General features: G+C 69.6%; 57 protein-coding genes, 1 other RNA gene and 1 pseudogene (1 of these 59 running past the window's edge). 41 read left to right on the top strand and 18 right to left on the bottom strand.

The annotated features are described in order from the left end of the window. From AC2YHJ_RS10990 to AC2YHJ_RS10965, 6 genes are all read left to right on the top strand, one after another. Window positions 1-346 carry the 3' portion of an anthrone oxygenase family protein gene (locus tag AC2YHJ_RS10990; protein ID WP_487395983.1) on the top strand. 113 nt of this gene lie to the left of the window's left edge, so 346 of the gene's 459 nt are visible here — the last part of the coding sequence; the start codon falls outside the window, past its left edge; it ends in the stop codon at window positions 344-346. Window positions 347-373: 27 nt separating this feature from the next. Beyond that, entirely contained in the window at window positions 374-631 is a 258-nt protein-coding gene (locus tag AC2YHJ_RS10985; protein ID WP_487395981.1) for a DUF1272 domain-containing protein, read from the top strand. 13 nt (window positions 632-644) lie between these two features. Then, a complete protein-coding gene (locus tag AC2YHJ_RS10980) occupies window positions 645-908 on the top strand; it encodes a hypothetical protein (RefSeq protein WP_487395980.1) in 264 nt (87 codons plus the stop codon). After that, window positions 905-1291, top strand: a complete 387-nt coding sequence (locus AC2YHJ_RS10975) for a RidA family protein (protein WP_487395979.1) — start codon at window positions 905-907, stop codon at window positions 1289-1291. The genes AC2YHJ_RS10980 and AC2YHJ_RS10975 overlap by 4 nt, the downstream gene beginning before the upstream one ends. 114 nt (window positions 1292-1405) lie before the next feature. Beyond that, the gene (locus AC2YHJ_RS10970; protein WP_487395978.1) at window positions 1406-1729 is read left to right on the top strand and encodes a hypothetical protein; all 324 of its coding nucleotides are present in this window, start codon (window positions 1406-1408) and stop codon (window positions 1727-1729) included. A gap of 65 nt (window positions 1730-1794) precedes the next feature. After that, window positions 1795-2205 carry a VOC family protein gene (locus AC2YHJ_RS10965; RefSeq protein ID WP_487395976.1) on the top strand — a complete coding sequence of 137 codons (411 nt, stop codon included), beginning with the start codon at window positions 1795-1797 and terminating at the stop codon, window positions 2203-2205. On the opposite strand, the gene AC2YHJ_RS10960 is transcribed toward AC2YHJ_RS10965, so the two are convergent. Further along, window positions 2199-2606, bottom strand: a complete 408-nt coding sequence (locus AC2YHJ_RS10960; protein ID WP_487395975.1) for a DUF4332 domain-containing protein — start codon at window positions 2604-2606, stop codon at window positions 2199-2201. The two genes, AC2YHJ_RS10965 and AC2YHJ_RS10960, sit on opposite strands and share 7 nt — an antisense overlap. A 90-nt stretch (window positions 2607-2696) precedes the next feature. On the opposite strand from AC2YHJ_RS10960, the gene AC2YHJ_RS10955 reads away from it, so the two are divergent. The 11 genes from AC2YHJ_RS10955 (at window position 2697) to AC2YHJ_RS10905 (ending at window position 12877) form a co-directional block, all read left to right on the top strand. Continuing rightward, window positions 2697-4145: a class II fumarate hydratase gene (locus AC2YHJ_RS10955; protein ID WP_487395973.1), complete on the top strand. Its 1449-nt coding sequence runs from the start codon at window positions 2697-2699 to the stop codon at window positions 4143-4145. Next, the gene (locus AC2YHJ_RS10950; protein WP_487395972.1) at window positions 4142-4396 is read left to right on the top strand and encodes a ribbon-helix-helix domain-containing protein; all 255 of its coding nucleotides are present in this window, start codon (window positions 4142-4144) and stop codon (window positions 4394-4396) included. Before AC2YHJ_RS10955 ends, AC2YHJ_RS10950 begins: the two co-directional genes overlap by 4 nt. A gap of 211 nt (window positions 4397-4607) precedes the next feature. Then, window positions 4608-5462: a cytochrome c oxidase subunit 3 gene (locus AC2YHJ_RS10945; protein ID WP_487395971.1), complete on the top strand. Its 855-nt coding sequence runs from the start codon at window positions 4608-4610 to the stop codon at window positions 5460-5462. Between the two features lie 155 nt (window positions 5463-5617). Beyond that, window positions 5618-5968: a DUF983 domain-containing protein gene (locus tag AC2YHJ_RS10940; RefSeq protein WP_487395969.1), complete on the top strand. Its 351-nt coding sequence runs from the start codon at window positions 5618-5620 to the stop codon at window positions 5966-5968. A gap of 22 nt (window positions 5969-5990) precedes the next feature. After that, entirely contained in the window at window positions 5991-6689 is a 699-nt protein-coding gene (locus AC2YHJ_RS10935) for an SURF1 family protein (RefSeq protein WP_487395968.1), read from the top strand. Next, the gene (locus tag AC2YHJ_RS10930; protein ID WP_487395967.1) at window positions 6689-8176 is read left to right on the top strand and encodes a carboxypeptidase M32; all 1488 of its coding nucleotides are present in this window, start codon (window positions 6689-6691) and stop codon (window positions 8174-8176) included. Before AC2YHJ_RS10935 ends, AC2YHJ_RS10930 begins: the two co-directional genes overlap by 1 nt. Beyond that, the gene (locus AC2YHJ_RS10925; RefSeq protein ID WP_487395965.1) at window positions 8176-8982 is read left to right on the top strand and encodes a sulfotransferase domain-containing protein; all 807 of its coding nucleotides are present in this window, start codon (window positions 8176-8178) and stop codon (window positions 8980-8982) included. The genes AC2YHJ_RS10930 and AC2YHJ_RS10925 overlap by 1 nt, the downstream gene beginning before the upstream one ends. Window positions 8983-9163: 181 nt before the next feature. Beyond that, a complete protein-coding gene (gene thrC, locus AC2YHJ_RS10920) occupies window positions 9164-10561 on the top strand; it encodes a threonine synthase (protein ID WP_487395964.1) in 1398 nt (465 codons plus the stop codon). 86 nt (window positions 10562-10647) lie between these two features. After that, on the top strand, window positions 10648-11049 hold the full coding sequence (locus AC2YHJ_RS10915) for a hypothetical protein (protein ID WP_487395963.1): 402 nt from the start codon (window positions 10648-10650) through the stop codon (window positions 11047-11049). Between the two features lie 3 nt (window positions 11050-11052). Beyond that, window positions 11053-11559, top strand: coding sequence for a hypothetical protein (locus AC2YHJ_RS10910; protein WP_487395962.1), 507 nt, complete (start codon window positions 11053-11055; stop codon window positions 11557-11559). A 52-nt stretch (window positions 11560-11611) separates the two neighbouring features. Continuing rightward, window positions 11612-12877 (top strand): M16 family metallopeptidase, encoded by a 1266-nt coding sequence (locus AC2YHJ_RS10905; protein ID WP_487395960.1) that lies wholly within the window; start codon window positions 11612-11614, stop codon window positions 12875-12877. 313 nt (window positions 12878-13190) lie between these two features. Here AC2YHJ_RS10905 and AC2YHJ_RS10900 read toward each other — a convergent pair. The 3 genes and pseudogenes from AC2YHJ_RS10900 to AC2YHJ_RS10890 form a co-directional block, all read right to left on the bottom strand. After that, window positions 13191-13439: pseudogene (locus tag AC2YHJ_RS10900) on the bottom strand (IS5/IS1182 family transposase); the annotation flags it as partial. 232 nt (window positions 13440-13671) lie between these two features. Continuing rightward, window positions 13672-14202, bottom strand: a complete 531-nt coding sequence (locus AC2YHJ_RS10895) for a c-type cytochrome (RefSeq protein WP_487395959.1) — start codon at window positions 14200-14202, stop codon at window positions 13672-13674. A gap of 220 nt (window positions 14203-14422) precedes the next feature. After that, entirely contained in the window at window positions 14423-14653 is a 231-nt protein-coding gene (locus AC2YHJ_RS10890) for a hypothetical protein (RefSeq protein WP_487395958.1), read from the bottom strand. A 194-nt stretch (window positions 14654-14847) separates the two neighbouring features. Between AC2YHJ_RS10890 and AC2YHJ_RS10885 the strand changes: the two genes are divergently transcribed. From AC2YHJ_RS10885 to AC2YHJ_RS10865, 5 genes are read left to right on the top strand one after another with little or no spacing between them, the layout of a single operon-like run. Continuing rightward, entirely contained in the window at window positions 14848-15123 is a 276-nt protein-coding gene (locus AC2YHJ_RS10885) for a hypothetical protein (RefSeq protein WP_487395956.1), read from the top strand. A 30-nt stretch (window positions 15124-15153) separates the two neighbouring features. After that, the gene (locus AC2YHJ_RS10880; RefSeq protein ID WP_487395955.1) at window positions 15154-15999 is read left to right on the top strand and encodes a MurR/RpiR family transcriptional regulator; all 846 of its coding nucleotides are present in this window, start codon (window positions 15154-15156) and stop codon (window positions 15997-15999) included. 2 nt (window positions 16000-16001) lie between these two features. Beyond that, window positions 16002-17579 (top strand): ABC transporter substrate-binding protein, encoded by a 1578-nt coding sequence (locus tag AC2YHJ_RS10875; RefSeq protein WP_487395954.1) that lies wholly within the window; start codon window positions 16002-16004, stop codon window positions 17577-17579. Next, a complete protein-coding gene (locus tag AC2YHJ_RS10870; RefSeq protein ID WP_487395953.1) occupies window positions 17576-17914 on the top strand; it encodes a hypothetical protein in 339 nt (112 codons plus the stop codon). Before AC2YHJ_RS10875 ends, AC2YHJ_RS10870 begins: the two co-directional genes overlap by 4 nt. A 23-nt stretch (window positions 17915-17937) precedes the next feature. Then, window positions 17938-19428 carry an amidase gene (locus AC2YHJ_RS10865; RefSeq protein ID WP_487395952.1) on the top strand — a complete coding sequence of 497 codons (1491 nt, stop codon included), beginning with the start codon at window positions 17938-17940 and terminating at the stop codon, window positions 19426-19428. A gap of 647 nt (window positions 19429-20075) precedes the next feature. On the opposite strand, the gene AC2YHJ_RS10860 is transcribed toward AC2YHJ_RS10865, so the two are convergent. From AC2YHJ_RS10860 to AC2YHJ_RS10845, 4 genes are all read right to left on the bottom strand, one after another. After that, window positions 20076-21131 carry a TauD/TfdA family dioxygenase gene (locus AC2YHJ_RS10860; protein ID WP_487395951.1) on the bottom strand — a complete coding sequence of 352 codons (1056 nt, stop codon included), beginning with the start codon at window positions 21129-21131 and terminating at the stop codon, window positions 20076-20078. A gap of 72 nt (window positions 21132-21203) precedes the next feature. Then, the gene (locus tag AC2YHJ_RS10855; protein ID WP_487395950.1) at window positions 21204-22190 is read right to left on the bottom strand and encodes a Bug family tripartite tricarboxylate transporter substrate binding protein; all 987 of its coding nucleotides are present in this window, start codon (window positions 22188-22190) and stop codon (window positions 21204-21206) included. Window positions 22191-22258: 68 nt separating this feature from the next. Then, entirely contained in the window at window positions 22259-23284 is a 1026-nt protein-coding gene (locus tag AC2YHJ_RS10850; RefSeq protein ID WP_487395948.1) for a TauD/TfdA family dioxygenase, read from the bottom strand. Between the two features lie 17 nt (window positions 23285-23301). Beyond that, window positions 23302-23430, bottom strand: a complete 129-nt coding sequence (locus AC2YHJ_RS10845) for a hypothetical protein (RefSeq protein WP_487395947.1) — start codon at window positions 23428-23430, stop codon at window positions 23302-23304. A gap of 86 nt (window positions 23431-23516) precedes the next feature. On the opposite strand from AC2YHJ_RS10845, the gene AC2YHJ_RS10840 reads away from it, so the two are divergent. Beyond that, window positions 23517-24473 (top strand): LysR family transcriptional regulator, encoded by a 957-nt coding sequence (locus tag AC2YHJ_RS10840; RefSeq protein ID WP_487395946.1) that lies wholly within the window; start codon window positions 23517-23519, stop codon window positions 24471-24473. Window positions 24474-24912: 439 nt separating this feature from the next. On the opposite strand, the gene AC2YHJ_RS10835 is transcribed toward AC2YHJ_RS10840, so the two are convergent. From AC2YHJ_RS10835 to AC2YHJ_RS10820, 4 genes are all read right to left on the bottom strand, one after another. Then, complete coding sequence (locus AC2YHJ_RS10835) at window positions 24913-25248, bottom strand: Lin0512 family protein (RefSeq protein ID WP_487395945.1); 336 nt, start codon at window positions 25246-25248, stop codon at window positions 24913-24915. An 18-nt stretch (window positions 25249-25266) separates the two neighbouring features. After that, window positions 25267-25605, bottom strand: a complete 339-nt coding sequence (locus tag AC2YHJ_RS10830) for a Lin0512 family protein (RefSeq protein WP_487395944.1) — start codon at window positions 25603-25605, stop codon at window positions 25267-25269. A gap of 425 nt (window positions 25606-26030) precedes the next feature. Next, a complete protein-coding gene (locus tag AC2YHJ_RS10825) occupies window positions 26031-26996 on the bottom strand; it encodes a formylglycine-generating enzyme family protein (RefSeq protein ID WP_487395942.1) in 966 nt (321 codons plus the stop codon). Between the two features lie 196 nt (window positions 26997-27192). Then, on the bottom strand, window positions 27193-28104 hold the full coding sequence (locus AC2YHJ_RS10820) for a LysR substrate-binding domain-containing protein (protein ID WP_487395941.1): 912 nt from the start codon (window positions 28102-28104) through the stop codon (window positions 27193-27195). Between the two features lie 110 nt (window positions 28105-28214). Between AC2YHJ_RS10820 and AC2YHJ_RS10815 the strand changes: the two genes are divergently transcribed. The 4 genes from AC2YHJ_RS10815 (at window position 28215) to rfaE1 (ending at window position 34242) form a co-directional block, all read left to right on the top strand. After that, entirely contained in the window at window positions 28215-29717 is a 1503-nt protein-coding gene (locus tag AC2YHJ_RS10815) for a sulfatase-like hydrolase/transferase (protein ID WP_487395940.1), read from the top strand. Between the two features lie 69 nt (window positions 29718-29786). Continuing rightward, window positions 29787-30746 (top strand): Bug family tripartite tricarboxylate transporter substrate binding protein, encoded by a 960-nt coding sequence (locus AC2YHJ_RS10810; protein ID WP_487395939.1) that lies wholly within the window; start codon window positions 29787-29789, stop codon window positions 30744-30746. A gap of 632 nt (window positions 30747-31378) precedes the next feature. Further along, on the top strand, window positions 31379-32704 hold the full coding sequence (locus AC2YHJ_RS10805) for a TldD/PmbA family protein (protein WP_487395937.1): 1326 nt from the start codon (window positions 31379-31381) through the stop codon (window positions 32702-32704). Between the two features lie 77 nt (window positions 32705-32781). Further along, window positions 32782-34242 (top strand): D-glycero-beta-D-manno-heptose-7-phosphate kinase, encoded by a 1461-nt coding sequence (gene rfaE1, locus AC2YHJ_RS10800; protein WP_487396182.1) that lies wholly within the window; start codon window positions 32782-32784, stop codon window positions 34240-34242. Here the strand turns inward: rfaE1 and AC2YHJ_RS10795 are convergent. The 3 genes from AC2YHJ_RS10795 to AC2YHJ_RS10785 are packed head-to-tail and all read right to left on the bottom strand — an operon-like array spanning window position 34239 to window position 36344. Beyond that, a complete protein-coding gene (locus AC2YHJ_RS10795; RefSeq protein WP_487395936.1) occupies window positions 34239-34619 on the bottom strand; it encodes a hypothetical protein in 381 nt (126 codons plus the stop codon). The two genes, rfaE1 and AC2YHJ_RS10795, sit on opposite strands and share 4 nt — an antisense overlap. A gap of 5 nt (window positions 34620-34624) precedes the next feature. Then, window positions 34625-35329 (bottom strand): lysozyme inhibitor LprI family protein, encoded by a 705-nt coding sequence (locus AC2YHJ_RS10790; protein WP_487395934.1) that lies wholly within the window; start codon window positions 35327-35329, stop codon window positions 34625-34627. Between the two features lie 37 nt (window positions 35330-35366). Beyond that, window positions 35367-36344, bottom strand: coding sequence for a Bug family tripartite tricarboxylate transporter substrate binding protein (locus tag AC2YHJ_RS10785; protein ID WP_487395933.1), 978 nt, complete (start codon window positions 36342-36344; stop codon window positions 35367-35369). Between the two features lie 118 nt (window positions 36345-36462). Between AC2YHJ_RS10785 and AC2YHJ_RS10780 the strand changes: the two genes are divergently transcribed. From AC2YHJ_RS10780 to AC2YHJ_RS10755, 6 genes are all read left to right on the top strand, one after another. Continuing rightward, window positions 36463-37671 (top strand): CaiB/BaiF CoA transferase family protein, encoded by a 1209-nt coding sequence (locus tag AC2YHJ_RS10780; protein WP_487395932.1) that lies wholly within the window; start codon window positions 36463-36465, stop codon window positions 37669-37671. Between the two features lie 241 nt (window positions 37672-37912). After that, complete coding sequence (locus AC2YHJ_RS10775; protein ID WP_487395931.1) at window positions 37913-38818, top strand: DUF808 domain-containing protein; 906 nt, start codon at window positions 37913-37915, stop codon at window positions 38816-38818. Between the two features lie 43 nt (window positions 38819-38861). Then, window positions 38862-40001: an acyl-CoA dehydrogenase family protein gene (locus tag AC2YHJ_RS10770; protein ID WP_487395930.1), complete on the top strand. Its 1140-nt coding sequence runs from the start codon at window positions 38862-38864 to the stop codon at window positions 39999-40001. Further along, complete coding sequence (locus tag AC2YHJ_RS10765) at window positions 40001-41011, top strand: acyl-CoA dehydrogenase family protein (protein ID WP_487395928.1); 1011 nt, start codon at window positions 40001-40003, stop codon at window positions 41009-41011. The genes AC2YHJ_RS10770 and AC2YHJ_RS10765 overlap by 1 nt, the downstream gene beginning before the upstream one ends. Then, window positions 41008-41811, top strand: a complete 804-nt coding sequence (locus tag AC2YHJ_RS10760) for a crotonase/enoyl-CoA hydratase family protein (protein WP_487395927.1) — start codon at window positions 41008-41010, stop codon at window positions 41809-41811. The genes AC2YHJ_RS10765 and AC2YHJ_RS10760 overlap by 4 nt, the downstream gene beginning before the upstream one ends. A 37-nt stretch (window positions 41812-41848) precedes the next feature. Next, window positions 41849-42259, top strand: coding sequence for a DUF1428 domain-containing protein (locus AC2YHJ_RS10755; protein ID WP_487395925.1), 411 nt, complete (start codon window positions 41849-41851; stop codon window positions 42257-42259). Between the two features lie 8 nt (window positions 42260-42267). Here the strand turns inward: AC2YHJ_RS10755 and AC2YHJ_RS10750 are convergent, their stop codons facing one another. Together AC2YHJ_RS10750 and AC2YHJ_RS10745 are read right to left on the bottom strand one after the other, a co-directional pair. After that, the gene (locus AC2YHJ_RS10750) at window positions 42268-45114 is read right to left on the bottom strand and encodes an AsmA family protein (protein WP_487395924.1); all 2847 of its coding nucleotides are present in this window, start codon (window positions 45112-45114) and stop codon (window positions 42268-42270) included. Further along, window positions 45111-48713, bottom strand: coding sequence for a hydantoinase B/oxoprolinase family protein (locus tag AC2YHJ_RS10745; RefSeq protein WP_487395922.1), 3603 nt, complete (start codon window positions 48711-48713; stop codon window positions 45111-45113). Before AC2YHJ_RS10745 ends, AC2YHJ_RS10750 begins: the two co-directional genes overlap by 4 nt. Window positions 48714-48863: 150 nt before the next feature. Between AC2YHJ_RS10745 and AC2YHJ_RS10740 the strand changes: the two genes are divergently transcribed. From AC2YHJ_RS10740 to AC2YHJ_RS10730, 3 genes are read left to right on the top strand one after another with little or no spacing between them, the layout of a single operon-like run. Continuing rightward, window positions 48864-49631 carry a TerB family tellurite resistance protein gene (locus AC2YHJ_RS10740; RefSeq protein ID WP_487395921.1) on the top strand — a complete coding sequence of 256 codons (768 nt, stop codon included), beginning with the start codon at window positions 48864-48866 and terminating at the stop codon, window positions 49629-49631. Between the two features lie 8 nt (window positions 49632-49639). Next, entirely contained in the window at window positions 49640-50311 is a 672-nt protein-coding gene (locus AC2YHJ_RS10735) for an N-acetylmuramoyl-L-alanine amidase (RefSeq protein ID WP_487395919.1), read from the top strand. Beyond that, a complete protein-coding gene (locus AC2YHJ_RS10730; RefSeq protein WP_487395917.1) occupies window positions 50262-50870 on the top strand; it encodes a nucleotidyltransferase family protein in 609 nt (202 codons plus the stop codon). The genes AC2YHJ_RS10735 and AC2YHJ_RS10730 overlap by 50 nt, the downstream gene beginning before the upstream one ends. Window positions 50871-50883: 13 nt before the next feature. Here the strand turns inward: AC2YHJ_RS10730 and AC2YHJ_RS10725 are convergent, their stop codons facing one another. Further along, window positions 50884-51144 (bottom strand): DUF1127 domain-containing protein, encoded by a 261-nt coding sequence (locus tag AC2YHJ_RS10725; RefSeq protein ID WP_487395916.1) that lies wholly within the window; start codon window positions 51142-51144, stop codon window positions 50884-50886. Window positions 51145-51258: 114 nt separating this feature from the next. Between AC2YHJ_RS10725 and AC2YHJ_RS10720 the strand changes: the two genes are divergently transcribed. From AC2YHJ_RS10720 to ftsL, 5 genes are all read left to right on the top strand, one after another. Continuing rightward, window positions 51259-52161, top strand: coding sequence for a LysR substrate-binding domain-containing protein (locus tag AC2YHJ_RS10720; protein ID WP_487395914.1), 903 nt, complete (start codon window positions 51259-51261; stop codon window positions 52159-52161). A 36-nt stretch (window positions 52162-52197) separates the two neighbouring features. Beyond that, an RNA gene (gene rnpB, locus AC2YHJ_RS10715) (RNase P RNA component class A) lies at window positions 52198-52600 on the top strand. Between the two features lie 548 nt (window positions 52601-53148). Continuing rightward, on the top strand, window positions 53149-53622 hold the full coding sequence (locus tag AC2YHJ_RS10710; RefSeq protein WP_487395913.1) for a division/cell wall cluster transcriptional repressor MraZ: 474 nt from the start codon (window positions 53149-53151) through the stop codon (window positions 53620-53622). Next, window positions 53619-54557: a 16S rRNA (cytosine(1402)-N(4))-methyltransferase RsmH gene (gene rsmH, locus AC2YHJ_RS10705; protein ID WP_487395912.1), complete on the top strand. Its 939-nt coding sequence runs from the start codon at window positions 53619-53621 to the stop codon at window positions 54555-54557. Before AC2YHJ_RS10710 ends, rsmH begins: the two co-directional genes overlap by 4 nt. Next, on the top strand, window positions 54554-54920 hold a 367-nt coding region (ftsL, locus tag AC2YHJ_RS10700), incomplete at its 3' end, for a cell division protein FtsL (protein ID WP_487395911.1). The genes rsmH and ftsL, both read left to right, overlap by 4 nt.

The following is a 54920-nucleotide window of genomic DNA, read 5'->3' as shown; positions in this document are numbered from 1 at the left end:
GATCCGCGCCATGCAGCGGATCAATGACGGGATCCGCACGCCGGTCTTCGATTTCTACTTCTTCGGGGCGCTGCTGCTGCCCCTGCTCCTTGCCATCGCCGCGCTGGCCGATGGGCAGGCCCGGCTCGCCGGATGGGCCGCGGCGGCCTTCGTTGCCTATGGGCTCGGAACCTTCGCGGTCACTATCCTCGCGAACGTGCCGCTCAACCTGCGCCTGGCGCCGCAGGATCCGGACGGCCCCGGGGCCGCGGCGGCGTGGCGTGCCTACTCGGTGCCCTGGACCGCATGGAACCATCTTCGTAGCCTCTCCTCCCTGCTCGCCTGCGCCCTGTTGATCCTGGCGTAGGACACCGTCCCGGGAGGCACCTCGCCCATGCTGCAACTCCGTCCCAACTGCGAATGCTGCGGCCGCGATCTGCCGCCGGACAGCCGGGAGGCGCTGATCTGCTCCTTCGAATGCACCTGGTGCAGGGATTGCGCGGGGACGAAGCTGCCCGGCGGCCTCTGCCCGAATTGCGGCGGCAACCTGGTGCCGCGGCCGGTCCGCCCGGCGGCGAAGCTCGCGAAGTTCCCCGCCTCGACCGATCGCATCCACCGCCCTGAACGCTGCGGCGGCCCTGCCACGGCCTGACGGCGACCACCCCGTGCCGGATCGCATCCGCCTCACCGCGCTGATCGCCAATGGCGTCCTCTGCGTCGTCTTCGGCGTGCTGGCGCTGGCCGGGCTCGGGACGGAACCGACCGCGATCGTCGTCCTCTTTGCCGCGATCTCCGCGACGGCCGCCTTCAACTGGCACGTCATCCGCAAGGCGGCGCGCGTGCTGTCGGAGGAATCCGGGCGGCTCGCCGCGATGGAGCGGCACCTCGCAGCACTGCAGACCCCACCGCAACCAGGACCACCCCCATGACCGAACGCCGCCGCATCTCCTCCGGATCGAAGTTCGAGGAGCAGATCGGCTATTCCCGCGCCGTCGTCGTCGGCGACGACATCTGGGTTTCCGGCACCACCGGCTACGACTACGCGACCATGACGATTCAGCCCGATGTCGTCGCCCAGGCCGACCAGACCTTCCGCAACATCGCCGCTGCCCTGGCCCAGGCGGATGCCACGCTGGACGACGTGGTGCGCGTGCTGTTCATCGTGCCGGACCGCGCCGACTGGGAACCCTGCTGGCCGATCGTGAAGAAGTATCTCGGCAAGGCGCGCCCGGCCTCGACCCTGATCCATGCCGGCCTGCAAACGGATGCGATGAAGATCGAGATCGAGGTCACCGCGCGACGCGGCGGCTGAGGCAACCCACGGCGCAACACGTCGTTACCCTTCGCAGCAACACTGCCTCCGCGCTGCCGCACGCGGCGCGGAGGCTGACCGTTACGGGCACCCGCCCCGCGAAGGAGATGATGAATGACGACCCGCCGAGGCCTGTTCGCCGCCCTGTCCATCCTTGCTGCCACGGCGGCCGGCCTCGCCCTGCCCACGACTGCTGAGGCGCAGAGCGTCACGCTCAATTTCGGCCCACCGCCGCCGCCGCCCTACGCCCGCCCCATGCCGCCGCCGCGCCGCGGCTATGTCTGGGCCGATGGCCACTACCGCTGGAACGGCCGCCGCTATGTCTGGCAGGAAGGCACCTGGGTCCGCGCCCGCCGTGGCCGCCACTACGCCCAGCCGCGCTGGGACCAGGATGGCGACCGCTGGCGCTACCACCCCGGCCGCTGGGATCGTGATTGACCGCGGGTGACAGGGCGGCCCCTGGCCTGTACAGGGCGCGGGCCGCCACTGTTCCAGGATCCGACATGCGCTTCGCCGTCGATCGCCTCGACCACCTGGTCGTCACCTGCCGGGACGTGACCATCTCGGCATCCTGGTACCAGCGCGTGTTGGGCATGGAGGTCGAGGAATTCGGCCTGCACCCGCGCACCGCGCTGAAGTTCGGCGGCCAGAAGATCAATCTCCGCCCGGTCGAGGCGACGCAGACGGAATGGTGGACGGGTGCTGCCGGCGGCATCCCCGGCACCGCCGATCTCTGCTTCATCGTCACGGTCGATGCGGAACAGATCATCGCCCACCTGCACCATTGCGGCGTGGCGGTGGAGCAGGGGCCGGTCGCCAAGCATGGCGCGCTCGGGCCGATCACTTCGGTCTATTGCCGCGATCCCGATGGCAACCTGATCGAGATCTCGACCTACGGCGAACCGCCTCAGTAGGTCAGCGCGCGCGGCAACGCCTTCGCCGCGGCGATCCAATCCTCCACGGCCTTCAGGGCGGGCGTCTGGCGCACCAGCTTCTTCGCCGCATTGGCCTTCTCCAGCGCTGCGTGGAGATTGGCGGGGTTGCGCTGGGCGAGCTCGGGCACCGTATCGACGCCCGCGGCCTCGAGCAGGTCCGAATATTCCTCGCCGATGCCCTTCACCCGCATCAGATCGGCACGGTTGGCGAATTCCAGCACCAGCGCGTCCGGGATGCCGGTCTTCGCGGCCAGCGCGGCGCGGTCCTTGGGCCCGGCGCAGGCGGCGAGCAGCGCGGCCGTGTCCTTCAGCCCCGCCTCTCGCAACTTGTCGCCATAGACCTTCCCGATCCCCTCGATCGCCTCAATCTTGTACGTCATCGCAGGCTACCCCCTTCGAATCGGTTCCGGCACGAGCCACGATACCGCTGCGCCGGCCTGCCGACACGGAAATCCGCTCCGGAGTTCGCCATGCCCGCCACCCGCACCGAAACCGCCAAGGATTCCGCTGGCGGAACCCGTACTGAGACCGACAGCCTCGGCACCATCGAGATCCCCGCCGATCGGTACTGGGGGCCGCAGACCGAACGCGCCCGCGCGCTGTTCCGCATCGGCGATGCGCGGCTCGACCCCGGCGTGATCCGCGCGACCGGGCTGCAGAAATGGGCCTCGGCGGAAGCCAATCGCCGCCTGGGCGAATTGCCCGACGCCATCGCCGAGCCCATCAAGGCCGCCGCGGCCGAGGTGGAAGCCGGCGCGCGCGACGCCGATTTCCCGCTGCCCGTCTGGCAGACCGGGTCGGGCACCCAGACCAACATGAACGCGAACGAGGTCATCTCGAACCGCGCGAACGAGATGCTCGGCCAGCCGCTCGGCAGCCGGAAGCCGGTCCACCCGAACGATCACGTCAATCGCGGCCAGTCCTCGAATGACAGCTTCCCGACCGTGATGCATCTCGCCGCCGCGCACGCGGTGCGGCAGCGCCTGCTGCCGGGTCTCGCCGCGCTCCATGGCGCGCTGACCGCCAAGGCCGCCGAGTATGCGGAGATCGTGAAGCTCGGCCGCACCCATCTGATGGATGCGGTGCCGGTGACGCTGGGCGGCGAATTCGCCACCTGGGCGCGCCAGGTGCAGAACGGCATCGCGCGTGTCACCGACACCATCCCGCGTTTGCTGCTGCTGCCCCAGGGCGGCACCGCCGCGGGCACCGGGCTGAACCGCCACCCTGATTTCGACGACGCCTTCTGCGCCATCGTCGCCGAACGCACGGGGGAGGCCTTCGCCCCGAATCCCGACAAGTCGGAAGGCATGGCCGCGCATGACGCCTTCGTGGAACTGCATGGTGCGTTCAACACCGTCGCCGTCTCGCTGACCAAGATCGCCAACGACATCCGCCTGCTGGGGTCCGGCCCGCGGGCGGGCATCGGGGAGCTGGTGATCCCGGCCGACGGCCTGTCCAGCAGCATCATGCCGGGCAAGACGAATCCGACGCAGTCCGAGGCGCTGACCATGGTCGCCGCCCGCGTCATGGGAAACAATACGACCGTCACCTTCGCTGGCGCCCAGGGGCATCTGGAACTGAACGTGTTCAAGCCCGTCATTATCCAGGCGGTGCTCGAAAGCGCGACACTGCTGGGCGATGCCGCGCGGTCCTTCGCCACCCACATGGTCGCCAAGCTGGAACCGAACCGAGCACGGATCGCCGACCAGATGGCGAAGTCGCTGATGCTGGTGACCGCGCTCAACCCGCGCATCGGCTATGACAAGGCCGTGCAGATCGCCAAGAAGGCGTTGGCCGAGGACCTGACACTGAAGGACGCCGCCGCCCAACTCGGCCATGTGGCGCCGGAGGATTTCGACCGCTGGGTCCGGCCGGAGGACATGCTGCGCCCGGGCGGCACGCTGGAGGGCGGGGGGTGAAGCCGCACCTGGCCAAGCGATCCTTCAGCCTGGCCGGCCACCGCACCTCCATCGCCCTCGAACCGGAATTCTGGGCCGCGCTGGAGGATGCCGCGCGCGCCCGGGCGATCAGCCTTGCCGCGCTGGTGATTGAACTGGATGCGGCGCGCGCCGCCGACGGCGCCCCCCTGGCCAGCACCCTTCGGGTCTTCGCGCTGCGCCGGTCCCGCGCCGCGGCGTCGGATCGCCCGCCGCCGCCCAGCGCCAGGTAACGGTTTCCAAAGGCCCCGGGCCTTTGGCGGGGTGGCTTGGAGGGGCAGAGCCCCTCCACCCCTGCGTCCGGCCCATGATTGCGCCCCCGGTCCAACTCCCGAGATTCGCCGGCCCGGGCTTGATCCGGCAGGGGTTTTCGGGATTGATGCGCCGCGATGCGGGCGGGCGGCGCAGGCTGTTCGCGCGCGACCTTCAGGTCCAGGGATTCCGATGGCCAGCACCACCGACGCGCATGCCGACTCCGGCGCGCCACACTACAAGCACCCCTACCATCTGGTGGATCCGTCGCCCTGGCCTTTGATGGGGTCCTTCAGCGGCGGCGCGCTGGTGCTCGGCATCGTGCTGTGGGCGCATAGCGGCATCCACTGGATGTTCGGCCTCGGGCTGATGGGCGTGCTAGCCACCATGTTCCTCTGGTGGCGCGACGTGGTGAAGGAATCGCGTACGCCGGGCCTGCATTCGCCGATCGTGCTGATCGGCCTGCGCTACGGCATGACGCTGTTCATCGCCTCCGAGGTCATGTTCTTCGTCGCCTTCTTCTGGTCCTGGTTCCACTTCGCGCTGTTCCCCGAGCATGTGTCGGGCTCCGCCGTGCCGCATGTCTGGCCGCCGCGCGGGACGCTGACCTTCGATCCCTGGGGCCTGCCCTTCCTCAACACCATGATCCTACTGCTGTCGGGCTGCACGGTGACCTGGGCGCATGCGGCGATCATCAAGAATGACCGCAAGACGGCGGTGCGGGCGCTGGTGTTGACGGTGCTGCTCGGGATTTCCTTCACCTCGCTGCAGGCGTGGGAATATTCGATGGCGCCGTTCAAGTTCTACGATGGCGGCGTCTATCCCTCGGTGTTCTTCCTCGCCACCGGCTTCCACGGCTTCCACGTGATGGTCGGCACCACCTTCCTGCTGGTCTGCCTGATCCGCGCCGCCAAGGGGCACTTCACCCCCGAACGGCATTTCGGCTTCGAGGCGGCGGCCTGGTACTGGCACTTCGTGGACGTGGTGTGGCTGTTCCTCTTCGTCTGCATCTACTGGCTCGGCGCCGGCGAGATCGCCCAGCATTGATCTGCCCTCAGGCGCCGGGCGACGGCCACCCGGCCGCCTTGGCTTCGCGCCGCGCGCTGGTGCGCCGGGCTTTGTAGTCGGCCTGGCGCGACAGCGCCTTGCGCTCCCGGCCGGGCCATTGGGCCCGGCCGCTGCTTTTCGGGGGGACGGTTCGGGTGGACCAGGGCGCTTCTCTCGTCACCGCCGCGCTGCTCGGGCGCTGCCCGCGCTGCGGCAAGGGCGCGCTGTTCCGCGGCCTGCTCGATATCCGCCCGCGCTGCGAGGCCTGCGACCTCGACCTCGGCGCCCATGACGCCGGGGACGGGCCGGCGGTGGCGGGGATCTTCGTCATCGGCGCGGTCGCGGTCGGCCTCGCCCTGTGGGTCGATGTGCGCTTCCGGCCGCCGCTGTGGGTGCATGCCGTGGTCTGGCCGGTGGTGGTGCTGCCGCTGTCCATCCTGACCATGCGCATCGCCAAGGCCGCGCTGGTCGCCCTGCAATGGCGGCACCGCCGTGACGCGGCCTGACCGCGCCGGCCCGTCGCCCCGCATGCCGACGCCCGCCTCCCCTCCCGGCCGCTGGCGCCGCCTCGTGCTGCCGCTGCTGGTGACGCTGCCGGCCCTCGCCATCCTGGTCGGCCTCGGCACATGGCAGGTCGAGCGCCTGGCCTGGAAGACCGCGCTGCTGGCCCGCTTCGCGGCCGTCGAGGCAGCACCCCCAGTGCCCCTGGCCGAACCGCCCACGCCCTTCGCCAAGGTCGCTGTCACCGGACGCTTCGACCATGCGCGCGAGGCGCTGGTGGAGATCGAACTGCGCGGCACCACCCTTGGCGGTCGGCTGGTCACGCCCCTGATGCGGGACGATGGCCTGCCGATCCTGGTCGATCGCGGCTGGGTGCCTTTCGAGCGCAATGCCCCCGTCGCCCATCCGGATGGGGAGGTCACCGTCACCGGCTGGGTGCGCCCCGGCGAGAGCGCGGGCAGGTTCGCCGCGACCGACGATCCGGCCGGGCGGCGCTTCTACACCTTCGATCCGGCGGCGATCGGCGCGGCGCTCGGCCTGCCGCGCGTCGTGCCCTGGGGCCTCGTGGCGCTGGGCGATGCGGACGGTCTGCCGGCGCCGGCGCGGACCCTGCCGCGGCCGAACAACAACCATCTCGGCTATGTCATCACCTGGTATGGCCTGGCCGTCGCGCTGGTCGGCGTCTTCCTCGCCTGGGCCCGCCATCGCCTCAAGGAGAAGAATTGATGCCCAATGCCGCGCTCAACCGCCTGAAGGCCCGCTTCGCGCGCATCGCAGCGCTGGGCGAGGCCGCGGGGATGCTGCACTGGGACGCGGCGGCGATGATGCCGCCGGGCGGCGGCGCCTCGCGCGGGGAGCAACTCGCCACATTGGCCGGCCTGTCGCATGAATTGCTGACCGCCCCGGTGGTCGAGGAGGACCTCGAGATCGCCAGCGCCGAGGGCGAGTGGGAAGAAGCCAACCTTGCCCTGATGACCGTCGCGCATGCGCGCGCGACGGCGCTGCCGACCGACCTCGTGGAGGCCACCGCGCGGGCCAATTCGGCCTGCGAGAAGATTTGGCGCGAGGCCAAGGCGCGCTCCGATTTCGCCATGGTCGCCCCGGCCCTGACCGAGGTCGTGCGCCTGCAGCGCGAAACCGCCCAGGCGCTGGCCGCCGAGCTTGGCATGTCCCCCTATGACGCGTTGATGGATGGCTACCAGCGCGGCGTCACCGCCGCCGATGTGGAACCCGTCTTCGCCGCCTACGAAGCCTTCCTCGCCGACGCATTGCCGCGCGCCGAGGCGGTCCAGGCCGCGCGCCCCGCGCCGCTGCCCCTGCCCGGCCCCTTCCCGGTCGAGATCCAGCGCGGCCTGTGCCGCGACCTGTCGGAGCGGATCGGCCTCGACTACGAACACGCGCGCCTCGACGAATCCCTGCATCCCTTCTGCGGCGGCACGCCCCAGGATGTGCGGCTGACGACCTTCTACGACGAGCAGGACGTGTCCAAGGCGCTGCTCGGCGTGCTGCACGAGACCGGCCACGGCCTGTATGAACGCGGCCTGCCCGAGGCCTGGGCGCGCCAGCCGGTGGGCGACGCGGCGGGCATGGCGGCGCATGAATCGCAATCCCTGATCGTCGAGATGCAGGCCTGCCGGTCCGACGCCTTCCTGGCCTTCCTCGGCGGCGAGCTGCGCCGGGCCTTCGGCGGGCCGGCCGCACCCTATGAGGGCGGCAACCTCGCCCGGCTCTGGCGCCGGGTGGGGCGCGGCTTCATCCGCGTCGATGCCGATGAAGTCACCTACCCGGCCCATGTCATCCTGCGCTTCCGGCTGGAGCGCGCGCTGATCGGCGGGGACCTGCAGGTCGCCGACCTGCCGGGGGCGTGGAACGAGGGGATGCAGCGGATGCTCGGCATCACGCCGCCGGACGATGCCCGCGGCTGCCTGCAGGACATCCACTGGCATGACGGGGCCTTCGGCTACTTCCCCTCCTACACGCTCGGCGCGATGGCGGCGGCGCAGTTGATGAAGGCGGCCCGCGCCGCGGTGCCGGGCCTCGACGAGGCGCTCGGCCGCGGCGACATGGGGCCGCTGCTGGGCTGGCTGCGAACGAATGTGCATGGCAAGGGCTCGCTGCTCGGCTTCCAGGACCTGCTGCGGGCGGCGACCGGCAAGCCGCTCGACCCCGCGGATTTCATCGAGCACCTGACCGGCCGCTACCTAAACGGCTGATGCGCGGGGCGAGCATCACCCTCGTCGCGGGCTATCCGCGGTCGGGCACCACCTTCACCGCCGGGTCCTGCGCGGCCTCCGAGGCCTGGTGGCACCAGGGGGAAGGTGTGCTGTCCCTGCGCGACAAGGGGCGGCCGCGCACCGGCTTTCAGCTGGATGCCGGGCTGGACCGCGCGGCGTTCGACCGATCGGTGGCGGGCCTCGACCGCTTCTCGGTCCGCACCCACAGCCCGCCGGAGGCGGTGCAGAGGGACTTTCCCGAGGTCTGGGACCGCGTCGCGCGCATCGTCTATGTCCAGCGCCATCCCTTCGAGGTGGCGCTGTCGGTTTGCCGCTACGTCATCGCGACGCAGGGCTTCGTGCCGGGCAGCGGGCGAAGGGAGACGTCCTTCGACGCGGCGGCCGATCGCGGCGAGGTCGCGGCCTTCTTCCGCCTGTTCTGCGAGCATCGCGGCGCGCCGAACTTCCTGCCCGCCTGGGGGTCCTGGTCGGACCATGTCGCGGCCTGGCGGGGAGCGATGGAGGAGGCTGGCCTGCCCTGCGTCGTGCTGTCCTATGACCGGGTCGTGCGCGAACCGGTGGCGCGGCTGATGGCCGCCGCCGGCCTGCTCGGCCTGCCCTGGCAGGAGGAGCATGTCCGCAAGGCCGTGACCCAGATGGCGCCGGACAAGGTGCGGCGGGGCATCGGCGCCTTCTTCGTCGGCAAGGACCCGGAGGCGCTGCGTTATCCCGACCTGCTGGCGGAGGACGACATCCGGCTTGGCTTTGCGACCTTCGGGGCGGAGATGCTGCGCTTCGGGCTGTAGTCTGTGGCCGATTTATCACTTTAGGATTTTAGGATTTTAAGCCTTTATCGGGCTTCGCGCCGGCAACGGAAGGCACGGATGCCCGATGGCGATTGGAACATATCAAGAACTCCGTGATACGTCCAGGGTGTTGGCGCGAGCCCCCTCGCCGCCACCGCACCGACCCGGTAAAGACCGCGTCATGCGCTACGTCTCCACTCGCGGGCAGGCTGCCCCGCGCGATTTCGAAGCCGTCCTGCTGGCGGGCCTCGCCGAGGATGGCGGGTTGTTCGTGCCGGAAGCCTGGCCGACGCTGAGCACGGCCGAGTGGCGCGCCCTGCGGGGCCTGCCCTATCCGGCGCTCGCCGCGCGCATCCTCGCGCTGTTCGGCGCCGGCGGCCTGCCGCTGGAAGCCATGTGCCGCGACGCTTATGCCGGCTTCGGCCATCCGGCCGTGGTGCCGCTGGTGCAGATCGACCACAACACCTTCGCACTCGAGCTGTTCCACGGCCCGACGCTCGCCTTCAAGGACATGGCGCTGCAGCTGCTCGGGCGCATGTTCGACCATGTGCTGGCGAAGCGCGGGGAACGGGTGACGATCGTCGGCGCGACCTCCGGCGACACCGGAAGTGCGGCCATCGAGGCCTGCCGCGACCGCACCGCCATCGACATCGTCATCCTGCATCCGGAAAACCGCACCAGCGAGGTGCAGCGCCGGCAGATGACCACGGTGCTGGCGCCGAATGTGAAGAACATCGCCGTCCAGGGCGATTTCGACGCCTGCCAGGACCTGGTGAAGGCGATGTTCAACGACGCGCCCTTCCGCGCGGAGATGCGGCTGTCGGCCGTGAACTCGATCAACTGGGCGCGCATCGCCGCGCAGATCCCGTATTACGTCGCGGCCGCGCTGGCATTGGGCGCGCCGGACCGGGAGGTGGCGGTGTCCGTCCCCACCGGCAATTTCGGTAATGTCCTTGCCGCCTGGGCGGCGCGCCGCATGGGCCTGCCGATCAGCGGCTTCGTCATCGGGTCGAACCGCAACGACATCCTGGCGCGCTTCCTGGCGTCGAACGACATGTCCGCGAAGCCGGTGGAACCGTCCCTGTCGCCATCGATGGACATCCAGGTGTCGTCGAATTTCGAGCGCCTGCTGTTCGAACTGCTCGGCCGCGATGCGGCGGCGACGGCCGAGATGATGACGCGCTTCCGGGCGGAGGGCCGCATGCCCATCCCCGATGCCGCCTGGCGCGAGGCAACCGCCCTGTTCCGCGGCTTCACCCTGGATGATGAGGGCACGCTCGCCGAAATCCGCCGCTTGTGGACCACCGCCGGCTACCTCGCGGACCCGCACACCGCCGTCGGCACCGCCGCCGCCCGCGCCCTGCCGCCGGCCGACCCGGCCGTGCCGGTGATCGTCGCCGCCACCGCGCATCCCGCGAAGTTCCCCGACGCCGTCGAGCGCGCGACGGGCATCCGCCCGCCCCTGCCGGCGCGGCTTGCCGACCTCTATGAGCGGGAAGAGCGGTTCGGGGTGATGCCGAACGACCTCGGCGCCATCGAGGCGGCAGTCCGCGGCCACGCCCGCCGCAACGCGGCGTGACTCGCCTGGACGGCTCGGCTGGTCCTAAATGACGGAGCGGCGGCCGATCGAGCCGCCATCGAAGGAGCATCCGCGAGGAGGCGCGCATGTCGGACGATGCCGCCGTCAATGAAGCCAAGCCCGGCGACGCCCTGCCGGCCGAGCGCCTGCGCACCCTGGAACTCGCGCTGACCCTCACCTCGCAACGGCACAGCGCGCGCCTTCGCATGCTGGAATGGGTGGCGCTCGGCCTCGGCATGATCGTCGTCTATCTCGTCTTCGTCTCGCCGCCCTGGCAGCCCTTTCGCGCGGCGGATGTCGTCATCCTGTGCTTCGTCGCGGGCACGGCGGGCGTGCTGGTCCTGTATGAATGGCGGCAGGCGGTGGCGTGCCGCATCCTGCTCGACGCCCTGCCGGTGCCGGAAAAGTCCGACAAAACGCCCACCGCCACACCGGCACCGGAGGCGCAGCCGGCCCAGGTCGCGGCCATCGCCGAACCGCGGGGCTGAGCCATGGACGACAAGCCCCGTCCCGCGAAAAGGCCTGCCTCCGGCTTCACCATGCCGTTGCCGCCCACGGCCCCGCAGCAGGTCGCGGTTGTGCCACCCGACCCGCCGCCTTCGCCCATCATCGACCTGGGGACGCGGCTCGGCGACTTCGCCATCCGCGCTATCCGTGCCCGATCCGCGCCGGCCATGGCCCTGGCCGCGGCGAAATGCGGCCTGCTCGGCATCTTCGGCTCCATGCTGATGGGGGTGAAGGCCGATGCCAGCGGCGTGGGGCCCCAGTGGTCCGGCACCCTGGACGTGACCGGCCTTGAGACGGGCCAGATGCTGATCGTGGCCGGGACGGTCGTGGTCCTTGCGGGCTTCGACCTCTACGCCTACCTGAGACGCCTTCGACAGGACGAAAAAAGCCAGGACAGGGTCATGGACAGCGCGCGCGACCCGGAAATGCCCCTGCACCTGCGGGAACGCCTCGTCAATGAGGTGATCGAGGCTGCGCGATCGCGCCGCTAACCGCTTCCCGCGACCCCGCGACCCATCCCCAACCGAAGGCAAGCAGCCAGACATGACCGACGCCATCCGCGTCACCCGCCTACCCAATGGCCTGACCGTCGTCTCCGAGACCATGCCGCGCGTCGAGACCGTCTCGGTCGGCGCCTATGTCGGCGTCGGCACGCGGCATGAGGCGCCGGAGGTCAACGGCGTCTCCCACTTCCTCGAACACATGGCCTTCAAGGGCACGGCGCGACGCGATGCGGCGGCGATCTCGCGTGAGATCGAGAATGTCGGCGGGCACCTCAACGCCTATACCGCGCGCGAGCAGACCGCCTTCTACGCCAAGGTGCTGAAGGAGGACACGGCGCTCGCCGTCGACATCATCGGCGACATCCTGACGCATTCGACCTTTATCCCCGAGGAGATCGAGCGCGAGCGCGGCGTGATCCTGCAGGAGATCGGCCAGGCCAACGACACGCCCGACGACATCGTCTTCGACCATTTCCAGGAGACGGCCTTCCCCTCCCAGGCGATGGGCCGCCCGGTCCTCGGCACCGAGGACACCATCAAGGCGATGAGCCGCGAGGCGCTGACCGGCTACATGCGGTCCCACTACGGCCCGGGGCAGATGGTCGTCGCCGGGGCCGGCGCGCTGGAACACGATGCGCTGCTCGACCTGGTGCGCACGCATTTCGCCGACCTGCCGACGACCGGCACCGCGGCGCCCGAAGCCGCGCGCTACGGCGGCGGCGAGTTCCGCGAGACGCGGGAACTGGACCAGGTGCACATCGTGCTCGGCTTCCCCTCGGTGAAGCATGGCGACCCGATGCACTATCCGACGCAACTGCTCTCGACGCTGCTCGGCGGCGGCATGTCGTCGCGGCTGTTCCAGGAGATCCGCGAGAAGCGCGGGCTGGTCTATTCGATCTATTCCTTCGCCTCACCGTTCAGGGATGGCGGGCTGTTCCAGATCTATGCCGGCACCGGTGAGAAGGAAGCCGGCGAGCTGATGCCGGTGACGATCGAGGCGCTGCGCGCCGTGCAGCGCGACGTGACGGAGGAAGAACTGGCGCGGGCCAAGGCGCAGCTTCGCGCCTCGCTCCTGATGTCTCTGGAGAGCACCGGCAGCCGCTGCGAGCAGCTTGCTCGCCAGTTGCAGGTCTTCGGCCGCGTCATCCCGGTCGAGGAGACCAAGGCGAGGATCGCCGCGGTGACGGTGGAGCAGGTGCAGCAGGCTGCGGCGGCGATGTTCCGCGCGACGCCGACGCTGGCGGCGATGGGGCCGGCGGAGCATGTGCCCTCCGTCGGCGCGATCATGGAGAAGCTGGCGGCGTAAAGGTCGGGGGAGAGAACTCCCCCGAGCCCCCTCCTTTTTCTGTCTTTTGGAGACTGACCTCCGAGGTCGGTGCCAATAATCAAGAGACGGAGGGGGTATTCGGGGGCGCATACCCACTCATGCCGAACCCTCATCGGGGTTCGAGAAGGTGTGTCCGCGCGCAGGCTCAAATCGAGGACGCGCGACCGTCAATCCCAATACATGACGCTGACTATCTGGCTTTGGCGCAGCCCGCGCGGTTGAAGCTGGGCACCTCCAGAACCTCCGCGCTTCGGCTGACGGGGGTGCGTTGAGGCTGACGCGTCCGCGCCGCCATCGGCCGCCCCGGCGGTTCCTTGCGGTGGATGCGCGAGACCAAGCCGCGCGCGGCCAGCCATACCTCGTTCTTTGCCGAGCGATAGGCGGTGTCGGCCCAGACATCGGCGGCGGTGTTGTCGGCACCGATCACCTCCGCCAGCCGGGTACCGTCACGGGCCGCGGCGCGGCTGGCGGTCCAACCGCGGATCAGCCCGTGGCGGCGATCGATCGCGACATGGTTCTTGCAGCCGAAGGCCGGAGGCGCCGCCGTCCCAGCCGGATCGAGGCGGCAAGGCCCGGCGTCTGGCCGATCGCGTGGCGGATCGAGCCGACAGGAAGCGCGAGCGCGCACTGCGTCGCCGCGTGCATCCGCTCTGACAACGGGCCGGAGTTCGTGGCGAAGGATGTGCGAGGCTGTCTACGCTGTCTCAGAACTTCGCTGAAACGGCACAGAGGGGCGGATTGCGGACCTATATTTCTGACGCCGCTTCCTGGCCCTACTGCGGACGCTCGCCGCCTCGCTCGGCCTCGCGGACGAGACGCGTGTAGTCTTCGGCGGACATGCTGGGCAGGCGCTGGATGAAGCCGACGATACCCCAGATTTCCTGGTCATTCAGATGCTTCCCGAAGGCCGGCATGGCCGTCATCTTGAGGCCGTTTCGTACTATCCAGAACAACTCGGCCGGCGTGCGCGCACCAACCACGTCTGGCAGAAACGGTGGTTCCGGCTGTATCCCCATCGACCAATCAGTCGAATCCACCCCAGGGGCGCCATGGCAGTAGACGCAACTATCACGGAACTGCGTGAAGCCGCGGCGGATTTGCTCCTCGGTGATACTGACAGGCACCGCAACCTCGCTGGCGCGGCGCCGCACCGAATTGCGCATCGTCGTGTTCAGGACCCAGGTCTCAAGACCCGTATGCGGCGACGACGCCGCCACGTTGTAGATCCCACTGTAGACAACGACGAGGCCCGTTACGGCTAGTAGTGCGATGGTGGCAAGGACGCCAAGAATAAAGCGACTCATCGCTCCCTCCTGTCCTCGCGGTGGGTTCTGTCAGTGCTGCAAGATCGAGGTTGCCATCACTCGAGCCCTCAATCCTGCCCGACCAATCCAATGAAGGGAAAGGGCACGACTCAATGTGCGACAGCCAATGTCCGCTCCGGGTCGGGTGCGGGGGTTTCCCTTTCGTTTGAAGCAGGCTCTGAGGCAGCGGGCAGCGGCATCCGCCAATGCTCGGTCTTGCCTATTCATTGCCGTGCTCCATCGGCTCTGACTCACGACGCTTCGCTGCGGCCAGGAGCGCTGCTCGCACAATCTCGACGCGCCGAACCGCTTCGACTGCTTCAGCCTCAGCCACCTGATCAAGCACCTCGGCAGCGACTTGGGCGTCATGTTGCCGCTGGCCTGCCCATACTCGCAGCACCTCCGCCGCTTCCCGCACCTGAGTGGCGGTCAGGTGATCAAGTTCGCTCATGGCACATCCCTCCGGCCTCCCGAACGACGGCACGCGGATGCATCTACGCGTGTACACCGTAGCACGAATGTGACCCCGGGCTGCTGACAAGAAGCGACTGGTCGCGCCACCACCTCTTCCTGGACAGTCGTCGTATCCTGACTGTCATCGCCGTCAAGTTGGACCGGAAGGGCGATCGCCTCAGCCCGAGGGCGGTGAGCCGCATCCATGGCCGCCGCGGGAAGCTTGGCGCCTCGCCAGCACGGCTCTGGGCGCTGGTCTTTGGCGCGGAGATCCGGCAGCGCAACGGTGGCGCACTGGCCATTCCCACCAAGGCCGTTCCGCGTGACAGCCGCAACCGCGCCCTGACACCGCAGCACATCATGGAGCAGCCGGGCGGGGTCTTGGTTTGGTTGAGCGTATTCACGTCCTTTCTCCCTGCCCTCCACCCAAGGAGATCGTCGCGCCATCAAATCAAAACATTTGATTGATTTATATAGGCGGAATGATACATTCGTTTCATGTCCAATGAGACACCGAGTGAGCGAATCCGCCTTCTCCTGCCGGATTTCCCTCCCCGCTTGCGCAGTGCGGCGCGCTTCCTTGCCGAGCATCAGTTCGAGGCGACCACTTCCTCCATGCGCGACCTCGCAGCCGCGGCGCAGGTCACGCCCGCCACCTTCTCCCGCCTGGCCCGCAGCCTGGGCTATGCCGGGTGGGATGCCATGCGCGAGGCGCTGATCGAACAGTATCGGCCGCAACCCTTCTCTGGCCGCGTCGCGCAGCCGGGGCGGCCACGACAGCATGATCTGCCTGGCGGCATGATGTCGGCCGATTCTGCTACGCTCGGCACGATTGATGCCGGCCCGGTGCAGGCGGCGGCGAAGGCCCTGCATCGCGCGCCACGCATCTGGGTGGCGGGCTTCCGCTCCTGCCATGCTGTCGCTTCGCTGCTCGACTACCAGCTTCGCCTGTTCCGTCCCGGCGATGTCCGGCTGGTCGGCGCGACCGGGGCAGAGGACCTGGACATCGGGTCCTTCCAGCGTGGCGACGCGGTGGTGCTGACCAGCTTCGCACCCTATTCGCGCGCCGCGCTCATGGTGCGCGACACGGCGCACGCGCATGGCTGCCCACTGGTGGTGATCACCGACACGCGGCGGTCGCCCCTCTCGGAAGGGGCTGCCCACCTGCTGTTGTTCGGCGCGGGCGACGGCCCCGGTTTCTTCCCCAGCCTGACCGGCGCGGTCGCCTTGGCACAGGCGCTGGCGGCCACGGTCTTCGCCCTGGGCGGCGAAGCCGCGCTGGTGCGCCTGCGCGAGGCGGAAGCGCGCCTCGCCTCCCTACTGCAACGTGGCCGAGGAGAATGATCATGCGGTACCCCGAGACGTCGCGCCGCGCCATGCTGGGCACGGCGATGCTCGCCACCGCGAGGCCGGCGCGAGCGCAAGCGGCAGGCCGGCTGGTCATCGGCACCAAGCTCGATCCGAGTTCGATGGACCCGCATTACTTCAACGGCACCGAGAACCTGAACGCGCAGGCCCACATCTTCGAATCCCTGATCAGCGTGGATTCCGAGGGCAATCTCCAGCCCATGCTGGCGACATCATGGACCGCGATCGCACCCACCTTGTGGGAGATCCGCCTGCGTCGCGGCGTGCGCTTCCATGATGGCCGCCCCTTCACGGCCGAGGATGTCATCCTCACCTTCGCGCGGATCCCGAAGGTGGAAAACAGCCCTGGGCCCTTCACCACCTACGTGTCCAACATCCGCCGGGCGGAAGCACGCGATCCCTACACGCTGCATCTGGAGACGACGACGCCGGACCCCTTCTTCCCGCGTGCGCTCTCGCGCGTCTTCATCATTCCCGCCTCGCTCGGCGAACAGGTGAAGACGATGGATTTCAACAGCGGCCGCGCGGCGATCGGCACCGGGCCCTATCGCCTGGTGCAGTATCGTCCATCGGAGGCTGTCGTCATGGCGCGGAACCAGGACTGGTGGGGCGGCCGGGCCGACTGGGAAGAGGTCGTACTCCGGCCCATCCGATCGGATGGCACCCGCGCCGCGGCTCTGCTGGCGGGCGATGTGGACATGATCGACTTCCCCACCGCAGCCGACCTGGAGCGCATGCGTCGTCGCCCGGAGCTGGAAGTGCTGCAACGCCCTGGCGCACGCGTGATGTACATCCAGATGGATCACGCGCGGGACATCTCGCCCTTCGCCCAGGGGGCGGACGGGAAGAACCCATTGCGGGATGTGCGCGTGCGCCGTGCGCTCTCGATCGGCGTGGATCGCCGTGCGCTGACGGAACGACTGCTGGACGGCTCCGGCACGCCGGCGGGACAGATGCCGGTCATGGGCCAGGCGGGAAGCTCCAGCCGGCTGCATCCGCCCGCCTTTGATCCGGCCGCGGCGCGGGCGCTGCTGGCGGAGGCAGGCGTGGCACAGGGCTTCCGCCTGACCATCCATGGCACGTCCGACCGCTATCCCAGCGGCGACCGCGTGGTGCAGACCCTGGCGCAATACTACTCGCGGCTTGGCATCGAGGCTTCGGTCCAGCTCGTGCCCAACAACGTCTTCTACCCGGCGGCGAGCCGCGGTGAGTATTCCTTCTTCTTCCTAGGCTACGCCAGCGAGGATCCGTCGATCTATCTGCGCACCGTGTTGCACAGCAATGATGCGCAGCGCCGGCTCGGCAGTTCGAACCGTGGCAACTATTCCAATTCGCGCGTCGATGCGCTGATCCGCGCGAGCCTCGCGGAGTTGGACGATGCGAAGCGTAACGCCATGATGGCCGAAGCCTTCGACATCGCGGAGGGTGAGGATGTCGCGGTGATCCCGCTCTACTACCCGACCTATGACTACATCATGCGCCGCAGCCGGGTGAGCTATCGCCCGCATACGCTGGGCCGCACCTGGGCGATGCTGGCGCGGCCGGCCGGCGCGTGAGCGCGATGCCGGACGATGTCGGCGCCGCGTCGCACGCAGCGCATGCGCGCGCCATGGCGGTTCTCCGCGGCGGCGTGCCTCGAGCGACGATCGAGGCCGGCCTTTCGGCCGAATGGGGCCCGCCGGCCGAACCCGGAGCCATCCTGCGCCAGCCGGGCACCTCCCGCATCGTTGTGGAGCAGACATTGATGCTGCGGCACGATGACGCGGAAGGCGCGGCGCGGCTGCTGGCACAGCATGCGGACGGGACGGCCGCGCTTTCCACCCCAATGGGCGAGGCGGAGATCGCCCGCATCGCCGACGCCTTCGACGCGCTTGTCGCGCGCGGGGCGTGACATATCGAACAGGAGGCCATGCCGTGCAGCCCTGCGACCTGTCCGCTAAGGAGGCGCGCGAGCGAATTGCCGCGAAACAGCTCTCCCAGGTGGAACTGCTCGATTCCTGTATCGCGCGGATCGAGGCGATCGACCATGCCGTCAACGCGATCCCAGCGCGCGATTTTGACCGCGCGAGGAAGACGGCCCGCGCGGCGGAAGGCGCCGTGATGCGCGGCCAAGCGCTCGGTCCGCTGCACGGCCTCCCGGTGGCGATCAAGGATCTGGTGGAAACCGAAGGCCTCGTCACGAGCTACGGCAGCACGCTGTACCGCGACCATGTGCCGAAGGCGGATGAGGGCGTGGTGGCGCGCCTGAAGTCAGCCGGCGCGATTGTCATCGGCAAGTCGAACGTGCCGGAGTTCGGCGCCGGCGCGAATACGCGTAATCGCGTCTACGGCGCGACGGGCAATCCATTCGATCCGCGCTATTCCTGCGCCGGCTCCTCGGGCGGCGCGGCGGTCGCGCTGGCGACGGGCATGGTGCCCATCGCCCAGGGCGGCGACACCGGCGGCTCGCTGCGCAATCCCGCCGCCTGGTGCGGCGTGGTCGCGCTGCGGCCCTCGCCCGGCCTTGTGCCGAGCGAGAAGCGCGAGGCCGGATGGAACATCCTCAATGTGCAAGGACCGATGGCGCGGAGCGTCACGGATACCGCGCTCATGCTGGCGGGCATGGCCGGCGAGGACAGTCGCGATCCGCTCAGCCCGGTGCGCTGGGGCGAGGCGCTTCTCGACCCACCGCGCTTCGCTGCGCTGGAGGCGGCGCCGCTTGAGACATTGCGCGTGGCCTTCACGCCGGATCTGGGCTTTGCGCCGACGAGCCGGGCGATGCGCGAGATCTTCGCGAATCGCGTCACGGCGCTGGCGCCCGCCTTCAAGGTCGCGGAGATGGCGCATCCGGACATGAGCGGCGCGGACGAGGCCTTCGCTGTGCTGCGCGCTGCCGGCTATGCGACGCGACGTGCCGACATGCTGCACGATCACCCGGACCAGGTGGGCCCGAACATCGCCGCCAACGTTGCCGAGAGCCAGTCCTATAGCCTGACCGACCTGGCACGGGCGCAGGCCGCCCAGACGCGCATCTACCGCGCCGCTCAATCCTTCTTCACGCGCTTCGACCTGCTGATACTGCCGGCCATGACCATCGGACCGACGCCCTGGCGAGAGCTGTTCCCGACCGCCATCGACGGGGTGCCGACGCGGAGCTATTTTCACTGGCTTGCCCTGGCCTACGGGATCACGCTGATCGGGCATCCGGCCTTGTGCATCCCTTGTGGTCGCGATGCTGCGGGATTCCCTTTCGGTATTCAGGTGGTTGGCCCGCGTGGCGGCGATGCGCTTGTGCTGCGCGCGGGACTGGCTCTGGAGCGGCTGTTCACTGCCGATGAAACGTTGGCTAGTCCGGTTCCCGACCTCGGAGCCCTGCTCCACGCGCCAGCGATCGCCGACGCGGAGGGCTTTCGTGCGTTCGATTAATGGCTGTGGCCTGTGAGGGAGGGCCGCGGAAACTGCGTAGCCGCCAGAGAGTTTTAGTGCCCAGTTCCTACCGCTGCAGCGGTAGGAACTGGGGACGCGACTCTCTCTGAGGCGAACGGCCCGCTCGCCAGCGCCAACGGAACATGCGGTGCAGCGGCCGTCGTATTGATTGCGGACAACGTGGGCAGGTTCCGCCGTCCTTTTCGGTCAAAGCCTCACCGACCGCGTCCAAAGGTTCAATCTCATCTTGCTCGGCCTCGTCGTCACCTCCGGCCCGTCCCTCATACAAGACCGCGGCAACGGTGACGCCTCGGTGACATCCTCACAAATCTCGACGGCCGCGGCCGGGATGACCGCAGCCGTCTGGTAGAGCCTGGGCAGGGCGCGGCCGAGCCGATCGTCACACCCGCTCCGCCGCAATTCCCGAGGATCAGAGGCTGCCCCAATCCTCGGCTCGGCGTGCCGGCGAGGATCCTTGCCAGGACGCCAGGAGAGCCGCCCGCCGCATACGGCACGATCAGGCGGATCGGTCGGGTCGGCCATTGCGATTGTGCTTCCGTTGCTTCCGCACCCAGCAGAACGGACCAAGCGGCGGAAGCAAGGAACGGCAGGACACCTTCACCGGGATGCCTTCTATGCTCGTGAAATCACTCAGCCACGAGCGGTGCGTTGAGCCGCACCCCCGGAACACGGATTCCGGCCGGCCGGCTGTTCGCCGTCGATCCCTGCCAGGCGTGCGTATAGACCTCCGGCAGATCCGGCCCGTCTTCGCAGGCAAGCCACAGCCGGAGCAGATGGCGCCTCTTCTCCGGTTCGGGGAAATCCTCAAACGCCGTCCGGGAGTGGAGGACCCAGTGGTTGTTCAGAAGCTGGATGTCACCGGGGCGAAACTCCATATCCAGGTGGATCTCGGAGCTGTCCGCCAGGCTGTCGAGCAGGTCGCAAGCCTCCTCCGTCGCCGCGGACAGACGCGGCACCTGCGGGAAGCGCTGGGCCTTGCGCATCGCACTGCGAACATAGGTCGTGACCAGATTGCCATCGGGCATCGGATTGAATACGGGCACCGCATACCATTCCTCAGCCCCCTCGGGCACTTCGCCGCGGCGGTCGCGGTAGGCAGGCTTCATCAGCTCGGCCGCGAGGTCCGGGCGGCGCTTGACCATCTCGTTGTAGATCGCCGCGGAGCTCGCGATGCTTGAAAGACCGCCGGCCTTCGCGCCCTTCAGGCAGAGCAGTCCGACAATGTCGGACGAATCCGTGTGATAGGGAAGCCGCGCTGCGGTCTGATAGCCGCGATGCGTCGGCTTGCTGTAGTCCATGCCGATGTCTTTGACGTGACCGAGGATGTGCCCCTTCGCGTTCTGCGAGACCGGTTCGCCGATCTTCGCCCCGAGCCCGAAATACGCGATGGCGGATTGCCTGACGGTCAGGCGATCGACCGGAATTCCGCGTATCAGGATGAAGCCGGTTTCGCGCAGAACCGCCTTCCCGGCCTCGTCGATCAGCAATTTCAGGCCCGGCACCTTCAGGTTATCGGGCCCGATATCGGCGATATCGACGCCGATAGCATCGAGCTCCTTCACCGCGGCCTCGAGTTCCTCGACCTCGGCGGGTGTCAGGACCCTGATCCAGTCGGATCGCTTCGCCATCTCCGGGCCGTACCAGGCATTCGCTCCGGTGGCCGGGCGCAGGGCGGTGTCCATGGTGCCTTGTGACATTGGCTTTCCTCTCCTGAGCCTTGTGATCGCGTGCCGTTGAGACGCAGCCGCAGGTGATCAGCGCTGGGCGGTGCTGCCCGGGGATCCTGAATGGAGTTCGCGCACCAGGTTGCGGAAATCCTCGGTCAGGTCCTTGAGCCTGACCGCGAGTTCCTCCGGCGTCGAACTGATCGGCTCGATGCCCAGCGCAGCAAGCCCGGCGGCGATCGTCGGATCGGCCGTGAACTCCCTTGTGTGCCGGGCCAGGCGGGCCACGATCGGGCCGGGCGTTCCCACCGGCGCATAGATCCCGTACCAGGCTTCGGAAACCGCCGTGGACTGGCCGCTTTCCAGCATGGTCCCGACCCCGGGAAGCACCGGGGAACGTCGTGTGCTCGTCACGGCGATGGCCTTGAGCTGGCCTTCCCGAACGGCAGGGAGGAGGACCGGGATCAGCGCGTAAACCATGTTGACCTGGCCCGCGATCGCATCGGTCATCGCCGGCGCCCCTCCGCGATAGCCGATATGCTCGAGCTCCATGCCGCTGCGCCGGTTCAGCAGCGCGATCTGAAAATCGAGCTGGGCGGAACTGATCGTGTGCTTCCCCGGTTCACTACGGGCCAGGGCAATGAGCTCCGCGGCGTTCCGGGGAGCGAAGCGGGGATTGGCCGCGATCAGGAACGGCGTGTTGGTGATCAGGCTGATCGGCTGCAGGGCGGTCAGCGGGTCGAAGCTCGGGACCGCCGGGCCGTAGGTAGGATTGCTGGCCAACAGGGTCGAACCCAGCAGCAGCGTGTAGCCGTCGGGGGCCGATCGAACGACGGCTTCGCTTCCGATGTTGGTCGCCGCGCCCGGCCGGTTCTCGACAATGACAGGCTGGCCCAGCCGGGTCCGCAGGAACTCCGTGTACTGCCTCGCCACCGTGTCGGTCGTCCCGCCCGGGGCATAGGGCACGATCAGCCTGACGGGGCGATCGGGCCAGCTCTCCGAAGCCGACGCGCGCCTTGGGGCGACCAAAGGCGCAACGCCCGTCGCCAGCATGGAGAAGAGAAACTGCCGCCGCATGATGACCCTCCAAGATCGCAGAAGGCCGAGCGCATCCCCGCAGGGGCTGCGCTCGGCCAGGTTCGCTCCTACTGGGCGGCGGCCAGGTTGCCCTCCATGCGCCGCCGGTAGGCCGGACCGAATTCACGGGTCGCACGGAAGACCGGCGGCAATGGGCGGCCATTCGGCAGGGTCATCCAGATCCGCAGGAGATGCCGTCTCAGCGCGGGATCGTCGTGGTCCTGGTACTTCGTACGCGAATGCAGCACGGCGTAGTTGTTGCCGATCTGCACGTCGCCCGGCTGCATCTCGAACGAATGCTGAAAATCGGGATCGTTGGTGATCTCATCCACCAGATCGAGAGCTTCGATCTGCTCCGTGGTAAGCCGGGGCACCTCCTCGAACCGCTGGGCGGTTTCGATGTAGCGGCGCTTGTAGAGTGCACTCAGATGTCCGGCGTGATGGATGAAGACCGGGACGACCTGGCAGCGCTGGTCTGACTGCGCGCGAGCGTCGAAGTGGAAAGGTTCCTGCAGAACCGCAGCCAGATCCGGCCGGCGCGCCAGGATCTCATTGAACAGCGCCGCCACGCTGGCGAGCTTGCTGGTCCCGCCCGTGCGCGCGGTGCGCAGGCAGAGCAGGAAGAAGGCGTCGCCGCCGTCATTGTGGAAGTTCAGTTCGTCATTGGTCTGGAAGCCGCGGGTCGAGGCGCTGGTCTCCACGCGCTGCCCCGTATCCGTGATGTCGTGGAGCAGTCGTCCTTCCCGGTCCTGAGGCTCCGGAGATCCGACATGGGACGCCAATCCCCAGGCGAGGACCTTGTTCTGCTCCGCAGTGTAGCGATCGACGGGAACACCCCGGATGACCTGGAAGCCGCGACCCCCTTCGATCTCGTCGCGCAGTTGCGTCAATCGCTCGCCCAGGGCTTCGAGGGGGAAATCCTGCTGCTTCATCTCGAACAGTGGAACGCGCCTGGACGCGGCATGTGCCATCGCCTTGTCGATCATGGCGATGTCCTTCTCCGTCAGGTGATAGATCCAATCCTGCCGGTCACGGATCTCACTGCCGCGCCACTCGCTCGGGATGTGGATCGCCTCTTTCAGGGCCGCAGACATGGACGTTCTCCTCGATCCTAGGTTCGGAAGTCGTATTGCGCCGCGAGTTGACGCCAGCGCGCCTTCTGCTCGGCGATGTAGGCGGCGAACTCGGCGCCCCCCAGGAAGGCAGGCCTGATTGCCTGTTTATCAAAGGTGCGCGCCACATCGGGATCCGCCAGCGGAGACGAGCGTGGGTATCCCGCAGGTCCGTGTCCATTTGCTTATTCTTAGAGACTGATAAGCTCAGCTTATGCAGGACAACATCACCCTCAGGCAGCTGCGCGCCTTCCTCGCGGTGATCACCGAGCAGAGCTTCACCCGCGCCGCAGCCCGGCTGCACGTCACCCAACCTGCGGTGACCGCTGCCATCAAGGCGCTCGAGCACGATATCGGCTTGCGCCTGATCGATCGCTCGACACGCCTCGTCGTTCCGACCGTCCACGGCGAGCTCTTCGCTGCCGCCGCGGCGCAGGTTCTCTCGACGATGCAGGATGCCGTCGATGATCTGCGCGCCCATGCTGCGCGTGAACGTGGGCTGGTGTCGGTGGCGACCTCCGCTTCCTTCGTCGAGTACGTCCTTGCCCCGGCGCTGGCCGATCTGGCGGCACGGTATCCCCAGATCTCGGTTCGGCTTTTCCAGGACCCGACCAACGGTGCGACGCGCCGCGTCACGACCGGTGAGGTGGATTTCGCGGTCACGACCCTGCCGCGGCCCGATCCCCTGTTGGAAGCGGTGCCCCTCGTTGCCGACCGCTTCGGATTTGTCTGCCCCGCGGACCATCGCCTGGCCCGTGCCTCAAAGCCCCTGCCATGGTCCGAGCTCGACGGCGAGGCGACGATCGGGCTCAGCGCCCAGAACGGCATCCGGCTGGTGATGGACTATGCCAAGGCCGAGGGAGCCGGCCTGCAACGCGCACGCCATGAGGTCTCGAGCGTGTCCGCGCTGCCCAGCCTCATCGAGGCGGGCCTGGGCATTGCCATCCTCCCGGCCCTCGCGGCCCGTCCGATGATCAGGGACAAGGTCCTCGCCTTCCGTCCCCTGCAACCCGCGGTCTGGCGCAACATCTATTTGGCCAGGAGACCCGGAAGGAAGCTCACGCCGGCCGCCGCCGCGCTGGCTAGTTCCATCGTGAGGCAGTTGCGCGCCCTCAGGGGACCAAACGTGCGACCTTCTGCAGAGGCCGAGGTCCTGGCGAGTCCGGATTGAGAACCGCGCGGCGGCGCTACATTCGGCTGCCCGGCGCCTCCAACCTGTCCATACCGGATGTCGAGATGTCAGCCGAGATCAAGCAGGCGAGCGGCTCCTGTCGATCGCGGTGCTTGCGGCGTCGTCGGCCGCGGCGTCTGGATCAGCTTTCCGGGAAGGGCTGCGATCGGCAATCGTCTCAGAAGCGGGCACCTGTTCGGAACCAGCGGCTGCCTGACTACCGAACCTTCGCGTTGTCTCGGTCGTAGCGCCTCCGCGTGCAGGCAGCGCCCTCAGATCTGCCAAGCACCCAAGCGCCGCGACCGACGCCGCACGGACGGTATGGATCACGCCGGCGCCAAGCCTCAGGGTCACGCAACGCCTCCGAGAAGCCCGGCCCGGTGTCGTCGCCAATCCGCGCCGTGTTCCGATATGACCGAGCCAGGTCAGGCGGAACCGGTCAAGGCAGGTCGAACCGAACCGCAATGGCCGCGGAAGCTATCACGGCAAGGTCGTGGTTCTCCTCCTGCGGCACGTCCAGGCCTCCCTTGACGGCCTTGGCGGTGACGATGCCGTAGGGCAGGGATTTGCGGACCGCTTCGATATCGACCTGTTCGGGCCGCTGCACACCGATGATGACCTCCACCTGCATGGTCGTGATGTCGAGGCCCAGCGTGCGGATGAATGCCAGAGAGGAATGGTGCAGGGCATCCTGCACCGCGCGCAGGGCCGCCTTCGTGTAGTCGCCCCCATGCAGGTCGTTGCCGGTGCCCATTTCCAGGATGATGCGCTTCATGGCCATGGTCCGGGCGTCCTAGATATCGAGCCGCACGATGGCGCAGCAATTGGCGATGACGGTCACGCCGGTGCCTTCGTCGTTGGGGATTTCGAGGCCCCCTTGCACGACGGTCACGACGCCCGTGCCATGAGGCAGGATGGCGAGCACCTCGGCTTTGTCGATCTGATCTGGCTTGGGAACCCCAATCAGGACTTCAACCTGCATCGCATCTACGGGCTGATTCACGACGGCGCCGATCGAGAGCGAGTTGTGCCATAGCGCATCGCGGAGTGCGCGAACCGCTGCCTTGGTGTAGTCCGCGCCACGAATATCGGTGCCCATCCCGATCTCGAGCGCCATGCGCTTCAACGCCATGTCCGCATATCCCCCAAGGCCTACAGATCCGCCCCGTACGGGCGATCCACTGGGGAGGCTACCGGATGGCGACATTTCCGACCATGGCGGCCGGACACTGCTCGGTGACGGGGTCGGCCGCTTCCACCCGCGCGGGTGTCGACCTGCTGGCGCTCAGAATGCAACAAGATGATCGCGGCCTTCGCTTGGCCTGGCGGTGCTTCGGAGCGAACGGTTACGCGCGCGGAGAGTACCGCGTGACCCCCGCTGAGGCCCGATCCGAAGCGAGATGCGGCGCGTCAGCCGCGCCTTTGACGCCTCTACCGCTGTTACCGACAGGCTCCACGCCTTCCGGTTCAGCCCCGGCTCGCATCGGGCGCCACGAAATTTCCGTCCGGGCACGCTCGTGGGGGCCGGTCAGACGCATCCCGCGAGGTCGCTGCCAATCAGCCGGCCGGCGCCCTGCCGGGCCGGTCGTCGTAGGCGACGCGGAAGCCCGTATGTCCGGCGGAGGTATCGGGCGAGCGGCCGGAACGCGCCGCGATCCTGTAGCGGTAGCAGTAGCTGCGGTGGCAGAGGTAGGAGCCGCCCTTCATCACCCGCTCCCGCTCCGACTGAGCCTCGGCGTTCCGGGCCTTCCCCGCGCGGGAGAGCGACCGCACCCGGAACCTGTCGGCGCACCATTCCCATACATTGCCGCAAGCATTGTACAGGCCGAAGCCGTTCGGCGCGAAGCTATCCACCGGTGCGGTGCCCACGAAGCCGTCCAGTCCCGTGTTCCGCGTTGGGAAGTGGCCCTGCCAGATATTGCAGGGCGTGGTGTCGGCATCGTTCGGCTCTGTTCCGCCCCAGGGGAAGCGCGCCGCGTCGTCGCCCCCCTTCGCGGCATATTCCCACTCCGTCTCGGTCGGCAGCCGCCCGCCAGCCCAGGCCGCGAAGGCCGCGGCGTCGTTCCAGGAGATATGGACCACCGGATGGTCCGGCCGGTCATCGGTCGACGAGCCCGGTCCCTCCGGATGCGCCCAGTCCGCGCCATCCACCTTGCGCCACCAGGTCGCGCCCTCCGGCGCCTCGTGCTGGGCTTCCCTCGGCAGGAAGCCTTGGAAGACGAAGGACCAGCCGAAGCGTTCGGCATCCGTCCGGTATCCCGTTGCCTCGACGAAGGTTGCGAAGCGCGCGGTGCACACGGCGTGCGCGTCGATGCGGAAGGGGGCAACTACGACGCGGCGCGCTGGTCCTTCCCCATCCATGCCGAGCTCGGGCCGGTCCGTGCCAACCGTCGCTGGCCCGCCCGGGATGGAAAGGATGACCGCCTTGTCCCAACCACCGGGGATCGTCGGCGGGACGGGGGTGGCTTCGGGCCCCCGCCCGTGCCCTGGAACGCAGCAGGACGTTTTCTGGGGCTGGCTCATCCAAAGTCTCCGCTTTCGAAACGCAGGCGGTGGGCAAACACGTCGGTCGGCCGGCGGCCCAACGAGCCGAGCGGAGCGGCGCCGGGACGGGGACATGTCCCAACATGCGCCCATCCGCACGCGGCGAACGAGAGGCATGGCTCGCTTCGTGGGATCAGAGGCCGAACGAGGGCCCCACGGCAGACCGACTTCGCTGTCACCGGGCGGCGCCGAGCACTTCGAGCTCGCCTTTGAGGAGATCGAGGAACGCCTCCGCGGCATCCGTGATCCTCATCTCGGGGCTCAGAAGGACGCCGTAGGTCAGCCGCACCTCCGGGTCCCACGGCCTGACGACAAGCCCCTGGCCCGGGAAGGCCGTCGGGCTGAACGGGTCGCAGATGGCGATGCCAAGCCCCTCCGAGGCCAGCCGGCAGCAGGTGAGCGTCGAGGAGGATTGCAGCGTGGCTGCGAGCGGGAAGCCCAGCCTTTCGAGCGCCGCGTCGATCCGCGTCCGCATCGGCTGGTGGCTCGGCAGGATAAGGCGCTCCCCCGCCACGAGGCGCGGGCAGAGGCGATCCTGCGCGGCCAGGGGATGAGTCTGCGCGAGGACCGCGACCGCCGGGATCTCAATGAGAGGGATCGTCCGCAGCGTCGGATTCGTGGCAGGCAGCAGGGCCAGGGCGATATCGATCTGGCGGTGGGCCAGCCAGTCCTCGATGTCGAGCCGGTGGCGCGGCTCGAGCGCGACCTCGACGCCGGGAAACTGCTCCAGGAAGCGTCGCATCGTGCGCATCACGACCTGGCTGTTGATCAGCGGCGGGGTGGCCGCCAGTCGCAGTCGCCGGCGCCCGTGCCGGGCGATGTCCTGCGCGACGCCGTCGATCTCGTTCAGGGCGGAAATCGTGCCCTCCACCGCCTTGAAGAAGGCAATGCCCTCCCGCGTCGGTGCCAGCAGGCGGCCGCTCCGCCGGTCGAACAGTCGAACCTTCAACTGCTGCTCAAGGGAGAGGATCTGCTTGCTGATGGTGGATTGCGTGAGGTTCAGCCGCTCGGCCGCTGCCGTCACACTGCCCCCGGCCATGACAGCCTGGTACGCCCGCAGGTGGTGCAGGCCGATCCTGTTCGGCATGAGTGTCCCGAGCCCATTCCATTGCGGAATGACCCCCGGCGAATACTTCACTTCAGGCGTCGCTGGCAAGTGACTAGGGTCCTGCGCAACCAGACCCTGGAGACGCCCGCATGAGTGACCGTCGGCCCAACGTCCTCCTGATCTGCGCCGATCATTGGGCAGCGGAGCATCTCGGCTTCGCGGGAAACCCGGCAATCATCACGGGCGGGCTGAACGAGATCGCGTCCTGCGGCGTGCGATACACCAACGCCTATTCCGAGTGCCCCGTCTGCATCCCCGCGCGCCGCACGTTGATGACAGGGATGAGCCCGCGCAGCCATGGCGACCGGGTCTTCGACGACACTCTCACCTTCCCTGCCGTGACAACCCTCGCGCAGGCGTTCCGCAACGCCGGCTACCAGGCGGATGCCGTCGGCAAGCTCCACGTGACGCCCCAGCGGGACCGCATCGGGTTCGATTCCGTCCTGCTGGACGACGAGGGCCGGACCATGTGGGGCACGCTCGACGACTACGACATCTACTTGGGCGACCAGGGGCTGGCGGGGCGGCAGTTCGACCACGGCATGTCGAACAACCAATACCATTGGCGCCCCTGGCACCTGGCGGAGGAGCACCACGCCACCGCCTGGGCGAGCCGCAGCGTGGCGCGCCTGATCAAGCGCCGGGATCCGACCCGGCCGGCCTTCTGGTACCTCGGGTTCCGCCACCCGCACCCGCCGCTGGTACCGCCCCAGGCCTATCTGGACATGTACCGCGACGTGGAGATCGAGCCTCCCTACGTCGGCGAGTGGGCGAAGCGGCCTGATGCGCTGCCCTACGCCGTCTCGGCGCTGCTGAGCCGCACGCGGCTCTACACGAAGGAGCAGATGATGGCGGCGAAGCGCGCCTTCTACGCGCTCTGCACGCAGATCGACCACCAGATCCGCTACCTCATCGGCACGCTGAGAATGGAGGGCATCCTCGACGACACCATCATCCTCTTCACCTCGGATCATGGCGACATGCTTGGCAACCACGACATGGCGGCCAAGCGCGTCTTCTACGAGAGCTCCGCCAATATCCCGATGATCCTGATGCCCAACAAGGGCAACCCGAAGGTACAGGACGGGCTCGTGGACGACCGGCTGGTTGCCTTCGCCGACGTGATGCCGACGCTGCTGGATCTATGCGGCATCCCCATCCCCGGCACGGTGGACGGCATGTCGATGGTGGGTGCGGAGAAGCGGCCACGCCTCTACGGCGAGTGCGGCGAGGACGACCATGCCACTCGCATGATCCGGGACGAGCGCTTCAAGCTGATCTACTACCCGACCGGAAATCACTTCCAGCTCTTCGACCTCATCGCCGATCCGCGGGAGATGACCGACCTCGCGCCCACGCCTGAATTCGCGGGGGAACTGGAGCGCCTCAAGCAAGCGTTGCTGGCCGAGCTCTACGGCTCCGATCTCGCCTGGCTGGCGGATGGGCGGTTTGCCGGCCGGCCGGACCGCCCCTATCGCTGGGCGCCCCACCGCAGCCTCAACAGCCAGCGCGGCGACGGGTGGCCGCCTTCCCCCAAGGTGGAGATCGCCCAGGTCGAGTGGACGCAGGAGCGCAAGGCTGACAGCGCCTGAGAGAGGGCGGTGCAGAACGGCGGCACGCGCCCGACAAGGAAGCCAGAAAATAGGTAGGAGGAAATGATCATGAAGCGGCGAGGATTCATGGCTGCTGCCGCGGCTGCCGCAGCGTGTCCGGCCTGGGCGCAGTCGTGGCCGGACCGGCCCATACGACTTGTCGTCCCCTTCGCGCCGGGCGGTTCCGTGGACGTGCTGTCGCGCGTGCTGGCCGAATCCCTGTCGCCGCGGCTCGGCCAGCCGATTGTGGTCGAAAACCGCGCCGGCGCAGGTGGCAACATCGGCGCGGAGGCGGTCGCGCGTTCGGCGCCGGACGGCAACACGCTCCTCGTCGCGTCGATCGGCACTCTCGCGATCAACCGCCATCTCTATACGCGCCTGCCCTTCGACCCGGATCGCGACTTCACCCCGATCTCGCATCTCTGGGACATCGGCAACGTGCTGGTCGTCTCCGGCAACGCGCCGTGGAGGAGCGTAGCGGATCTGGTGCAGGCGGGCCGCACGAAGCAGCTGACCTACGGCACCCCTGGGAACGGTACCTCCGACCACATGGCCTCCGCCCTCTTCGCCGCACGCGCGGGGATCGAGGCCGTGCATGTGCCCTATCGCGGCGGCGGCCCGGCAGTCATGACGGACCTCATCACCGGTCGCATCGACTACACGATCGGCAACGTTCCCGCGCAGATCTCCGGCATCCGCGGCGGAAACCTGCGGGCCCTCGCCGTGGCGCATCCCAGGCGCTGGCCAATCCTGCCGGAGGTACCGACCATGGAGGAAGCGGGCATGACGGACGTGGTGCTGCCTTCCTGGTCCGCCCTTGTCGCGCCGAAAGCTCTGCCGGACGCAATCCGTGACCGGCTTGCCCGCGAGGTGCGGTCGGTCATGGACGAGGACGCCTTCCGCCGGCGCGTGCTGGAGGTGGGCGGCGAGGCGGTCGGCAGCGGCCCGGCCGAGCTCGTGGCGCTCGTCGCGCGGGAGGAGGCGCGATTCGGCGCGCTCATCCGCCAGCTTGGCCTGCAACTGGGCTGATCGGGGGCGGGGGAGCCGACGATCCTGCGCCTTGGCCCGATCGCCGATGATTTTATGGGCGCGACAGGGGTTGGGGGCTTCCTGGTAGGGGGCCGGCTGCGGACGCTGCCGCCAAACGGAGTGCTGCCGGACCGCCGTCCGTGGAGGCGAATGCGGCTGTGGCGAGGCTCAAGATGCGTTCCTGTCCCATGGACGACGGCACGCCGAAAGCGGTTCAACTCCTGCCTATTGAGCATGCCTACTTCGCTGACGACTCGCACTAGATGGCAGCCACACGGGAGCGATGGACGCGGGCATCGGGACAAGCCCTGATCCATCTCGACTGACCGACGCGCGATGAGGTGTACCCGCCGGCGAGCGATGCATGGCGAAGGCGGTTCTGAAGCTCTCGAGGCGGCGCCGGCGCTGCTCGACCGGGTCATCATCGGCCCCGGCCAGCAGCCGGATGATCCGCCGGAAACTGAGCTGGTGGGGTACCTCATGGCCTTGCTTGAGGCGCGGAGGCACCCAGTTGGACAGCGCGGACGATATTGCTACTGGCACCGTCACAGCCTTTTCGTCAGGTTCGGCAGAGGCGGGTAAGGGGGAGGTGTTCCTCCCCCGTCTTTCTTTATCTCCCTTGGGAAACGACGATGGATCGCCTCACCCGCCTTGCCGACCTGATCGCCGCCGCGAAGCGTGCCGGTGCCGATGCCGCCGATGCGCTGATCGTCGCCTCCACCTCGCTGTCGGTGCGGCGCCGCCTTGGTGCGATCGAGCAATTGGAGCGCTCCGAGGGCTTCGACCTCGGCCTGCGCGTCTTCATCGGCCAGCGCGTGGCGATCGTTTCCTCCACCGACGCGGACCCGAAGGGCTTCGCCGCGCTCGCCGAGCGCGCCGTCGCCATGGCGCGCGTGGTGCCGGAGGACCCCTTCGCCGGCCTGCCGGTCGCGGTGCCGGTCGCGGCCCATGACCTCGACCTCGCCGATGCCGAGGAGCCCAGCGCCGAGGCATTGCTCGCCCGCACCGCGGCGGCCGAGGAAGCCGCGCTGGCCGTAGCCGGCATCACCAATTCGGATGGCGCCGATGCCGGTTGGGCGCGGCACGAGATCGCCCTGGTCGGGTCCAATGGCTTCGCCGGGACCTATGCGCGGACCTCGCATTCCATCTCGACCACCGCGGTGGCGGGGACCGGCACGGGGATGGAGCGGGACTACGACTGGTCCTCGACCGTGCATTTGGCCGATCTCGGCGACCCCGTGGCGATCGGGCGGCGGGCGGCGGAACAGGCGGTGCGGCGGCTGAACCCGACCCGGCCGAAGACCGCTCGCATCCCGGTCGTGTTCGACCAGCGCGTGGCGGGCAGCCTGCTGGGCCATCTGTCCGGCGCGATCAATGGCGCGGCGGTGGCGCGCGGGACCTCCTTCCTGAAGGACCGGATGGGGGACCAGGTACTCGCCAAGGGGCTGGTGGTGCGCGACGACCCGCTGCGGCGGCGCGGCCTGCGGTCCCGGCCCTTCGATGGAGAAGGCATGCCGGGCGAGGGTCGCGTGGTCGTCGGCGACGGCGTGCTGAAGACTTGGCTGCTGGATTGGCGGTCGGCGCGGCAATTGGGGCTGGCCTCGACCGGCCACGCCAGCCGGGGCACCGGCGGGCCGCCGGGGCCGGGGGCGACCAATCTCTGGCTCGAAGCGGGCAGCGTCACGCCCGAAGCGCTGATGGCCGATATCAAGGAAGGTCTTTACGTCACCGACCTGATCGGGATGGGCGTGAACGGTGTGACTGGGGACTACAGCCGGGGCGCCTCGGGCTTCATGATCCGCAATGGCGAACTGGCCGAAGCGGTCAGCGAACTGACCATCGCCGGTAACCTTCGCGACATCTTCCTGAACATGACCCCGGCCGATGACCTGGAATTCCGCCGCGGGACCGACAGCCCAACCGTGCGGATCGAGGGCCTGACCATGGCAGGCGCATGACCGTTATCTTGCATCGCAACACGCGGCTGGGTTAGGGCTTCCGCATGACAGGCCCCGTGTCCGACGGCGACCGGCCGATGCCGGAAATCCCCGTATCCGAACTGGCGGAGGCCATCCGCGGCCTGCGGCGGGCGTCCGTCCTCGTGGTCGGCGACGCCATGCTGGACCGTTACGTCTACGGCTCGGTCCGCCGCATCAGCCCCGAGGCCCCGGTGCCGGTGCTGGCGGTGGAACGCGAGGTCGCCATGCCCGGCGGTGCGGGCAACGTGGTGCGCAACCTGACCGCGCTGGGTGCTGCGGTGGCATTCGTGTCCGTGGTGGGCGACGACCAGGCCGGCAGTGACCTGACCGGGCTGATTGGTGGCCAGCCGGGCGTCGAGCCGTGGCTGCTGGTGCAGGGCGGCCGCCACACCACGACCAAGACGCGCTTCATCGCCAATGGCCAGCACATGCTGCGCGCGGATCAGGAAGTGGTGCAGGGCATCCACCCGCGCCTCGCCGACCGCATGGTGAAGATCGCCGGCGACGCGGTGGCGGCGACGACCGTGTTGGTGCTGTCCGACTACGGCAAGGGCGTGCTGGACGGGGAGACGTCGAAGCGCCTGATCGACGCCGCCCATGCCGCCGGACGACCCGTCGTGGTGGACCCGAAGGGGCGCGATTATGGCCGCTATGCCGGGGCGGACCTGATCACGCCGAACCGCGCCGAACTGTCGGAAGCCACCGGCATGCCGGTCGCGACCGAGGACCAGATCCTCGATGCCATGCGCACGCTGCGCGATGCGCACGGCTTCCGCGCCGTGCTGGTCACGCGCAGCGAGGACGGCATGACGCTGCTCGAAGGCGACATCGTCCACCATTTCCCCGCTGAGGCCGAGGAGGTGCACGACGTCTCCGGCGCCGGCGACACCGTGGTTTCGACGCTCTCGGCGGCGATGGCGTCCGGGCGATCGCTGCCGGTCGCGGCACGGCTCGCGAACATCGCGGCCGGCATCGTGGTCGGCAAGGTCGGTACGGCGGTGGTGCGGGAGGAAGAACTGGCCGAGGCGCTGACGCCCGAACGCGGCGCGCTGCGCAAGGTGATGTCCCGCGCCGCGGCGGCCGAGCAGGTGGAACGCTGGCGCCGCCGCGGCTGGCGCATCGGCTTCACCAATGGCTGCTTCGACCTGCTGCACCCCGGCCATGTGCATCTGCTGGAACAGGCGCGGTCCTGGTGCGACCGGCTGGTGGTCGGGCTGAATTCCGATGCCTCCGTGAAGCGGCTGAAGGGCCCGGCGCGGCCGATCCAGTCGGAGGCCGCGCGCGCGGCGGTGCTGGCCTCCCTCGCCACCGCCGACTGCGTGACCCTGTTCGAGGAAGACACGCCCGTCGAGCTGATCCGCCTGCTGAAGCCCGATGTGCTGGTGAAGGGTGCCGACTACACGGTGGACCAGGTGGTCGGCGGCGATATCGTGCAGGACTACGGCGGCGAGGTGCGTTTGGCGCAGTTGCTGCCGGGCAATTCGACGACCGCGACGGTGGCGCGGATCAAGGGCTAGAAGCCGCCCGGCCGTGCGGCCGGCGTGATCCCCGCATCGGTCACCATCAGGAACGGCAGGCGGCAGATGTCGATGCCGCGCCGTTCGATCCGGCGTCCATCATCCCGCACGACAGTCAGGTCGATCAGCGGCGCCTCGGCATAGTGGAAGGTCAGGGAGAACCCCGGCGGCAGCAGCCGTTCGTCGAGCCGGTCCCGGTAGTCGTCATCGCTCGCGGTGGTGCCGCTGACGAAGATGCTGCGGATCGTCCGCGAGGACTGATTGTCCACGCGGAAGACGCCGGCGCAGCCCGGCGGCAGTTCCTCGCTTCGCGATATGGCCGGCAGGGTCGCGACGATCATTGCGAGCAGGGCGAGGCTACACCGCGGCGCAGACATGCGCGTCAGCCGGCCGCCGCGCGCCGCCTGATCTCCGACTGCGTTTCCTCCATCGTCTCCTGCAGGCAATCGAGCGGCACGCGGCCCGCCGCCCGCGCGCAGGCCTCGCGCGCCGCAACGTAGCGCGCCAGCAGCGTCTCCAGCTCCGCCAACGCGGACGGGTTGCGGGCAAGCCTTGGGCGCGCCGCCTCGGCATCACGCACCACCGCCGCATCCATCTCCCGCATGCCGGGCGTCGCGCAGATCTGCGTCGCCGCCCAGCCGGCCGTGGCGGGGCAGGACACCGCGCGGAAGGTGGCGGGGGCGGCCGCCGGCGCGGGGGCGGGCTTGGCGCCGGGCGATGCGGCGGTGGTGGATGCCGCCCCCGGCGCCGCCTGGGCCAGCGCATCGAGGTCGCGTGAACGCGCGCGCATCACGCGGCGCAGGCAGGATTGTGCCTCCCGTGCCTGCGGGCCTTCACAGCCACGCCGTTCGGTGAGCCAGGCGCGCTGTTCGGCCTGCAGGCGGGTGCGGTCCTCGGGGCTGGCGCGCTCGGTCACCGTCCGCCAGGCGGCGGCGATGCGGCGGTCGAGTTCGGCAAGGTCGGCCTGGGTGCAGATCTGGCGCTCGTCCCAGGCACGGGCCTGGCGACAGTCGAAGGACGGGCCGGTCTGCGCCAGCGCAGGCAGCGGCAACAGGGCGAGGGCGGCAAGCATCAGGGCGCGGATCATGGCGCGCAGACCAGCACGCCCCGCGCCGGCGCGTCCATCACTCGATGGAAACACCGGCGGCCTGGACGACGACGCGCCACTTCTCGACCTCGCCGGCCAGGAAGGTCAGGGCGCGGCGCGGGCTGGTATCCGCCTCCGGCTCGATGCCGATGCCGAGAAGTTCCTGCTGGAAGGCGCTGTCCCCCATGACGCGGCGGGTCGCATCGGACAGCACCGCCATCACCTCCGGCGGCGTGCCGGCGGGCGCGGCAAGGATGTTGAAGGTGCTCGCCTCCGCCCCGGTAATGCCCTGTTCGGCGAGCGTGGGGATGTCGCGATCCACCGCGCTGCGTGTGGGGTGCATCACGCCGACGATGCGGATGCGGCGGTCGCGGTGCAGCTCATATAACGTGCCGAAGGTATCGACCTGGAAGGCCGTGGTGCCGGCCACCAGGTCCTGGATCGCCGGGCCGGAGCCGCGATAGGGGATGTGCTCGGCGCGCAGTTCTCCCGCGCGGGCGAGGAACAGCGCGCCCGCCAGGTGATTGGACGTGCCGACGCCCGACGAACCGTAGGACAGCGCGCCCGGCCGTTCCCGGAGCTTCGCCACCAGTTCCGCCGTCGTGCGCGCCCCGGTCTGCGGCCCGACGCCGAGCACGAAGGGCACCACGCCGAGCAGCGAGATCTGCTCGAAATCCTTCACCGGGTCGTAGAGCGGCCGGCGGTACACCAACGGGCTGGTCAGCGCCGAGGACGACGCATGGAAGATCAGCGAATACCCATCCGGGCGCGACCGCGCGACATCCTGCGCGCCGAGCATCCCGCCGGCGCCGGCCTTGTTCTCGATCACCACGGTCTGGCCGAGCGCGCGCTGGAAGCGGTCGACGAAGCGCCGCGCGAAGACATCGGTCGGCCCGCCCGGTGCGAAGGGAACGACGACGCGCACGGCCCGCGACGGAAAGCGGTCCTGCGCGCGCAGCGACGGTGCGGCGACAAGCGTGGCGGCGGCGGTCATCGCGGCCCGGCGATGCAACATGGTGATCCTCCCGAATTCGTTGCGCGCATCCTGCTATGCGGCGGACGGGCGCGCCAGCCGGGCTTTGCGCCGCGCCCGTCCTGCGCCACCCTGCGGCATGATTCCGAAGGGAGGAAACATGGTCGGCGCCCTGGACGGCCTGCGCGTGATCGATCTGACGCGGGTGGTGGCCGGACCGCTCTGCGCGCAGATGCTGGGCGACCTCGGCGCCGATATCGCCAAGGTCGAACGGCGCGGCGATGGCGACGATTTGCGCGCGCTCGGCCCGCCCTTCGTGCCGGGGACCGACGACAGTGCCTATTTCGTCACGCTGAACCGCAACAAGCGGTCGGTCTCCGTCGACTTCTCCAAGCCCGAAGGGGCTGCGATCCTCAAGCGCATGGTCGCGAACGCCGATGTGCTGATCGAGAATTTCCGCCCCGGCACCCTCGCCCGCTACGGCCTTGGCTACGACGACTTGCGCGCGATCAATCCGCGCCTGATCTACTGCTCGGTCACCGGCTTCGGCCAGTCCGGACCCTATGCCGGGCGCTCGGGCTACGACTTCGTTGCCCAGGCCATGGCCGGGCTGATGGAAGTGACGGGGGAGGCCGATGGCACACCCGGCGGCGGGCCGCAGCGCGTCGGCGTGCCGGTCGCCGACATGTTCACCGGCTTCGCCGCGGCCGTGTCCATCCTCGCCGCGCTGCGTCACCGCGACGCGACGGGCGAAGGCCAGGCGATCGACGTGAACCTGTTCGAGACCATGGCGTCCCTGATGCAAGCGCCGATGTCCTCCTGGCTGAATGCCGGGCGGCTGTTCCCGCGCAGCGGCAATGACAGCCCCGTCGCCGTCCCCTACGGCGTCTTCGACGGCTCGGACGCGAAATTCGTCATCGGCGTGCTGAACGATCGCGAATTCGTGCGGCTGGCCGCGGCACTCGGCCACCCCGAATGGTCGGAGGACCCGCGCTTCAAGCGTGCGCGCGACCGCGCGGAACACCGCGCCGCGCTGCTCGACCGCATGCGCACCCTGCTGAGGACGCGCCCACGCGCCGAATGGCTGGAGAAGCTGGAGGAAGCGAAGATCACCTCCGGCCCCATCAACACCGCCCAGGATTTCGAGGCCGATCCGCATGTCGCGGCGCGCGGGTCCATCATCGAGATCCCGCACCATGCGGGTCGGACGGTGCGCGTCGTCGCTTCCCCGCTGCATCTGTCGGCGACGCCGGCAACGGTGCGGCACGGCATCCCGGCGCCAGGCGGCGACACCGATGCGGTGCTGACGGAGTTTGCCGGCATGTCGCCGGAGGAGATCACAAAGGCGCGGCAGGCCGGGATCGTGTGAGGCGCGTTGGAGAGGGGCGCCGCCCCTCTCCAAACCTCTCCCCGCCAAATGCCAGTGGCATTTGGAATGCCGATTCCTGGCGCCGGGCTCGCCGCCAATTCCCCGCGGTCCAGGGGGCCGCTGCCCCCTGGCGGGGTGGTCTGGAGGGGCAGCGCCCCTCCAGTAGGCTCTCGTGGCGACGACGCAACCGTGCCTGTGCCATGATGCGCCGCATCAAGCGCAAGCAGCCGGGAATCACCGCATGAGCACAGGCCTTCTGGCACTGCTGGACGACGTTGCCGCCATCGCCAAGGTCGCGGCGGCCTCGATCGACGATATCGCTGCACAATCCGTCAAGGCCGGAGCCAAGGCGGCGGGTGTGGTGATCGACGATGCCGCGGTCACGCCGCGCTACGTCGTGGGCTTCGACGCGAAGCGCGAACTACCGATCATCGGGCGCATCGCACTCGGCTCGCTGTTCAACAAGTTCGTCATCCTGCTGCCGACGGCCCTGCTGCTCTCGGCCTTCGCGCCCTGGCTCATCACGCCGCTGCTGACGCTGGGCGGCATCTACCTGTGCTTCGAAGGTGCGGAGAAGGTGCTGGAATGGATGCGCCCCCATCCCGAACAGGCGCAATCCTCCACCGTGCCGATGGATGCGAAGCAGTTGGAGGACACGCGCGTGAGGGGCGCGATCAAGACCGACTTCATCCTCTCGGCCGAGATCATGGCCATCGCGCTCGCGACCATGCCGGCAGCGAATGTCTGGACGCAGGCGGCAGCACTCGCCGTTGTCGGCCTCGGCATCACGGTCGGCGTCTATGGCGTCGTCGCGATGATCGTGAAGGCGGATGACGTGGGTGCGGCGATGGTACGCCGCGGCATGGGCTCCGGCGCGCTGCTGGTGCGCGGCATGCCGAAGGTGCTCAAAGTGCTGTCCATCGTCGGCACCGTCGCGATGATCTGGGTCGGCGGCGGCATCATCCTGCACGGGCTGGAAGTCTTCGGCCTGACCGCGCCGGCGCATTGGGTGCATGGTGCGGGGCTGGCGGTGGGCGGTGGCTTCGTCGGCTGGGTGGTGGAAGCCGGGCTGTCCGGCGTCGTCGGGCTCGCGGTCGGCGTGGCGGTCATTCCGGTGCTGTCGCGCCTGCTCGGCAAGGGGCATTGACGCCGCGCGATCCACGGGGAGGATCACGGCGGGAGTAAACGCCATGACCGGATTGCGCTTCGACCTTCGAGACCCGCCGCCAGGGGCCACCGCCCTGCGCACCGAGGTCCGCGCCTTCATCGCCGAGCATGAAGGGAAATGGACACCCGACGTCCGCGCCCGGTCCTGGATGGGCTTCGACCGCGACTTCACTCGCGCGGTCGGTGCCAAGGGCTGGATCGGCATGTGCTGGCCGAAGCCGTATGGCGGGGGCGAGCGCAGCTTCCTCGATCGCAACATCGTGCTGGAGGAAATGCTCGCCGCCGGCGCGCCGGTCGGCGCGCATTGGATCGGGGACCGCCAATCCGGCCCGCTGATCCTGCGCCTGGGCACCGAGGCGCAGCGGCAGAAGTTCCTGCCGAAGATCACCACGGGCGAATACGCCTTCTGCATCGGGCTGTCGGAACCGGATTCCGGATCGGACCTCGCATCGCTGCGCACGCGGGCGGATCGCGTCGATGGCGGGTGGAAGCTGAATGGGCGGAAGATCTGGACCACCTTCGGCCATCTCTGCGACTGGATGATCGCGCTGGTGCGGACCTCACCTGCGCCGGAAGGCGGGTCGAAGCACCAGGGCCTGTCGCAGGTGCTGGTGGACCTCAAGGCGCCGGGCGTGACCATCCGCCCGATCCGCGACCTGGTCGGCGAGAAAGGCTTCAACGAGATCACCTTCGACGACGTCATGCTGCCCGAGGACGCGCTGGTCGGGCAGGAGGGCGCGGGCTGGGCGCAGGCGACGAGTGAGCTGGCCTTCGAACGGTCTGGGCCGGATCGCTACATGTCGTCCCACCCGCTGCTGGAAGCAGGGATCGCGGCACTGCGCGACGACCCCGCTGCCGCGGCGACGCTCGGCCGCCAGGTCGCTCGGCTGTGGACGCTGCGGTCCATGTCCACCGCCGTCGCCGGCATGCTGCAGGAAGGCGAGGACCCGCTGCGCCAGGCGGCGCTGGTGAAGGACCTCGGCAACGACTTCGAACAGGGCCTGCCGGACCGCATGCGCGACGTGATCGACACGGATGCGATGCCCGAGGAGATGCGGCGCATGCATGCCTACCTGACGCAGATCGTGCCGACCTTCTCGTTGCGTGGCGGCACGCGGGAAATCATGCGCGGCATCATCGCGCGCGAATTGGGGCTGCGGTGATGGCTGATTCGATCGGGGTGGAACTCGCCGAGCAGGCGACCCGCGCGCTGGACGATGCGGGCGGCGTCGAGACGCTACGCCGCGTCGAGGACGGCGCGTTTCCGGACAGCATCTGGGATACGGTGCAGGACCTCGGCCTTGCCGCCGCGCTGATGCCGGAGGATCGCGGTGGCGCCGGGCTCGGCTTCCTCGACATCGTGCCGCTGCTGGAGGCACTGGGCCGCGCCGGAGCGCCTGTGCCTCTGGCGGAAGGCATCGGCGCCGCTGCGCTGCTGTCGGCCGCCGGGATCGAAGCGCCGGGCGGCGTGCTGACCTTCGCCGCCACCGGTGCCGCCGTGCCCTGGGGGCGCCACGCCGCGCATGTCGCGCTGGTCGACGGTGCGCGCGTCGCGCTGTATTCCGCCGCCGCGTTGCGCTGGCGTGAAGGAACCAACACCGCGCGGGAGGCGCGCGACCTGCCGGAGATCACCGGCGCGCCGATCGCCGAGGGTACGCTGCCCAATGCCTGGGGTGCCGAGGCCGCGCTGTCCGTCACCGCCCTGCTGCGTGCCGCGCAGATCGCCGGTGCGATGTCTGCCGCGCTGGCGCTCGCCGTCGAGCACGCCAATACCCGCAAGCAGTTCGGGCGGCCAATCGGGCGCTTCCAGGCGGTGCAGCAGCAATTGGCGGTCTTCGCGGCGGAGACCTCCGCCGTCTCGGTCGCCGCCGCTGCCGCCGCGCGTGCAGCCGACCGGCGTGGCGTGGCCGGCGCCGCCTTCGAGATCGGCTGCGCCAAGGTCACCGCCGGGGAGGCCGCCGCGAAGGGTGCGGCCATCGCCCACCAGGTGCTCGCCGCCATGGGCATCACCGAGGAACATTCACTGCATCACCTGACGCGCCGCCTGTGGTCCTGGCGCGAGGAAGGCGGCACCGAACGCTTCTGGTCCGCGCGCCTCGGCGCGCTTGTGCAGGGCACGCAAGGCCCGCTCTGGACCTTCATCACCGACCGCGACGAGGAACCCGCCGCATGACCGACTTCCTGAAGATCGACCGCGACGGACATGTCGTGACGCTGACGCTGAACCGGCCGGAGAAGCGCAACGCGATCTCCTCGGCCGAGGAATGCGCCGAGGTCGCCGATGCCTGCCGCGCGCTGAATCGCGACGGCGATGTGCGCGTGGTGATCGTGACCGGCGCCGGCACATCCTTCTGCGCCGGCGGCGACCTCAAGGGCATGCGCGACCGCACCGGCATCACCAAGGGCGACACCGGCGCCGAGATGCGGGAATCCTACCGCTTCGGCATCCAGATGATCCCGCTCGCGCTGTATGAGATGGACGTGCCCACCATCGCCGCGATCAACGGCCCGGCAATCGGCGCGGGGCTCGATCTTGCCTGCATGTGCGACATTCGCCTCGCATCGGAAACCGCGCGCTTCGCGGAATCCTTCGTGAAGGTCGGCATCGTGCCGGGCGATGGCGGGGCCTATCTGCTGCCGAAGGTCGTCGGCATGTCGAAGGCGCTGGAGATGTCGCTGACCGGCGACGCGATCAACCCGGCCGAGGCGCTGGCCTGCGGCCTGGTGTCGAAGGTCGTCGCCCCCGACCAGCTGCTGCCCGCGGCACGCGAGATGGCCGCGCGGATCGCGGTGAACCCACCCCAGGCGGTACGCCTGACCAAGCGCCTGCTGCGCGAGAGCCAGCACATGCGCCTGTCCTCGCTGCTGGAAATGTCGGCGGCCTACCAGGCGCTCGCCCACGGCACGCGCGACCATCGCGAGGCGGTGGACTCGATGCTGGAGAAGCGCGCGCCGTCCTTCGAAGGGCGGTGACCGGCCAACCGACCACCCTGAAGGTGAGGTGTGCGTCGTGACCTACGTCGATGGATATCTCGCTCCCGTTCCCGCGCAGCGGAGGGAAGCCTTCATCGCCCTGGGCAGGCGGACAGGTGCGATCCTCAAGGAATACGGCGCGCTGCGCATCGTCGAGTGCTGGATCGACGATGCGTCGGGCGACGACAGCCAGTATCACGGGGCCGATGCGCGCGAGGACCTCGCCGACCGGACACCGGCCATGATGACCACCTTCGCGCAGGCGATGCGGCTTCAGCACGGTGAGGCGGTCGTCCTCTCCTGGACCGAATGGCCCGACAAGGAGACGCGGGACAAGGGCCTGGCGGCGGCCATGGCCGACCCGCGCATGCAGATGGCGGGCGAGGAGCCGATCTTCGACGGGAAGCGACTCATCGCGTCAGGGTTCATCCCCATTCTGGACCTCTGAGGCGCGCGTCACTGCGTCGCCCGCCAGCGCGCCCAATCCGCCAGTTCCGGCTGCCGCCGCGGCGCGTCGGCGGGCCCGGTCACGCGCAGCGCCACGGCGGGCGCTTCGGCCGGTGGCGGCTGGACCGTGAAGCGCAGATCCACCGTCTCGCGCCGCAGGTCGAGGCTGCCTTCGATTGCGCCGGAAACGCCGCCTTCCCCGGCGATGCGCACGCCATCCAGCGTCACCACGCCGGCAGCGGCGCGCCAGCCGCCTTCCAGGCGTTCCAGCGCGGTGGCGCCGCCGGCCAGAGCCTCGCGCATGCCCGCTTCGGCCTGGGCTGAATCCTCGATGGCCGCGGCATTCACCACCTCGCGCAGCGCGACGCCGGCCAGCACGCCATCGACCAGCGCGAAGCGGCCTTCCCCGGACAGGCTGCCGAGCAGTGCGGCAGGGGCGTGCCCGGTCGCGGTGAAGCGCCCCTGCGCCTCGACCCGTCCCGAGGCCATGTCGATCGGCAGGCCGAACAGAGGCCGCGTCAGCGCCGCCCCGGTCAGCCCCAGCGAGGCCGACAACACCGGCGGCACGGCCGCCACATCGAGGCCAAGCGTGCCTTCCAGCGCCCCACCGCCGAGCCGGGCGCGGATCTCCTCCAGCGCCAGCCTGCCGCCATCCAGCCGCAGCCTGGCGGCCACGTCATTCAGCGCGGGAAGGTCCGGGGCGATGAGTTCGGCGGCCTCGACCGCGAGTTCCGCATCGAAGGCGCCGAGCACCCCGAAGCCAAGCGGATCATTGTCGCGCAGCGAAAGGTCCGGCAGCGGCAGCCGTTCCGCCGCCAGCCGCCCGGTCAGGCGCGGCCGCACGGCATCAAGCGCGACGGCGAGCTGACCCCGCGCACGCAGCCCCCCCGCGACCAGGTCGAGATTTTCCGCCGACACCCCGGCCGCCCCACCGGCCAGCGTCGCGATCAGGGAGAAGGACCCCTCCCCCAGCCAGTCCGGCCGTTCCCGCGCGCCGAGCAGCACGGCGAGGCGCGGCGCGCCGGGGTGACGCAGCGTCAGGTTGCCGGTGAGGCGGCCCTGGGTCAGGTTCAGCGTCGTCTGGCCGTCGAAGCGCAGTTCGCCGAGTTCGCCCTCGGCCGCCAGCGCCAAGGCGTCGGACGGCCCGCCGCCGGTGACGCGCAGGCGCAGCGGCTGCGCGGCCAAGGCATCCGGCAGCGCGGCCAGCGGCGCGGCCATGGTCGCCAGCCCGGCGGCGGAAGCGCCGGCGACCTCCAGCACCAGGTCGCCGAAGCGCGGCGCCGCACCCGTCGCGAGGCTGCCGGCCAGCGTCACATCCGCCCCGCCGATCTGCGCGGAGGCGCGCCGCAGGCCGATGCGTCCGCTTTCCATCACCGCGTCGATCGCGGCACGCGCGGCGGTCACGCCGCCCCAGACCACCGTCTCGGCCGCCAGGCGCAGATTGGCGTCGATCGCCGCACCACCGCGCAGCAGCAGCGCCCAGTCCTCCGCCGGCGACAGCAGCCCATCCAGCACCAGCCGATCCACCGTCAGCCCCAGGCCGAGCGCCGGCCTTGCGCCGAAGCGATACACCCCGGCACCGCTGACCCGCGCGCCATCCAGCGTGGCGGCGAGTTCCGGCACGCCGAGTTGCGTCGCTTCCAGCACCAGCCGCGCCCGCCCATCGAAGGCGCGCAGCCGGGACGGGTCGAACCGATCCACCGGCAGGCCGAAGGCGGCGATGGTGGCGCGCAGGCTCGGGCCGGTGAAGCGCAGGGCGAGTTCCAGCCGATCCCCGGCGGTCGCGCCTGCCGCCTCGATCTCCGCCTCCCCGGGCAGCACGGCGGAAATGTCGGTCAGGGTGATCCGCTCGCCCTCGCGGAACACGCCGCCGCGCAGCCGCCGGATGGTTTGGCCGCGAAAGGATGCCACCTCGGCCGAAAGGTCGAGCCCGACCGGCAGCGGCGGGCTCTGTGCGCCGCGCAGCGCAGCGATCCAGGCGTCGAGGTCGATCCGCGCCAGCGCCAGCGCGATGTCGAGCCGCGGTTCCGGGCGGAAGCGGAAGGTCGTGGCCCCGCGCCCTGTCACGCCGCCGAGGTCGAGTGCCAGGTCGTCGGCCGCCGCCACCTCTCCGGTCACGCTGACGCGCCCGGTGGCGCGGAAGGGGCCGGACGGGGCAGCCATCAGCAGGGCAAGGTCGCTGCCCGAGGCCTCGATGCGCCCCTCGAAGCCGCCTTCCGCGACCAGGGCGCCGCGTGCCGAGACGGCCGCGCCCTGCGCCGCGACCGACAGGTCGAGCGTCGCCACGCCATCGAAGCCCGGCCGCCCCAGCACTGCCTCGAAGCGCGCCGCGCCGCCGCGCCAGGTGAAGCTGCCCTCGGTTCGGATGGCATCGAGCGGGCCGGGTGCGGCGAGCCGCGCCGAGACGCCATCCAGCACGACGCCGCCGACCTCGATGCGGCTGTCCTCGATGCGGGCGTCGAAGCCGGTCAGCCAGGGCGGCGGGCGCAGCGCGCCGATGCTCGCGGGCGGCCATGGCAGGCGGATCTCGGCGCCGACCAGCACGAGGTCGCGCGGTTCCAGCCGCCCGGACAGCAGCGGCGTGAGGCCGAGCCGCAGCCGCAGCACCCGCGCGGCGACGCCGAGTGTCTCGCCATCTTCCTCCCCGACGCGGACCGCATCGGCTTCCAGCATCGGCTGCGGCAACAGCGTGACGCGCAGCGGGCCTTCCACGGTGACGGGACGGCCAAGCCGGGCGGAAGCGATGGCGGCGACGCGGCCGCGCTGCGCTTCCCAGTCGAACAGGCGCGGCCCGAACCACGCCGCCAGCAGCAGCGCGATGGGCAGCAACAGCAGGAGGAGGAAGCGCTTCCTCACCCGGTCGCCGCCCCCCATCCACCACCGCCGGGCGTCTCGAGGCCGAAGACATCGCCGGGGGCGAGGCTGGCGCGGTCGCTGCCCTTCAGCGTCTCGACCCTGCCATCGCCGCGTTCGACCCATTGCCGCCCGGCCGCGCCATCCGCCCCGCCGTGCAGGCCGTGCGGTGCGACGGTGCGGCGGGAAGCGACGATGACTGCTTCCATCGGGCGCAGGAAGCGGATGCGACGGCGCGACCCGTCGCCGCCGCGCCACTGACCGGCGCCGCCGGAGCCGCGGCGGATCGAGAATTCCTCGAGCCGCACGGGGTAGCGGAGTTCCAGGATCTCCGAGTCGGTCATGCGCGTGTTGGTCATGTGGGTCTGCACCGGGCCGGTGCCGTTGAAGCCTGGGCCGGCGCCGATGCCGCCGCAGACTGTCTCGTAATACTGGTAGGTCGCGTCGCCAAACAGGACGTTGTTCATCGTCGCCTGGGCCGAGGCGCAGGCGTCGAGCGCGGCGAGCACGGCGTTGCAGGTCATCTGGCTGACCTCGGTGTTGCCCGCAACGACCGCGGCACCCGGACGGGGCGAAAGGAACGTGCCCTCGGGGATGACGATCTCCAGAGGCTTGAGGCAGCCGTCGTTGAGCGGGATGTCCTCCCCCACCAGGCAGCGGAAGCAGTAGAGCACCACGGCGCGGCAGACGGCGCTTGGCGCGTTGAAATTGTCGGGTCGCTGCGGGCCGGTGCCGGTGAAGTCGATCACCGCGCGACGGTTGGCGTGGTCCACGCGCACCGCGACCTTGAGCGGCGTGCCGTCGTCGATGGTGGTCTCGAAGGTGCCGTCGGGCAGGCGTTCGAGTACGCGGCGGACGGATTCCTCAGCATTGTCCATCACATGCTTCATGTAGGCGCGCACGGTCGCCAGGCCGAATTCCGCGACGGCGCGTTGCAGCTCCTGCACCGCCTTCTCGTTGGAGGCGACCTGCGCCTTGATGTCGGCGACGTTCACGTCCGGGCTGCGGGCGGGATACTTCGCGCCGGCGAGGATGGCGCGGAACTCGGTCTCGCGGATGGTGCCGCCATCGACCAGCAGGAAGTCGTCGATGACGACGCCTTCCTCCTCCAGCGCCCTCGATCCCGGCGGGGTCGAGCCCGGCGTCAGGCCGCCAATGTCGGCGTGATGGCCACGGCTGCCGACGAAGAACAGGACCTCTCGCCCTGCTTCGTCGAAGACCGGCGTGATGACGGTGATGTCGGGCAGATGCGTGCCACCATTGGACGGGTTGTTCAGCGCCACCACGTCGCCCGGCTTCAGCGTCGTGCTGCGGGACCGGATGACGGTGCGCACGCTTTCGCCCATTGCGCCGAGATGCACCGGCACGTGCGGCGCGTTCGCCACCAGATAGCCCTGCGCGTCGAAGATGGCGCAGGAGAAGTCGAGCCTCTCCTTGATGTTCACCGAGAGCGAGGTGTTCTGCAGCACCGCGCCCGCCTGCTCGGCGACGTTCATGAACAGGTTGTTGAACAGTTCGAGCATCACCGGATCGGGCCGGTCGCTCGTCGCCGCCAATGCCGCTGCGCGCGGCGATGTCCGCCGCAACACCAGGTGATCGAGCGCGGTGAGTTCCGCCGTCCAGCCGGGCTCGACCACGGTGGTGGCGATCGCCTCGCGGATCAGGGCGGGGCCGGGGATCCGGTCGCCCACCAGCAGCGCGCCACGGTCGAACAGCGGCGCGGCATGGGCGGCGCCGTCGGACCACATCTCGACCGTGTCGATCGGCGCCGGTGCGCCATCGCCGCGCGCCGGCAGGGTGGGTTCGACGACGCGCTCGCCGGGCATGGTGACCTCGGCGATGCAGGCTTCGACGATCACCTGGCGTTCGGGGGTGGCGAAGCCGAAGCGGCGGCGATGCGCATCCGTGAAGGCGGCGAGCACGGTCGCATGGTCGCCGAAGACGACGGGCAGGAAGGCGTCGGTGCCGGCGTAGCGCAGATGCAGGCGGCGCGCGGCCTTGAGGCGCGACGCGCCGGCGCCCTGGCGCACCAGTTCCTCGCGGCCCTGGTCGACCAGCGCGTCCAATCGCGTGGCGAGGTCATTCATGCCGTCGGGGGACAACGGTGCTTCCACCGCGCCTTCGCGGATCGCCGCCTGATCGGCGAGGCCCATGCCATAGGCGGAAAGCACGCCGGCGAAGGGATGGATGAAGACCGTCTCCATCCCGAGCGCATCGGCGACCAGGCAGGCATGCTGCCCGCCTGCGCCGCCGAAGCATTGCAGGGCGAAGCGCGTGGCGTCGTGGCCCTTCTGGATGCTGACCTGCTTGATGGCGTTGGCCATGTTGGCAACGGCAATGCGCAGGAAGCCTTCCGCGACGCGGCGGGGGTCCTGCTGCGTGCCGGTGGCGGCCGCGATCTCGGCGGCCAGCGCGGTGAACTTCTCCCGCACGATGGCGGCATCCAGCATCTGATCGCCATCCGGGCCGAAGATCGCCGGGAAGTGCTTCGGTTGGATCTTGCCGACCATGACGTTCGCGTCCGTCACGGCGAGCGGCCCGCCGCGGCGATAACAGGCCGGCCCCGGCACGGCGCCCGCGCTGTCCGGCCCGACGCGCATGCGCGCGCCGTCGAAATGCAGGATCGATCCGCCGCCGGCCGCGACCGTGTTGATCGCCATCATCGGCGCGCGCATGCGCACGCCCGCGACCTCGGTTTCGAAGGCGCGCTCGAACTCGCCGGCGTACAGCGCGACATCGGTGCTGGTGCCGCCCATGTCGAAGCCGATGATGCGGTCGAACCCGCCCATCGCCGCGGTGCGCGCCGCGCCGACGATGCCGCCGGCGGGGCCGGACAGGATCGCATCCTTGCCCTGGAAGCGGCCCGCCTCGGTCAGCCCGCCATTGGACTGCATGAAGTACAGCCGCACGCCCGGGAGTTCGGAGGCGACCTGATCGACGTAGCGCCGCAGCACGGGCGAGAGATACGCATCCACCACCGTGGTGTCGCCGCGCGGGACGATGCGCGGCAGCGGGCTCGCCTGGTGGCTCAGCGAGACCTGGGTGAAGCCTTCCTCCCGCGCGATGGCGCCGATGCGCCGTTCATGTGCCGGATGCGCCCAGGCATGCATCAGTACGATCGCCACGGCGCGGATGCCCGCCGCGTAGCCTTCCTTCAGAGCGGCGCGCGCGGCATCCTCGTCGAGCACTTCGATCTCGGCGCCATCCACCGCGACGCGGCCGCCGATCTCAGCGACGCGTTCATGCAGCAGTTCCGGCAAACGCACATCAAGGTCGAACAGGCGCGGCCGCGCCTGGTTGCCGATGCGCAGCATGTCCGCGAAGCCGCGATTGACGATCAGCAGCACCCGCTCACCCTTGCGCTCCAGCAGCGCATTGGTGGCGACGGTGGTGCCCATCTTCACCGCTTCGATCACGCCCTCGGGCACTGGGGCACCTGGGGCAAGGCCGAGCGTCTCCCGGATGCCGGCCACGGCAGCGTCACGGTAGCGTTCCGGATTCTCCGACAGCAGCTTGCGGGTGGACAGGCGGCCTTCCGGGTCGCGGGCAACGATGTCGGTGAAGGTGCCGCCGCGATCGATCCAGAACTGCCAACCCGCCATGAACACGCCCCCTTGCCGCGGCCCGTCGCAATCCCAAGGCAATAGAGAGACGCCGGACGGTGGGCAAGGCGCCGCCCCGCCCCCGCCGCGGGCGTCGTTACCCATCGCGGCCCGCCCGTGCTAGCACGGGCCTGGAGAGGTGCAGCAGGCGTGAGTTTCTTCGGCAAGATCCTCGGCAGCATGGTCGGTTTCGCCATGGGCGGGCCGTTCGGCGCGATGATGGGTGCGGCGCTCGGCCATGCCGCCGACCAGGGCGCCATTCCCGGCGCCGGCCGCATCCCGCCCAATGCCGCCGACATGGTCCATATGCTGGGCGGCAAGGAAAACCTGTTCTCCTTCGCCGTGGTGGTGCTCGCGGCGAAACTGTCCAAGGTGGACGGGCCGGTGAAGCGGGCGGAGATCGAAGCCTTCCGCCAGATGTTCCGCGTGCCCGACGAAGGGCTGCGCGATGTCGGCCGGCTGTTCGACCAGGCCCGCGAATCCGCCGAGGGCTGGGAACCCTTCGCGGAGAAGCTCGGCGAGGCCTTTTCCGACAACAAGGCGATGCTGGAGGACGTGCTCGCCGCGCTGGTGCGCATCGCCCGCGCCGATGGGCCGGTGACGCGCTACGAGGGCGACATGCTGCGCGGCATCCATGCCCGCTTCGGCCTCGACGCCGCGGCGTGGCAGCGTGCCAAGGGCGGCGCGCCGCGCGGCGTGTCCGCGCAGCAGATGGAGGACCCCTATCCGGTGCTCGGCCTGACGCGGGAGGCATCGGACGAGCAGGTCCGCACCGCCTGGCGGCAGTTGATGCGGGAGAACCACCCGGACAGCCTTGCGTCGCGTGGCGTGCCGGATGAATTCGTCAAGCGCGCCACGACCAAGGTGGCGGAAATCAACGCCGCCTGGGACAGGATCAAGCGGGAGCGCGGCCTCTGACCTCTCGCGTGATCGAGGCCCCCAGCTCCAACCACGACGACCGCCCGGCCGGCCTGCCCATCGACATGCTGGTGCTGCACTACACCGGCATGCGCAGCGGCGCCGAGGCGATCGACCGCTTGCGCGACCCGGCGGCCAAGGTCTCCTCCCACTATGTCGTCGAGGAGGATGGCCGCATCTTCCGCCTGGTGCCGGAACACCGCCGCGCCGCTCATGCCGGCGTGTCGCATTGGCGCGGGGCGGAGGCGCTGAACGGCCGCTCCATCGGCATCGAGATCGTCAATCCCGGCCATGAATGGGGCTATCGCGACTTCCCCGCGCTGCAGATGGCCGCGGTCTGCGACCTCTGCCTCGACATCCTCGGCCGGCATCCGATCCCGGCGCGCAACGTGGTCGCGCACAGCGACATCGCCCCCGACCGCAAGGAGGATCCGGGCGAGCTGTTCGACTGGCAGGGCCTCGCGGCGAATGGCGTCGGGCTGTGGCCGTCATCGGACCCGGCACCCGCGCCGCCCGATGATACGCTGCGCTTGCTCGGCGCCATCGGCTACCGCACCGACCTGCCGCTTTCCGTGTTGCTGACGGCCTTCCAGCGGCATTGGCTGCCGGGCCGGGCGGACGGCGTCGCCGATGACGCGACGCGGGCGCGGGTCGCGGCCGTCGCCGCGCTGTGCCGCTGAGGCGATGCGCGATGCGGCCGACCTCGCCCGTTACGTCGCCGGCCAGCCGTCGATGCTGGCGCCGCTCGCGACGGTCGCCGTGCATGGCCCGCCCGGGGCGTGGATCGGCGCGGGCTTCCTGCGCAACGCGGTGTGGGATGCGCTGAGCAGGCGCGATCCGGACGCGATCCCGCCGGCCGATCTCGACGTTGTGTTCCACGATGCGGTGGATGCCTCAGCAACGCGGGACGAAGCGGCGGAAGCCGCGCTCTGTGCCGCGGCACCCGGCCTGCCCTGGTCGGTGACGAACCAGGCGCGCATGCATGTCCGCAACCGCCATGCGCCCTATCGCGACGTCGCCGATGCGCTGGCGCATTGGCCGGAGACGGCGACGGCGATCGCCGCGCGGCTCGGCCCCGCGGGGGTCGAGATCCTCGCCCCGCATGGCCTCGCCGACCTTTTCGCGCTGGTCGCACGCCCGACGCCGGCGCATCGCGCGGATCCGGCGGCGATGCGGGCCCGCATCGCCGCCAAGGGCTGGCGCAGCCGCTGGCCCGGCCTTCAGGTGCTGCTGCGGTAGCGGCGCCCGCGCATCACCGGTCCCACCACGGCAACACCGGCGCCGCATGCTCACGCCCATGCCGGATCGCGCGCTGGGCGTCGCCGCGATCGATGCCGATGTCGCGCAGCATGCGATCGTCCATCTCCCCGATCAGTCGGGATGCCCGGCGGCGCTCCATCGCGTCCACCACCGTGAACCACAGGCGCATCAACGGCCCCGGCGCGTCGGTCGTGACGGGCCTGGCCGGAAGCCCTGCGGTCCGGAGGGGGTTGGCGATGCGTTCGACGGACATGGTCTGCTCCTGCGGCGCGGGGTTGTGGATGCGCCGTACCTGAAGCTTTGCGCACACGGCATGGCTCGCGGAAGCGCCTCGCATTCACGGCTGATGTGAGGAATACTCACGACCATGCGCCCGTCCCGCCTGCCCAGCATGGAACAGCTCCGCGCCTTCGACGCCGCGCTGCGCGCCGGTAGCTTCGGCCAGGCGGGCGTGATGCTCGGCCTGACCCACGGCGCCGTCAGCCGGCACATTGCAGCGCTTGAGGCGATGCTCGGCGCGCCGCTGTTCCGGCGCGGCCCGCGCGGGACGGAACCGACGGTCCTCGCCCGCCGCTATCATGCGGAGGTCGCGCCGCTGGTCGCCGGCATCGAGGACGCGACGCGCCGCGCCGCCGCGCGCCGGCGCCGCGCCCAGGATGCGACGGCCGAGGTGCGCATCGGCGTGGTGCCGACCTTCGCGGCGCGCTGGCTGCTGCCGCGCCTGCCGGACTTCCACGCCGCCCATCCCACCATCCGCGTCGATGTCGTGGCGACGATGGAATTGCAGGACCCGCAGCGCCACGGCCTCGACTTCCTGGTCCGCCACGGCATTCCGCCCTGGCCGGGGCTCGACGCCACGCTGCTGCGGCCGGAGACGCTGCGCCCGGTGCGCTCGCCCGCCTTCAGGCTGCGCGGCACGCCGTCGATCCGCGCCATCGCCGAGCGCCTGCCACTGATCTTCGACGTCAATCGCGACCACTGGGCCGCCTGGCTGGAGGCGGCGGGCTGGCGCGGCCCGCCGCCGACCAACGGCCCCGTCTTCAGCGACTTCAACCTGACGCTGGAGGCCGCCGCGGCTGGGATGGGCCTAGCGCTGACGCGCGGCGACCTCGCCGATCGCGAGATCGCGGAAGGGCGCCTGGTCTATGCGCATCCCTTCTCCGCGCCGGGGCCGCGCGCCCATCACCTCGCCAAGGCCGCCGGGCCGCTGCGCCAGCCGGCGCAGTTGTTGTGGGACTGGATGCGCGCGCGCGCCGCCGAGGCCGCTTGACGGCCGGCCACCGTGCGGCGCACACCCGGCGCGGCGTCAGACGGCTGGGCGGCCGCTGGTCCGCGAGCGATCGCGGGCTGGAGGAAAGTCCGGGCTCCACGGGACTACGGTGCCGGTCAACGACCGGCGGGGGCGACCCCAGGGAAAGTGCCACAGAGAACAGACCGCCCGGACGTCGCGAGACTTTCGGGCAAGGGTGAAACGGTGGGGTAAGAGCCCACCGCGCTTCCGGCAACGGCGGCGGCACGGCAAACCCCACCGGGAGCAAGGCCGAATAGGGGTGGACGGCGAGGCGCCGCAAGGCGTCGTCGCAGGGGCGGTCCCGCCCTTCCACCCGGGTTGGCCGCGCGAAGCCCGCAGCGATGCGGGCTCCAGAGGAATGGCCGCACAGGCCCGGCAACGGGCTGGACAGAACCCGGCTTACAGGCCGTCTGACGCTTCTCCACGGGCTCGCCGCCGCAAGGCGGCGAGCCCGTGAGTTTTTGTATGTCCCTCAAACGGCGGGCGGCCGGCATCCGCCGGCCTTGCCTTCGCGCCCTGCGCTGTTGCGCCGGGGGCAGCGGGCAGTCTGGGCGCGGTCGCGCTGTGCGCTCTGGCCCGATGCGGGCATCGGGCCGCTGTTTCCGACGGGTCATGGCGGCCTGTTCAGCGCCTTGCGGACCGCGGTCCGCGGCATCAGCGCGGCGAGGGCAACGAAACCGCTCGCCTTTCCTCCATCGATGATTCAGGCTGCGTCTTTAAGCGTCAGTAATCATGATGTTTTTCGTGCAACACATCGATATCGAAAGATTCTTTCACCCTTGCTGTCCCGCGATTTCCCATGTTATCCCATGTCATCCCGTGAGAGACCCAGGACGCTCGGGGGGGCGAGAGGGTCACGGAGCGGGATGGTCGGGCGAGCCGGCGGGGTCGGGGGGCCTCGCCGGCCGCTGAGCCGGAACGGAACAGGTTTCATTTGCGGCATCGCGGGGCCGTCAGCGGGGGGCGATGACCCAGTTCCTGGGCACGCACAAGGGCAAGTTGGACAAGAAGGGCCGCATCTCGGTTCCCGCCTCGTTCCGCGCTGTCCTCGAGGCCCTGGGCACCGGCGACATCGTGCTCTTCCCCTCCTTCCGCCATCCCTGCATCGAAGTCTGGCCAGCCCCCGCCTTCGCCGCGCTTTCGGCCGGGCACAGCAGCCTCGACATCTTCTCCGACGCCTCGGAAAACCTCGCCGGTGCGCTCTTCGCCCTGGCCCAGCCCGCGCGGCCGGATGGCGAAGGCCGGCTCGTGCTCTCCGACGACCTGATCGAGGAAGCCGGCCTGTCCGAAGGCATCACCTTCCTCGGCGCCAACCAGTGCTTCCAGATCTGGGACCCCGAACGCGCCGCCACCCACATCCGCGACGCCCGCGCCCGCGCGCGTGACTTCCGCCTGACGCTTCCCTCCCCCGCCCGCAGCACGGAAGGGGGCGCGGCATGACCGGCCACCTCCCCGTCATGCTGGGCGAAGTCCTCGCCAGCCTCGCCCTGCGCGATGACGCGACCTATCTCGACTGCACATTCGGCGGTGGCGGCTATGCCGCGGCTATCCTCGACTCCGCGCCGGGTTGCACGCTGTTCGCCATGGATCGCGACCCGGATGCCATCGCCCGAGGTGCCGCGCTCGCAGCGCGCTATGCGCCCCGGCTGCGCCTGATCGAAGGTCGTTTCGGGGACATGCTCGAACACCTCGCCGCGCATGGCGTGACGGCGCTCGACGGCGTCGTGATGGATCTCGGCGTCTCCTCCTTCCAGCTCGACGAGGCGGAACGCGGCTTCTCCTTCCGCGCCGACGGCCCGCTCGACATGCGCATGGAAAAGGACGGCCCCTCCGCCGCCGACCTCGTTAACACCCGCTCCGAGGCCGAGCTCGCCGACATCCTGTTCCATCTCGGCGAGGAACGTTTCGCCCGCCGCATCGCCCGCGCCATCGTCGAACGCCGCAAGGAACAGCCCTTCACCACCACCGGCGACCTCGCCGCGCTGGTGCGCTCCAAGGTGCCGCGCGACCCGTCGGGGATCGACGGCGCGACGCGTTCGTTCCAGGCGCTGCGCCTTGCGGTGAACGACGAACTGGGCGAAGTGGAGCGCGGCCTCGCGGCGGCGGCGAAGCTGCTCGCCCCGGGCGGGCGGCTCGTGGTCGTCGCCTTCCACTCGCTCGAAGACCGCATCGCCAAGCGCTTCATGGCCGGGGCCGCGGGCAAGTCCGGGGGCGCGTCACGACACGATCCCGCCGCGCTCACATCCCGTTCGGCGCCACGGTTCCGCCTGATCACATCCCGCGCGCTCCGCCCGACCGAGGCGGAGACCGCGACCAATCCCCGCGCGCGCTCGGCTCGCCTGCGCGCCCTGGAACGACTGGAGGAGGCCGCATGATCCGCCCCCTGACCCTCGTCACGCTTTGCGCCGCCGCCGGTGCGGGCCTTTACCTGTACCAGGTCAAGCATTCGGTATCGGAACTCGACCGGGAACTGCGCGACATCAACCGCCGCACCGAACAGGCGCGCGAGCGCACCCAGGTGCTGCGCGCCGAATGGGCGCTGCTGAACGAACCGGACCGGCTGCGCCAGGTGGCGCAGCGCCACCTGCCGCTCGATGCCATGACGCCCGCGCAATTCGTGCGCCTGGGGGAGATCGAGCGTCGCCTGCCGAATGCGCGGCAATTCGCCGGCCCGCCCTCGCTCTTCGCGCCGACCGAACCGCCGGGCGACGGCAGCGCGACCGCCATGGCCATCGCGA

This window comes from Roseomonas sp. SRI_022 (assembly GCF_057586215.1).
The sequence above is the reverse complement of the archived record's forward strand: the minus strand, read 5'-3'. Positions and strand labels throughout refer to the sequence as shown.

Bases quoted from the DNA above. Each gene is read 5' to 3' on its own strand.
- AC2YHJ_RS10985 (WP_487395981.1), top strand. From the start codon at position 374: ATGCTGCAACTCCGTCCCAACTGCGAATGCTGCGGCCGCGATCTGCCG.
- AC2YHJ_RS10975 (WP_487395979.1), top strand. From the start codon at position 905: ATGACCGAACGCCGCCGCATCTCCTCCGGATCGAAGTTCGAGGAGCAG.
- AC2YHJ_RS10970 (WP_487395978.1), top strand. From the start codon at position 1,406: ATGACGACCCGCCGAGGCCTGTTCGCCGCCCTGTCCATCCTTGCTGCC.
- AC2YHJ_RS10965 (WP_487395976.1), top strand. From the start codon at position 1,795: ATGCGCTTCGCCGTCGATCGCCTCGACCACCTGGTCGTCACCTGCCGG.
- AC2YHJ_RS10960 (WP_487395975.1), bottom strand. From the start codon at position 2,606: ATGACGTACAAGATTGAGGCGATCGAGGGGATCGGGAAGGTCTATGGC.
- AC2YHJ_RS10955 (WP_487395973.1), top strand. From the start codon at position 2,697: ATGCCCGCCACCCGCACCGAAACCGCCAAGGATTCCGCTGGCGGAACC.
- AC2YHJ_RS10945 (WP_487395971.1), top strand. From the start codon at position 4,608: ATGGCCAGCACCACCGACGCGCATGCCGACTCCGGCGCGCCACACTAC.
- AC2YHJ_RS10935 (WP_487395968.1), top strand. From the start codon at position 5,991: ATGCCGACGCCCGCCTCCCCTCCCGGCCGCTGGCGCCGCCTCGTGCTG.
- AC2YHJ_RS10930 (WP_487395967.1), top strand. From the start codon at position 6,689: ATGCCCAATGCCGCGCTCAACCGCCTGAAGGCCCGCTTCGCGCGCATC.
- AC2YHJ_RS10925 (WP_487395965.1), top strand. From the start codon at position 8,176: ATGCGCGGGGCGAGCATCACCCTCGTCGCGGGCTATCCGCGGTCGGGC.
- thrC (WP_487395964.1), top strand. From the start codon at position 9,164: ATGCGCTACGTCTCCACTCGCGGGCAGGCTGCCCCGCGCGATTTCGAA.
- AC2YHJ_RS10915 (WP_487395963.1), top strand. From the start codon at position 10,648: ATGTCGGACGATGCCGCCGTCAATGAAGCCAAGCCCGGCGACGCCCTG.
- AC2YHJ_RS10910 (WP_487395962.1), top strand. From the start codon at position 11,053: ATGGACGACAAGCCCCGTCCCGCGAAAAGGCCTGCCTCCGGCTTCACC.
- AC2YHJ_RS10905 (WP_487395960.1), top strand. From the start codon at position 11,612: ATGACCGACGCCATCCGCGTCACCCGCCTACCCAATGGCCTGACCGTC.
- AC2YHJ_RS10895 (WP_487395959.1), bottom strand. From the start codon at position 14,202: ATGAGTCGCTTTATTCTTGGCGTCCTTGCCACCATCGCACTACTAGCC.
- AC2YHJ_RS10890 (WP_487395958.1), bottom strand. From the start codon at position 14,653: ATGAGCGAACTTGATCACCTGACCGCCACTCAGGTGCGGGAAGCGGCG.
- AC2YHJ_RS10880 (WP_487395955.1), top strand. From the start codon at position 15,154: ATGTCCAATGAGACACCGAGTGAGCGAATCCGCCTTCTCCTGCCGGAT.
- AC2YHJ_RS10875 (WP_487395954.1), top strand. From the start codon at position 16,002: ATGCGGTACCCCGAGACGTCGCGCCGCGCCATGCTGGGCACGGCGATG.
- AC2YHJ_RS10860 (WP_487395951.1), bottom strand. From the start codon at position 21,131: ATGGACACCGCCCTGCGCCCGGCCACCGGAGCGAATGCCTGGTACGGC.
- AC2YHJ_RS10855 (WP_487395950.1), bottom strand. From the start codon at position 22,190: ATGCGGCGGCAGTTTCTCTTCTCCATGCTGGCGACGGGCGTTGCGCCT.
- AC2YHJ_RS10850 (WP_487395948.1), bottom strand. From the start codon at position 23,284: ATGTCTGCGGCCCTGAAAGAGGCGATCCACATCCCGAGCGAGTGGCGC.
- AC2YHJ_RS10840 (WP_487395946.1), top strand. From the start codon at position 23,517: ATGCAGGACAACATCACCCTCAGGCAGCTGCGCGCCTTCCTCGCGGTG.
- AC2YHJ_RS10835 (WP_487395945.1), bottom strand. From the start codon at position 25,248: ATGAAGCGCATCATCCTGGAAATGGGCACCGGCAACGACCTGCATGGG.
- AC2YHJ_RS10830 (WP_487395944.1), bottom strand. From the start codon at position 25,605: ATGGCGTTGAAGCGCATGGCGCTCGAGATCGGGATGGGCACCGATATT.
- AC2YHJ_RS10825 (WP_487395942.1), bottom strand. From the start codon at position 26,996: ATGAGCCAGCCCCAGAAAACGTCCTGCTGCGTTCCAGGGCACGGGCGG.
- AC2YHJ_RS10820 (WP_487395941.1), bottom strand. From the start codon at position 28,104: ATGCCGAACAGGATCGGCCTGCACCACCTGCGGGCGTACCAGGCTGTC.
- AC2YHJ_RS10815 (WP_487395940.1), top strand. From the start codon at position 28,215: ATGAGTGACCGTCGGCCCAACGTCCTCCTGATCTGCGCCGATCATTGG.
- AC2YHJ_RS10810 (WP_487395939.1), top strand. From the start codon at position 29,787: ATGAAGCGGCGAGGATTCATGGCTGCTGCCGCGGCTGCCGCAGCGTGT.
- AC2YHJ_RS10805 (WP_487395937.1), top strand. From the start codon at position 31,379: ATGGATCGCCTCACCCGCCTTGCCGACCTGATCGCCGCCGCGAAGCGT.
- rfaE1 (WP_487396182.1), top strand. From the start codon at position 32,782: ATGCCGGAAATCCCCGTATCCGAACTGGCGGAGGCCATCCGCGGCCTG.
- AC2YHJ_RS10795 (WP_487395936.1), bottom strand. From the start codon at position 34,619: ATGTCTGCGCCGCGGTGTAGCCTCGCCCTGCTCGCAATGATCGTCGCG.
- AC2YHJ_RS10790 (WP_487395934.1), bottom strand. From the start codon at position 35,329: ATGATCCGCGCCCTGATGCTTGCCGCCCTCGCCCTGTTGCCGCTGCCT.
- AC2YHJ_RS10785 (WP_487395933.1), bottom strand. From the start codon at position 36,344: ATGTTGCATCGCCGGGCCGCGATGACCGCCGCCGCCACGCTTGTCGCC.
- AC2YHJ_RS10780 (WP_487395932.1), top strand. From the start codon at position 36,463: ATGGTCGGCGCCCTGGACGGCCTGCGCGTGATCGATCTGACGCGGGTG.
- AC2YHJ_RS10775 (WP_487395931.1), top strand. From the start codon at position 37,913: ATGAGCACAGGCCTTCTGGCACTGCTGGACGACGTTGCCGCCATCGCC.
- AC2YHJ_RS10770 (WP_487395930.1), top strand. From the start codon at position 38,862: ATGACCGGATTGCGCTTCGACCTTCGAGACCCGCCGCCAGGGGCCACC.
- AC2YHJ_RS10765 (WP_487395928.1), top strand. From the start codon at position 40,001: ATGGCTGATTCGATCGGGGTGGAACTCGCCGAGCAGGCGACCCGCGCG.
- AC2YHJ_RS10760 (WP_487395927.1), top strand. From the start codon at position 41,008: ATGACCGACTTCCTGAAGATCGACCGCGACGGACATGTCGTGACGCTG.
- AC2YHJ_RS10745 (WP_487395922.1), bottom strand. From the start codon at position 48,713: ATGGCGGGTTGGCAGTTCTGGATCGATCGCGGCGGCACCTTCACCGAC.
- AC2YHJ_RS10730 (WP_487395917.1), top strand. From the start codon at position 50,262: ATGACGCGACGCGGGCGCGGGTCGCGGCCGTCGCCGCGCTGTGCCGCT.
- AC2YHJ_RS10725 (WP_487395916.1), bottom strand. From the start codon at position 51,144: ATGTCCGTCGAACGCATCGCCAACCCCCTCCGGACCGCAGGGCTTCCG.
- AC2YHJ_RS10720 (WP_487395914.1), top strand. From the start codon at position 51,259: ATGCGCCCGTCCCGCCTGCCCAGCATGGAACAGCTCCGCGCCTTCGAC.
- AC2YHJ_RS10710 (WP_487395913.1), top strand. From the start codon at position 53,149: ATGACCCAGTTCCTGGGCACGCACAAGGGCAAGTTGGACAAGAAGGGC.
- rsmH (WP_487395912.1), top strand. From the start codon at position 53,619: ATGACCGGCCACCTCCCCGTCATGCTGGGCGAAGTCCTCGCCAGCCTC.